The sequence below is a fragment of the Acidimicrobiales bacterium genome (assembly GCA_036491125.1).
Lineage (GTDB): Bacteria > Actinomycetota > Acidimicrobiia > Acidimicrobiales > AC-9 > AC-9.
In genome coordinates this window covers 1-41,901 of record DASXCO010000130.1, presented here as the reverse complement: position 1 = coordinate 41,901, position 41,901 = coordinate 1, and the positions used below count along the sequence as shown (strand labels likewise).

Sequence of the window (41,901 nt, the reverse complement as noted above, 5' to 3'; positions counted from 1 at the left end):
GCCATTGGAGCGGCTCTCGAGTTCGACCAGATGAAGCAGAAGCTCTCAGATGTCTTCGTGCCTTCGCGGCTGTACATCTACTACAACGAGCGGTCCCTCGAGGGCACGGTGGCGTCCGACAGCGGGGCCCAGATCCGCGATGGCATCAAGACGGTCGCCTCAGACGGGGCCTGCCACGAGCCCCTATGGCCCTACGACATTACGAAGTTCGCCGACCGGCCGCCGACCAACTGCTACGACGATGGTGCCAAGAACAAGGCCGTCACCTATCAGCGCGTGGTCTCCAATCCGAGTCAGCTCAAGGGATGTTTGGCCTCCGGCTATCCGTTCGTCTTCGGATTCACGGTCTACGAGAGCTTCGAGAGCGAGCAGGTCGCGAGCACCGGGCACGCGCCCATGCCAGCCAGCGGCGAGAAGGTCCTGGGGGGCCACGCCGTCATGGCCGTGGGTTATGACGACGCTTCCCAGTGGTTCGTGGTCCGGAACTCGTGGGCCGCCACTTGGGGCATGGGCGGATACTTCACCCTTCCCTATGCCTATCTCGCCCAGCGGGGACTCTCCAGCGACTTCTGGACGGTCCGGCTGGTCACCTAAGGCTGCGTCTGCCGAACGGAGCTGAGTTCTGCTGCAGGGCCAGTCGACTGCGGTGCTGAAGGCCAGCCAGGTGGCGGGAGCCGGTCCCAACTTCATGAGGAGAGCCCCACATGAGTGGCGGAACCGAGACGCCAAGTCTGCACCAGGAGCAGGAAGACTACCCCTGGACCATCAACATCCCGGATCACCCGCCGCGCTCCGACAGTCCTGCCTTCGTGGCCTCCAAGACCTTGGCCCACAAGATCGCGCTAAGTGCGGGCGTCCCGCAGTTGTTGGGCCAAGGCAAGATCCAGGAGCATCACGGAGGCTCGCTCTACCTGTACGACGACAGCGGCTGGTTTCTCGTGAAGAACGTAGCGGGCATCGAGTGGAGCGCACAGTTCTGCGCAGACCCCGACAAGGTAGACCAGCTCCGCCAGAACGCCCGTCGGCTGTATGTCGCCTTTCCCCAGTCCGCAGCCAAGATGGCCGAGCTGGGCTATCAGAACGCTCAGCAGCTCCTGGACAATCCGATCAAAGACGCCAACGGTGTCGCGGCCTGGGTGGACTCGATCTTCAACTCCTGCGTCCCACTCCCCCAGCTCCGGCACGTGGGAGTCCTATCGTCCAGCCAGACTGGATCCGGGGGCGTCCATCACTATCCGACCCCTATCACGGACATCGAGCTCGTCAAACACGACGACTTCATCCTCTGGGTCACCGACCCCGAGTCGGGCCAACCGGCGGCCGTCGTGCCCGCTGGTCGTCGCGGCAGTGGGAACGGCGAGGCGAGGGTCGTCTATGCGACGCCTGGGACGCCCCTGGCCAAGCAGCTCGACCGTGCCCAAGGAAAGCGCCAGACGCTGATCGCCCCTGCTACCCATCCCCTCGCTCAGCAAGCGTTCGGTCTTCAGAACAGCAAGGCGGGTCGGGACGACGCAGGATCGGTCAAGAAGAAGGGCCGCAAGGGTCCTGCCAAGATCCGGAAAAGCACCAAGTCGGCTGGCTGACCGCCTCGCTTGCTGAGTGCACGATCGGCGCCGTACGTGGCTGCACGGCCGAACCTCAGGGCGCAATGTCGAGTTGCACGACGAACTCGTCACTCGGAGTGGTCTCCCAGCTCCGTCGTTCCACGAGGCGAAGCTGCGTCCAAGCGGGTGTCATGGCTTCGAAGGTCTTCACCCGGACTCCAGGTTCTCCTCGTCGATCGACACCTCCCGTATAGCGATCGTCAACTTCTCGCAGGACCAGTGGATCGATGTCGGGCTCCCAGCGGTACCCGGTCGTGGGATTCTCCTCCAGCCTGACTTGGATCTGATCCCCGACGTGAACTGAACGAGTGCCGCGAGTGTCGTCACTTGTCAGCTTCAAGGCTGGCTCTCGGCTCATGGCTGAAGGGTACAGAGAGTCGATTCGGCACCGGACAGCCTTTGTCTGGCACCATTGTGCGATGGCGGTCAGCTTGAATCACAACCTCAGCCGGATCCGGGTCGCATCAATCGCCGTCGCCCTAGTCACCACTGCGGTCATCGCATCCGGCTGTTCATCCTCGAACTCGGCGACAGGCTCGCCCAGTCCGGGCCTCATCGCGGTGGAAGGTCCGATGACCGGCTCCCAGTCGTCGACCGGCATCGACATGTTCCAGGGAGCCCAGCTCGCCGCTGATCAGCTGAACGCGTCCGGAGGTGTCGGTGGGGTGAAGCTCCGCTTAGTGCGGGCCGATGACGCCGCGTCCGCCGCAACGGGAGTCACTACCGCCAACCGCATGGTCGCACAGCACGTCTTCGGCGTAGTGGGTCCGTTCAACTCTTCGGTGGGTGTCAAGAACCTCCCCATCTACCGCTCGGCGGACGTCTCGATCGTCCGGCTCACGAGCGCCGGCACCACCCAGGGCTTCGGCGTCACCACCCAACCGATGGACGTACAGGTAGCGCCGGTCGAGGCGGCCGAGATCACCCAGGTGCTCCACGCCACCAGGGTGGCCATGGTCTACGACACGTCGACCTACACGGCGGGAATCGCCGGGCGGCTGCGGGACCTGCTCGCCGCCGCCGGTCATCCTCCGGTGGCCTTCCAGTCGATAACCGAGGGCCAGAGCGACTTCTCGGGGGTCATCTCGGCGGTGGCGGCCAGCCATCCCGACCTCGTCTACATCGCCGCCTACGGTGCCGAGGCGGGCCAGGTCGCTCGCCAGGCATCGCAGAGCAATGTCGGAGGCGGCTGCTTGGTCGATCTCGCCGCCCAGGGTCCTGACTTCGTGGGAGCAGCGACAGTGCCGGTGGCGCAACACTGTCTCAACAGCGGTGTTCCGCCGGCCCAGCAGTTCGCCGGCGCCGGCCAATACGTGACCGACTACACGAACGCATTTCACACCGCTCCGGGGACCTGGGGGACCTTCACCTACGACTCGGTCAAGTTGCTGGCCCAAGCCGTGACGGAGGCTGGGGGTTGGAAGGAGGCGGCCACCCAGTCCCGCCTCGACCAGGCTACGAACTTCCAGGGCATCACCGGCACCATCACGATCGAGCCCAAGACCGGGAACCGCGCCAACAGCCCCGTCGTCATCCTCGACATCGACTCGTCCGGCAACTACCTCATCAACCGGGCCTGGGCACAGACGGTGGGCTTTCCATTGCCGACAGCCACGTCGTTACCCTGAGGATGTCCTCGAGCCACCAACCCCGCCCGTTCGCGCTGAGACGGGCGGACAGCATGTTCTCGATCAGAGTCGGTGATCGGGAAAGATGAGCGACCGCCACATGTGAGCGACAGCCGAGCCGTCGAACCCCAGACCCTCCTTGGGTTGTCGGAAGTTGCGCCCGATGATGTCGACGAAGGGCTCGAGCGAGACCGGGGCGTCGGGGTCGAAGGCATAGAGATCGTGAACCGCCACGGTGGACTCGCCACCGAGCACCTCGAAGAAGACATCACGATCGATCGACATGGGTAGCCGCCCCCCTTTCTGGTCAGCCGGGGCGCTGACCCCGACAGGCGTGCAGTAACTCGGTCATGAACCAGACCGAGGACTCGGTGCAGGCGGCGATGAGCGCCTCGTGATCTTCCTCGGTCGACTCGGTCGCCCCGCCATCGACTAGGCCCCAATCACGGATGGAATCAAGGGTCTGCTGCCACCACCGCGCCCAGGGGCTGCCGCCGCGCACCACCTCGGCGGTCGCCTGGTGGTCGATGTTCTCCAGCCCACAGCGGTCGAACATCACCGAGAGCTTCCGTCCGAAGAAGGCGTCGTAGCCGCGAGAGGCGAACCAGCCCCCACTCCGGTAGGCATGGTGGTAGCCGGCGTACAGAGGATGAGAGGGATCCACCGGTCCGGCCATCCCCCAGTCCCCGTCCTCGTCGATGAGCCAGCCCCCGGGGCGCAGGCACTCCACCATCCGCCCCATCGCCTCCATCTGCCTGCCGGCCAACCAGAAGAGGGTCAGCCGGGAGCAGACCACATCGAACGATCCGGGCTCGAGGGCACCCAGGGGATCGTCGAGGATGTTGTGCCGGCGCACCTCGAGGTTGGGAACCTGCTGGCGGTCCAGGTACGTCAGGTCGATGTCGGTCGCCACCACGGTGCCGCTCGGCCCGACTTGCTCGGCCAGCCACAGGGCCATCGACCCCCGCCCGGCGCCGACCTCGAGGCACCGCCAGCCCGGCTGCACCAGGCCACGCCGCTGACGGGATCCTGGATCGAAGATCTGCTCCAACAGCTCGAGTCGCCCACCCTCGAACTCCTCCCGGCCCGCTGAGTCCAAGCGGTAACCGGGGTACGCCTCGAGCCCCGCATTGATCGAGGTGATGTCAACCTTCGGCATCCGGCCCCCCCTTCCACCTGACCAGCTTGCCTCTCGCAACTTTACGTCGTCGAGTCCTCGTACGCCCGCAGCCTGATGGCCGAGTGGCGAGACCGGGCGATATGGGCGATATGCAATAGCGTTCGTCGCGCCGTTCGAGCCGGCGGCGACGTGGAGGACCCGGTCGCACGCTGCGGGCTCACCTCGCAGAGGCCGTCGGAACCGATGTTGAGCCCGATGTTGCTCATGTTGTAGAGGTGCTCGCTCCCGACGAGCCAAACGATGTCGCAGATCTCACGCTCGCTGTAGTAGCGCGCGAGTCGGGCGAACGTGTCGGGACGGACCTGCTTGGCGGTTGTGAGCTCGGTTGCATAGTCGAGCGCCGCGCGCTCGGCGTCGGTGAACAGGGGGTTCGTTAGATATTCCGGTAGCGCATCGAAGCGTGCCGCGTTGTCGGGTGACTCCTTTGTCGCGTACCACCTCGATATCGATATCGGCTCGTCACTCGGTCCGCGGACCAGGCCGGGCGCCCACTGGTTCGCCTAACTGCCGGAAATCCGCCGAGGGGCCGGGGTGAGCGCTACCTCTCCGACTCGTATGTGACGAAGAGCGGAGGATTGGCTCAGGCGCTTCAAGGCGCGATACTGAGCTGGGCTGGCCAAGACGGCGCTGCGTCGAGACTCGATCGAGTGCTTACAGCCAAAGGGGGGAGCTGTGGTGAACAGGCTTGAAGCGGACGTCTGTGTCGTTGGAGCCGGCTTTGCAGGAATGAGTGTCGCCTGGCGCCTCCATCAGGAAGGGCTTGCCGTCGTGGTGCTCGAGGCCCGCAACCGAGTCGGCGGCCGCACCTGGACCGAGTACCTGGCTGACGGCAGTCACATCGACCGGGGTGGAGCCTGGTTCGGACCGGGCCAGGACCGGTCCTACGCGCTCGCCGAGGAGATGGGCCGGCCCACGTACCCGACGTGGTATGAGGGCGACAACATCCTCGTCGAGAGTGGAAAGCCGAAGCGGTACGCAGGGCTGGTACCGCTGCGCATCAACCCATGGCAGCTCGCCAATCTGGGCCTCGCGGTGAGCCGCCTCGACAACATGGCGAAGAAGGTCCCGAGCGACGACCCCTGGAAGGCCGCGAAGGCCCGCGAGTTGGACCAGCGGACGATCGGCGCGTGGATCGCTCACAACACCGACTCGGGCACCGGCCGCGACATGGTTGAGGGGTTCCTAACCGGCCTGTTCGGCTGCGATCTCTCCGAGGTCTCGATGCTCGGCGCGCTGCACATGATCCACAGCAATGGCGGAATCAACGACATCGGGAGCATCAAAGGCGGCCACCAGCAGGATCGCGTCTTGGGCGGCACCCAGTCCGTCCTCAATGCCGTCCATGAGCGCCTCGGTGATCGGGTCCGGCTCGACTCGGCCGTGCGCGACGTCGCATGGGGCGGCGACAGCGTCGACGTCTCCGGACCGAACGTCACCGTGCACGCCCGGCATGCCGTGGTCGCGGTACCCATCTGGCTGTCCGACCGCATCCTGTGGGACCCGCCGCTACCGATCGACCGTGCTCAGCTCATCCAAAGGGTGCCTCCCGGGCAGTTCTACAAGATCCACCTCGTCTACGACGAGCCCTTCTGGCGCAATGATGGTCTCAATGGCCAGACCCTCGACAACAATTCACCGGTTCCGCTCACCCTCGACGGTTGCGGTCCCGAACCGGGGCCGGGGGTCCTCGTGATCATTAGCGGTGGGGTTCATGCCCACGACCTGTCAAGCATGGGTGCGGACGAGCGGCGCGCCACCGTGATCGACGAAGTGCGGCGGCGCTTCGGCCAACGCGGCGCCCGTGTCGAGAACTACATCGAGCAGAACTGGACCGACGAGCAGTGGACGCGCGGCGACATGTGCACCCACTGGCCCTCGGGGGTCCTGACCCAATTCGGCCCCGCCCTACGGCCGCCAGTCGGCCGCCTTCACTGGGCGGGAACCGAGACCGCGCCGATCATGTTCGGGAGCATCGACGGGGCGATCCGGTCGGGTGACCGGGCCGCGCGCGAGATCCTCGCCGCCGAGAGCGAGGAGGTGGCCGTCTCGGGATAATCTACACGGACCGCTTGCTCAGTACCGGTGCGAACGCAACACCGCACACCGAGCAGGCGAGGTCCACCACGAGTACATTGACAAGATCAGGTCAGAATCGGGGGGTCAGGGACATGGCAACGACATTCGGCGCGGTCCACCGCTTCAAGGGTGGTACATCCGAGCAGTACGACAGGGTGCTAAAGGTCGTGCACCCCGATGGCGGCAAGGGACTTCCTCCAGGGCAGATCTACCATGCTGCCGGACCGAGCGACGACGGTTTGATGGTCGTCGTACTGTGGGACTCGGAGGCTTCGTGGGTGAAGTTCCGTGACGAGACTCTGTTGCCCGCGCTTGCCACCGTCGAAAACGGGCTGCCCGGACCACCCGAAGAGACCACCTTCCGGGTACACAATACGATCTCTGTTTGAGTCGCGGTCCCGCGGCAACCAGCGCACACCCGTCACGCACGCCCGGCCAGACCCTGCTTCTACGCTGATGGACCCGCATCACGTCGCGTCATCGTGATCCGAAGCAGGTAGTCACCGCGTCGCTCAGTCGGTCGACGGGTCTGCCGAGAGGGATGCCCAGGCTGCAGTACCGCTAGCTACGATCTTGCCTATCTCGGCGAAAGGAGACCGACAGCGATGAGAGCGGCGGTGTACTACGAGACCGGCTCCCCCTCCGTGTTCCGGTACGAAGAGGTACCGGACCCGATGCCGGGCCCAGGCGAGGTTCTGATCGACGTAGAGGCCATCAGTATCGAGGGTGGCGACACCATCAGCCGGCTCCGAGGCGACATGCGCCAGGTGCCGCACATCGTTGGATATCAGGCTGCCGGCACTGTCGCACAATGTGGTGAGGATGTTACAGACTTGAGCCCAGGTTCCCGGGTGGTGACCACAGGAATCGATAGCTCGCACGCCGAGCGGAGGGTCGTAGGCGCGAACTTCGCCTGGAAGGTGCCTGAAGCCCTCGCCATCGACCAGGCGGCGTGCGTGCCAGTTTCCTACGGGACTGCTCACGACTGCATCTTCGAGTTCGGACGCTTGGTGTCTGGGGAGACCGCGCTGATCCATGCTGGCGCCGGAGGTGTCGGTATTGCCGCCATCCAGATGGCCAAACGCGCCGGCGCCCGCGTCCTCGCCACGGCTTCGAGCGACGACCGGCTCGAGCGCCTCCGAGAATTCGGCCTCGACCACGGCATCAACTACGCGTCCCAGGATTTTGTGGCCGAGGCACGGCGGCTGACGGGTGGAGCCGGTGTCGATGTGATCGTGGACTCGGTAGGCGGCCCGACCCTGCAAGGAAGCCTTCGTGCGCTGGCCTACCGTGGCCGCTGCGTCTCGGTGGGTGATGCTGGCCGATCGGCTGCCGACCCGCTCGACGTCTCCGGCATGCGCCCCAACAACCAGAGCTTGTCGGGGTACTTCCTCGGCGCTGAGTTGTTCCTGGGATCGCGGGCCTACGGCATGATCGCCGAGCAACTCGACCTCGTCGCCCGTGGCGAGTTGCGCGTGGTCATCGACCGTACATTCCCGCTGTCAGAGGCCGCCGAGGCTCATGCCTACATCGAGAGCCGCCAGGCGTTCGGGCGAGTCGTGCTCATTCCTTGACCGCACGCCAGGACCGTTGCCGATGAACGAAGCCCTGGTTGTCAGCCGGTGACCGTCACCAGCGTGCCCACCTGGAGGTACGGCCAAGCTTGCTCGGCAGCGTTGTAAGGAGCCTCGACGCAGCCCAGGCTCTGCGGATAGCCGAAGGTGCTCCGGGAGATGTAGTGAACCGCGTCGCCACCATTGAAGTAGGCGACCCAGGAGACGGGGTCGGCGTAATGTGACCCGCCCGGGTTGGTGCCCGACATGACCTGGGACGCCAGATGCTCGTAGACGGGGAAGGTTCCGTCCACTGTGGGATCCCCGGCGATGCCGGTGTTCACCGCGGTCTGTACCGCGACGGCCCCGTTGTGCCAAACCGTCATTGTCTCGGGCTTGGCTTTCGAGACCAGAGCGTAGGTATAGCCTCCGGTGTTGCTTGCCAGAGTGGGGCCTTCAGCCGCCTGCAAGAGCTTCGTCCACAAAGCAGCACTGGTCACTCCGTCGACGGGCAGTCCGCTGACTCGCTCGAAGGCCATGACGGCTCCGCGGACGACGACCGTGCTCTGTCCTGGAAGCCACGTCGATGTGAGCTCGCTCGGAGCCGACCAGTTCCACGTGAAGCTTCCGGGAGGTGGCTGGAAGGCGGCGAGAGCTTGCTGTGGTGAGGTGAGCGGAGCTGGGTTCGCCGCCGCCCAGGTGACAGGCAGATAGCCCAGGGTGGCCAGCAGCTCCTGCAGGCGCAGGACAGAGCCATCCTGGACGTTCCACGAGTAGCTGACCGGGGCGGCGAGAGTCGACCCGTCCTTCGCCTTCAGGCCTCCCGCGCCTGCCGGGATGGTGAGGGAGATGGTCGACAGGGGCGAGAATGCTCCGTTGGGGACAAAGGTCAGCACGTTGCCGGGCTTGGACAGCCAGCTACCTGGGATGGCGGGAGAGAGGCTGGGGAGTGGCGACTTGGAGGCCAGCTCGTCGGATAGTTGGATCTGGAGAGTGCTTGTCCCGGTCAAGCTCGTACCCGAGGCGGGGGTTACGCCGAGAACGGCAAGCGGAGGCCTGCCCGGCAGGGCATAGGCACTCTCAGCGGGCCTGGCCCTCGTGGCTCTGGCGGCGTGAGCAGAACTCGCAGCCCCACAGGCGCTACCGACAACCGCCAACGCCACCCCAGCGGTCAGTGCCCACCGTTTCGACCGCCGGCGGCGTCCTCCGCTCAAAGCGGCTAACACCATATGACCCCCCTGGCACCGATTGGGGTCAGGATATCGGCATTTGAGGGAGTTCGGTCGTCGGGGCGGCCAAAGTCCTCCGACCGGCCGCGTGCGGGCGCAAGAGGCAGGCGCCGGTGCCGGGCCTCCTCGGGCGCCCGCCTTCCGCTGGACAGGCCTCCTCGGGTTCAGCGCGTCCTAGACTCCCTCGAGTTTCGTCCTGTCCACTGCTGGCTGTCCGATGTCGCTTGATGCCAAACAGGTGATGGTTCACGCCGGGAAGAATGGAGCTCGCCGTTGACCGGTGTCGACACAATTGACGGATCTACCGATGTACGGGCTGCGCGTTCGGGCGCGAACCGGTGGATCCTGGTGATCATCGCGACAGCCCAGCTCATGGTGGTTCTCGACACCACCATTGTCATCATCGCCCTGCCCACTGCACAGCACTCGCTGGGCTTCTCCAACGCTGACCGGCAGTGGGTTGTGACGGCCTATACGCTCGGATTCGGAGGCTTGCTGCTTCTCGGTGGTCGGATCAGCGACATAATCGGGCCCAAGCGAACCCTGATGATCGGTGTCTTGGGCTTCGCCGCCGCCTCCGCCCTAGGCGGCGCATCACAGACCACTGAGATGCTGATCGGTGCCCGCGGGTTGCAAGGGATGTTCGGAGCACTCTTGGCTCCCTCCGTTCTTTCGCTCCTCACGGTCACCTTTACGGACCCGCACGAACGCGGGCGGGCCTTCGGGATCTATGCCTCTATCGCTATAGCGGGCGCAGCATTCGGGCTGATACTCGGAGGTCTGCTGACCCAGTATCTGAGCTGGCGTTGGTGCCTCTACGTGAACCTGCCCATCGCCGCCATCGTCGCCGTCGGGGCATCCGCCGTGATCCCGAAGCGCTCCGGCCGCTCGGGCGTCCGACTCGACATACCTGGGGCGATCCTCGGTTGTGGAGGATTGGTGGCCCTTGTCTTTGGTCTCGGCGAGGCCGCGACCGTTGGGTGGGGCTCTCCCCGAGTCGTTGGCTCGCTCGTCGCGGCAGCGGTGTTGCTCGCAGTCTTCGTGCTCGTGCAGGCCAAAGTCTCAAGTCCGCTCCTACCGCTGCGCATCCTGGCGAACCGCAACCGTGGCGGGTCGTTTCTCACCATCGTCTTTGCCGTACTCGGCATGTACGGCACCTTCCTCTTTCTGACGTACCTGCTCCAGACAGTCGATCACTTCTCGCCGCTCAAGACCGGCGTGGCGTTCCTCCCCCTCATGATCGTCAACGGCTTGGCGGCCACCCAGCTTGCCAGCCGTCTCATGCCATACCTTCGTACCCGGCTGCTCATTGTTCCGGGGCTGCTCATCGCCGCCATCGGTGTGGCGCTCCTGACTCAGCTGACCCCCGACTCTTCTTATGCGAGCCATGTTCTCCCCGCCGAGATCCTGCTAGGGCTGGGGCTCGGACTCGCGCTGGTTCCCTGCATTAGTACCGCCACCAACAACGCCGAACCTCGTGATGTCGGCATCACGTCGGCCACGACGAACTCGTCGCAACAGATCGGTGCCTCGATCGGTACCGCATTGCTCAACACGATCGCCGCCATAGAGACCTCGGCGTACCTGAGGTCCCACTCTCGCGGCCCGAATCTCGGCGCCCAGGCCACGGTGCACGGCTTCGCGATCGCGAGCGCTTGGGCTGCGGGATCTCTGCTAGTTGGGGCCGTCGTAGGAGGAATCCTCATCACCGCCCACCCTGGACGCGAGAACGAGCAGGTTGGCGCGGCCGACGATCGCGGCCTGTAGGGCCCGGAACGTCGCATTCGTGCTCTCGCGAGTCCACCTGAACGGTCGGTTTTGCTGCGAAAGTAGATCGGAGGCGTGACCGGGCAGGTGGCGGGTCGGCAGAATGGCGAGGTGGCTACATGGGCTCAATTCGAAGCCGACGCCCCCGATCTCGTCAGCTTCGTCGAACGACTCTGGCCGGGGGTCCTCGCACTCAATCGCAACGAGAACCCTCCCAAGGGTTCGCCGTGCTTCAGCGTCAGCTACCTCGCTACCGTTCGTCCGGATGGGAGCCCACGGCTCCACCCCTTCTGCCCGATCCTCGCAGGAGGACGGTTGTTCGCCGCCATCCCGCGGTCGTCGCCCAAGGGATGGGATCTCCGGCGGGACCCTCGGTGCGTGATTCATGCGCTGCCGGGTCACGAAGATGACGAGCTCTGCATACGTGCGATGGCGCGGGACGTGACCGACGAAGCGGCCACGAGGGAGCTAGTGGGTCGAGTCGTCGCGAAAAGCCTGGTCGGCGGGATGATCGAGACGGCGTCGGACGATCCACTGTTCGAGTTCGACCTTGAGCAGATCGATATCGCCCGCTGGCTCGACATCGGTCAACCGGGGACCCGGGCAGTTCGCCAACAGTGGCGGGCCAGCTAACGCCGGGTCGGTGGCACCTGGCTGAATCCGGTGCGCCCCTCCAGTTTTGGAGCCTACCCCCGCCTCGTCAGAGAACTACCGGACCGACCCCGGCTCGCCCGTCTCCTCGTACCCTGACCGAGTCTCCGAGGGCCCGAGTCGGCGCGGAATTCCCCCCGCCTTCGCTGGGTTGGTATAAGGGTACGTGGGCCGAGGGCCTTCAGAGACGCCGGGATTGACGTCGACACCGTCCGCGGTTCGTATGAGCTCCGCCTCCTTGGCGACGGAGAAAGGACGGTAGAAGTGCTCGGTTTCAAAGTTATTCGCCAGTACGAGCAAGGGATTGTCTTCCGGTGGGGAAGGGTGCTTCCGGGAGTACGGGAGCCCGGCCTGACATGGGTCAACCCATTCATCGACCGGCTCACGAAGGTCAACATGCAGACGGTCGTCTCTGGCGTGCCGGGCCAGGAGGCGATCACCAAGGACAATGTGACGCTACGGGTCGACGCCGTCGTCTACTTCCGGATCATCGACCCCGTCAAGGCGATCGTCAACGTGCAGAACTACATGCAGGCGATCTCCCAGGTCGCCCAGACCTCGCTTCGATCGGTCATCGGGCGCAGCGATATGGACCAGCTGCTTTCCGAGCGTGAGCGGGTCAACGCCGAGCTCAAGGAGGTCATCGACGAGCCCACCGAGGGGCCTTGGGGAATCCGGATCGAGCGCGTCGAGGTCAAGGACGTGTCGCTGCCGGAGTCGATGAAGCGGTCCATGTCCCGTCAAGCTGAGGCCGAGCGTGAGCGGCGAGCCCGGGTCATTGCCGCCGATGGTGAGTTCCAAGCCTCCAAGAAGCTGTCCCAGGCCGCCGAAGCGATGGCCGCCACTCCGTCCGCATTACAACTGCGGCTGCTGCAAACGGTTGTGGATGTCGCCGCCGAGAAGAACAGCACCCTGGTGATGCCGTTCCCGGTGGAGTTGCTGCGCTTCTTCGATCGCGTGCCCGGGCTGTCCGCCCAGGCCGAGGGCGCCGAGGCGTCCGCTGGTGCCGGCAATGGGCACAGCGCCGCACCGGTGGGGTCTGCGGAGGTGCCCGCCGCCTGAGCGGGAATCACGCCATTTGCCAGGACTGGCCCAATGGGGTAGATCCTTCTCGATGGAGAAGTCTGACGATGGTTGATCTCCTGTCCTCGGTAATCGATGCTCATGGCGGTCTCGACCGCTGGTCCGCCGTGGACGCGGTGACGGCTCGAATCACCATCGGGGGTGTCGCCTGGGAGGCCAAAGGTCAGCCGGACATCGTTGGCCCCAAGACCGTTGAGGTCGACACACGACGAGAGCGCATCGGGCTGACGCCGTTCGCCGCGGCCGATTGGGATCTCGAGCTCTATGCCGCTCCCGAACGTGTCGTCGTGACCGATCGGGAGGGGGCAGTGGTCGAAGAACGCACGACACCTCGTTCGATGTTCGCCGGCTCCGACATGACCTCCCGGTGGGACATGCTCCAGGCGGGGTACTTCATCGGTTACGCATTGTGGAACTACCTCACGGAGCCCTTCCTGCTCAGCTACCCCGGAGTCGAAGCACACGAGATTGACTCGAGCGAGCAAGAAGGAGACACGTGGCGTCGCCTACGAGTGACGTTCCCTGAGACTGTCGCGACCGACAATGTCGAGCAGGTGTACTACTTCGATAGCACAGGCATCCAACGCCGCAAGGACTACGACCTGGAGATCGACGGCAACGTCCCGGTCGCCCACTACACCAATGAGCCAAAGACCTTCGATGGAATCGTGGTGCCCACCGCTCGCCGCGTTCGCCGGCGGATGGAAGACGGCGGCGCCGACATGGCCGAGGACTACATCACGATCGACATTCACCACGTCGCGTACCGGACGCTGTAAGCGGTGTTTCGACCGACAGATCTCTGACAGATGTGTTCTGGCTCGAGGACTCCCGCCTCGAGATGCCGGCGGCCACGAAGTCGGTTCGCGGAATAGAGAGCGCGACTTTGCTGCCAGTCGTTGTCCATCCGAGGCAGTTCCGTACGTCGTTCTGGTGACGGGCCAAGCTCGGCCTCCGGGAGGCGTGGCTCGGCAAGATCAGACGAGGAACCACTACCGGATGGAGCGTTGCGCGGTGGAGAAGGCATGAAATACATGTTGATGATCTGTCTGGACGAGGGTGCTGCGCTCCCGGCTGAGCAGCAGGCGGCTGTGGAGCAGGCGACGTTTTCCTGGGTTGAGGAGATGACCCGCCGGGGGGTGCGCTTACAGGGGGACCGCTTGCGTCCGGTGAGCGACGCCACGACGGTCCGGCTGCGGGGCAGAGAACTGGTCGTAACCGACGGCCCCTTCGCCGAGACCAAGGAGCAGATCGCCGGGTACGACATTCTCGAGTGCGCCGACCTCGACGCAGCGATCGAGGTGGCCTCCAAGCATCCTGTGGCCACCTACGGCACCATCGAGATCAGGCCGTTTTGGCCTTTGGCCCCGACGTGACCGAACCAGGCACCCGCAACTCGGCAGTGCAAGCCGTGGTGAGTGACACGTTTCACCGGGAGTGGGGACGCGTGGTCGCCACCCTCATTCACCGCACTGGCGACTGGGACCTCGCTGAGGAGTGCGCCCAGGAGGCTTTCGCCCAGGCGGCGCACACGTGGCCCCGCGACGGCGTGCCGGATCGTCCCGGGGCGTGGCTCATGACTGTGGCCCGCAATCGGGCCATCGACCGGTTGCGGCGCGCCGCAGTAGAGGCCACCAAGCGGGAGGAGGCGGCCGTGCTCGACGATCCCCACGACCAGACAAGCTCCGGACTCAACGGTGACCGGGGCGGCGTGCCTGACGAGCGGCTGCGACTCATGTTCACGTGCTGCCATCCGGCCCTCCCCCCAGAGGCCCGGGTTGCCCTCACGCTGCGTACCCTGGCCGGCCTGACGACCGCGGAGATCGCACGGGCCTTCTTGATGCCCGAGGCGACGATGGCAAAGCGTCTGGTCAGGGCCAAGCACAAGATCCGCGACGCCCGCATCCCGTACCGGGTCCCGCCAGCTCACCTCCTCCCAGAGCGCACCCATGGCGTGCTCACGGTGGTGTACCTCCTGTTCAACGAGGGCTACGCAGCCAGCACCGGAAGCGACCTGGTGCGCGTCGCGTTGTGCGATGAAGCCATCCGCTTGGGCCGCTGTCTGGTCGAGCTGATGCCGGAGGAGTCGGAGGCGGCCGGATTGCTTGCCCTGATGTTGTTTCAACACTCACGGAGGGACGCTCGGGCTGACGAGACCGGTGACCTGATGACCCTGGAAGACCAGGACCGCTCTCGGTGGGATCGAGAGGAGATCGCCGAGGCGACCACCATCCTCACCGGCGCCCTGACGCAGGGTCGAGTCGGCTCGTATCAGGTCCAGGCGACGATCGCGGAATGCCACGCCACGGCCTCCACCGCTTCTTCGACCGATTGGCGGAGGGTCGCCAGCCTGTACGGGGAGCTGGCGCGACTCGCTCCCTCTCCGGTCGTCGAGCTCAATCGGGCGGTGGCGGTGGCCATGACCGAAGGACCAGCCGCCGGGCTGGCTATCCTCGCCGTCCTCGAAGCCACCGACGACCTGAAGGACTACCACCTGTTGCCGGCGACGCACGCCGATCTGCTGCGACGCCTCGGCCACCTGGAGGAGGCGGCGGCCCAGTACCGCGAGGGGCTGTCGCTCGCTCGCACTGACGCCGACCGCCGCTTCCTCGCCCGCCGGCTCTACCAGGTCACCGACCGGCGGGCTGACACGGGCTGACCTCCGGCCGACCAACCGCCCGGACGGGCCAGTCTCCACATCGCACAGTGTCACCGGCTGACCTCGGTCGCGCGGAATCGCACCTCGTGTAGGCACAAAGAGTCGCGGTCCCTCCCGAATTTTTGCGGCGAGCACTGTCCATCTTGCCGAGATGCTGCGTCGACGGGACAAGACTCCATCGAGAGGAGAAGAGAATGAACACCACAGGCCGAATCAGCCAGATCCAACTGGTGATGATTCCATCGACCGACCAGGACCGATCGACCGCCTTCTACCTGTCGCTGGGCTTCGAGAAGCGTTCGGACACCCAGTGGGGCGACGGCTACCGCTGGGTCGAGGTCTACCCCCCGGGCAGCACGACCGGCATCGCCCTCGTACCCCCGGGCTCAGAGGACCCGACGGGGGTGCAGACCGGCATCATCCTCGACACTGACGACATCGAGTCATCCCACGCACAGCTGAAGGCGGCTGGAATCGATGTCGACGACCAGGTCGCCCGTGTGGGCTCGCCGGCTGAGATCCGGATCGGCGCCGTCCAGCTCGCAGGACCTGTTCCGCCGATGTTCTATCTGCGGGACCCAGATGGGAACGCCCTGTTGGTCGTCCAACCGGGCTAGGCAAGCACCGAGGAGCGCCCGAGGGCGCCGTCGCGGTAGCAGGGGTGGACTCGGTGTGTCGGGGTCGGCGCTGCCAGCGAGGCGGCGGTACCTGGCGATGATGTCGGGAACCTCGTTCCTTGAGTCGCTCTTCTGCCCCGAGTCAGGCGGGCGGGGCAAAGAACTCCAACGCGATGCCATCAGGATCCCGGAAGCTGACGCCCGATCCGTATGTCGCGTCCTTGATACCTCCGTGCTGGATACCGAGTTCGTCCAGCCGCCGCGCCCATTGCTCCAGTTGCGCGCGGTCGGCGCATCCGAAGCCGACATGGTCGAGTCCGACTCGATACTCGGTGAAGTCCTCGTCTGGCGCGGCCGTTCCGTGCTGGTGCAGCCCAACGAGCGTACCGTTACCCACCAGGTACACGGTGTGGTGGAGGTCGGGATCGGTGTCCTCGTCGAGCACAGGCTTGGCATCGAAGAGCCCTTCGTACCAGGGCACGCTCACGGTCAGGTCCCGCACGGTGAGCGCAACATGGGCGAGGGGTGGAAACTCTGACATGGGATCCCTCCTTGGTTATATATCAGATCCTAGTTCCCACTCTTCTCTGGACGCGCCATGTCATCCGGCAGATCCGTCACTGCCGCAACTGGGTGAGGAAGCTCTGCTGGGTGACGGCAGATGTGCGGGTGAACGGACGAAGGGCTCGACGGTGCCGTAAGGTCGTGTGGCGCGATTGGCGTCCTTAGGGTGGATGCGAGGTGGCCGGCATGGCAGTCACGGGCATGGCGAACCTGGCGGTGAAGGTGATTGATCTCGACGCCGCCTGCGCCTTCTACGAGAAGGCCGGCGCCGAGGTGCGCGACCGGATGACGTGGCGGGGAAGCGAGCGGGCCGACGTTCACCTGGGTCCGGTGATGATCACGCTCTTCACGCGGGCGATCTACGAGGACCAGGTGGAGTTGCCCAACGAGGGGTTCCTGCACCCGGCGCTTCTCACCGACGACCTCGACCAGGAGCTCGAGGGGTACGAGGTCGTCTTTGGGCCCGAGGTCGTCGAGGGCACCTTCGGGAAGCGCCGGATCGCTTTCGTCAAGGCGCCAGGCGGGATGCGGCTCGAGTTCATGGAACAGCTCGAGCCGCCGATCGCCGGAGCTGCGCCCTGATCGATGCTGCGCGGGGTCTAGTCCTGAGCGCGCCCGTCGACTCAGCCCGTGGGGAGAGCCGGCCACAGCTCGCGTGGGAGCTGTATCGCCATGGCGACATCGATCAAGCGGCTGACCGCGATGTAGGCCTTGGCAGCGTCACGATCGCTGGGGAACAAGGCGTAGAGATATGAGTGTGAGATATCAGCCCGTTTTGCGATTGCGGCGGTCGTCGCCCCGTGGAATCCCCACTCGGCGAACTCGGTTCGCGCGGCAATGAGGGCCGACTCACGTCGATGATCAGCATCCGAGAGGTGACGGCGATAGGCAATCGGCATGGCGTCGCGACAGTAGTCCCAATCGATGAGACGTGAGCGGGTAATAACGTTCTAGATCGCCCGCTTGGGGGATCGACGCGCGCCGACAGAAGGCGCACACTGACCGTAAGGACGTCACGGCTGGACCCCCCCGCCGGGGCACCGGCGTCTGGTGCTGGGGCGGCTCCGTTCTCCGCCGGGCGGAGCCGCGCTCCGGCTGTCGACTTCCTGAACGCTCACCTTGGTCGCGGTCAGGACGACCGAACGTCGACCGGACATCGCCAGTCGTAACTAGTCATCGGGGGGCCTCATCCACCGCGATTGCCTATCGATGCGACCGTCCGGACCTGCCACACTTTGAATTGGCGGAGCCCAGCGCAAGTGGCAGTCATGCCTGTCGTGCTGAGCTCCACGCGGACGGTGCCGGTGATCGAGGGGGGGGTATGCCCGGACTCTTGTCCGGGTGGAATGTTGTGGCGGGAAAGACGACGTAGTGCCGAGGCGGCCCCGCGAGCAGCCGGCCAGAGACGTGCTCTGGGTGTGTCCCCGCGGACATCTGGTCGAGTTCTCTGAGAGCCGCTGCGCGGCCTGCCGCAGCGAGGCGGACAAGAGCGAGGCGTCGGCGACACACGGGGCCCGTCGCGTGCCGTCGCTGGTCGCCCTGGGAGCGGGCGCTCTGCTTCTAGTGATCATCACGGTCGCGGTCAACTTCGGCGCGGGCTCAGACAGCGCTTGGACGGCGAGCACTTCCCCTGACGCGACGACCACGCCGACCACGGCTGCCTCGAGGATGACCGCCGCAAAGACCGCTCAGACCGCGGCGTATGAGGACGGACGCGGATATGGGCAGTCGCTCAGGCAGGAAGGACAAGTTCCCGAGGCCGTGGCCTGCGCGCAGGCGCCGCCAAACTGGGAGACCGATCTGGCGCCGGCTTGGTCGAACGGGTGTCGGGACTCCTACGGCTCACGACCAAACGGCGGCCCGGTCCCCTGACGCCCGAGGCAGCCCGGGGACCGGCGGCAACCCGTGCTACAGCACGAAATGGAAGATGCCGGCGTACGTGGCGGTGAACGTGACCCCGAAGATGGTGGAAGACAGCGCCGCGAGACCGACGAGACCCCGAGTTCTGCCTGAGTAGCGGAGGAACCATGTCATCAGCACACCTCCCACCAGCACGCTCCCAACGACGAAGCCGATGACCCGACCACCTTGGGCGAGCGGCCTCGCCCAGCGAGCCCGCGGCGAGCTCGCCTGGCGGTCGACCCATGTGGCCAGTCGGCTCGGCTCCCCCCTACTGAAGCGCTCGTACGCTCGGATTGCCAGCAACGCCAGCAAGAAGCTGGCGATGCTATAGACAGCCGAGAAGAGCACGAAAGCGAACCACGCTCCGGCGAGCTTCGTCACCGCCCCGATAGGGGCGGCGAGAACCAGGTCGCTCGAGAGCCATAGCGCGATGATCACGCCAATGCCTGCGACGCCTCCGAGCAGGCGATGAGCAGGCGACCAGGCGGGCGCCGCTGGTGCCTCCGCAGCCTGCTCAGACACCGACGGGCTCCCTCTCCGGGTCCTGCCAGATTCTCGAGGGCATCTTGGAGAGCTCGACCGGACCGAGCGGTGTCGAGAAGTAGAAGCCCTGCGCCAGATCACACCCGAGACTGGCGAGGGCCCTGGCCCCCCCGCAGGTCTCGACGCCCTCGGCGACCGTGCCCAGACTCCGGGCCTTGGCGAGACCGATGATGCTGGTCACGATGTGGGCGTCGCCACCGCTCTCCAGGGCCGAGATAAATGAGCGATCGATCTTGAGCTCGTCGACCGGAAACTGCTCGAGGTACGCCAGCGACGAGTAACCGACGCCGAAGTCGTCGATCGCCAGACGAACGCCCATTTCCTTCAGCTGACCCATCCGCGCCGTGGCGAGCTCCACGTTGACCGGCGAGAGACTCTCGGTGAGCTCCAGCGTGATGTCGCCCGGGTCGAGGCTGTGTCGACGGAGGGCACTCGCGACCTGCTTCGAGATGTCGGGGTGCTCCAGCTGGCGGGTCGAGAGGTTGATGCTCATACGGAACGATCCGCCGGGATGCATCCGCTTGTACTCACCGAGGGTGGCGCATGCGTTCTCGATCACCAGCTTCCCCACCGACATGATGACCCCGGTCTGCTCGGCCATGGGAATGAACACGTCCGGAGGCACGAGGCCCCGCGTCGGGTGCTGCCAGCGCGCAAGTGCTTCCGCACCGATCAGCGTGCCGCTCCGGAGATCGACGATCGGCTGATAGTGAGCGAAGACCTCGCCGCGCTTGACGGCAGTGGCAAGGTCGTTGGTAAGGACCAGACGGGTGGAGGTCTCGGTTCGCATCTGCGGATCGAAGAGCTGGAGCCGCCCCTTGCCCCGGAGCTTTGCGCCATACATGGCCTGGTCGGCATCACGCAGCAGCCCCTTGACCGTTCCATCCGTGTCCTTCGTCGCACCCGTCAATGCCACGCCGATGCTGGCTCCTATTCGAAGCTCCCGCCCCTCGAGCGTCACCGGCTCACTCAGCGCCGCCAGGATCCTCTCGCCCAGGCGCCTGGCTTCCCGCCTGCCAGAGACGCCCTCGATCAACACTGCGAACTCGTCGCCCCCCAACCGGGCGGCCAGGTCCCCTGGACGGACGCAACGACGCAGTCGGTCGGCCACGTCGATCAAGAGCGCGTCACCGAGCAGGTGGCCCATGCCATCGTTCACCGTCTTGAAGTCGTCGAGATCGATGAAAATCACCGCCGCCCTCATGGTGGCGTCGAGGTTACTGAGCGTCGCCGCGAGCCGTTCGATGAACAGCGACCGGTTTGCGAGCCCTGTCAACAGGTCGTGGAGTGCCTTGTAGCGAAGTTCGTGCTCGAGCGCCTTACGATCGGCGATGTCGCGTCCGTTGAGGACGATGCCACGAACCGCCGGATCGTGGCGCAGATCCGTGATCGTCGTCTCGACGCTGATCCATCGCCCAGATGCATGTCGCATCCGAAGCTCGATGGGCGTCTCACGACCCTTCGAGCGCCCCGTCGAGATCAGTCGGACCGCGTGTCGAGCGTCGTTGACGTGGAACAGCTTGCCCAGGGGGCTTCCCGTCAGTTCATCGGAGCGGTAGCCAAGCAGCCGGAAGACCGAGGGGCTCAGGTAGCTGAACTGGAGCTTGTCGTCGACGACCATCACGACGTCTCCCGCGTGCTGCACGAGCGAGCGGAAACGGGCTTCACTGTCCGACAGTTGAAGCTCGGCCAGCTTCCGATCCGTCACTTCTCGGGCGTGGATCACCGCTCCACCGATCTCCTCCTCTTCGGCCAGGTTCTGGGCGTGGAGCTCGAACCAAGCGTAACGCCCGTCGCCCCGGCGCACTCGGAGCTCGGTGCGGCCGGTCACCGCCGCGGTGGCCCACGTTCGGTCGAGCAGGGCGACCGCTTGAGCCCGGTCGTCGGGGTGAACGCGGTCAAGCGCAGACCGGCCCAACGCCTCTTCCTCCGGCACCCCAAGGATCGTCCGGATGGCCGGGCTGACAAAGCTGACGAGTCCATCCGTGCCGACGACGATAACGAGATCGGATGACTGCTCGACCAGGGCACGGAACCTGCGCTCGGAGCGACGACGGGCGACCTCCTCCGTGAGGGCGGCACTCTCCAGGGCCAGCGTCACATGTCCGGCTAGCAGCTCGATGGACTGACGCAGCTCGAGCCCGATGGTGCGCGGTGAGACGATCGCGAGCACCCCACGTGGATGCTCTCTCGCCTTCAGCGGAACGAGAAGCAGACTGGTGAACCTGCTCGGGCTCAGGCCCAACCTCGACGCGACGATCGACGCCCCCTCCGGTTCGATCAGACACGACCCGCCGGACATGACCGCGTGCCTCGCCGGCGCCGGTAGCTCAGCCAATGCGACGCTGGCACTCTCGAGGACGTCTTCATCGAGCCCCAACCAGCTGCCGAAGACAAGCCTCCCGTCCTGACAGGTGGCAGCACTGACGCACGCCCCGCTGCCCGTGATCTGGGTGAGCGTAGCCGCCGAGAGCGCTGCGACGTAGTACAGCTGGTCCCGATCTGTCGACATGACCAGCGCCTGGCCGGCCTCACGGAGCAACCGCTCCCGATTCGCCTTGCGCTCCTTGGCGTGGACCAGGCCCGCCATGCGGGCCACCGCCAGCAAGCCGAGTACCACCGAGCCGACGATCAGGATCGGAAGGTCGAAACGTACGTCCAGAGGAAAACCAGCCGCGAAACCGACGGGGATGACCAGGAACGCAGCACACAGGACGGCCAGGCGCCTCGAGGTCAGTTGGATCTCCCGGGGCGCCGGTGGCTCGGTCAGACGAGAGACCGAGGGGTGAAGCCCTGCCAGCGCGAACAGCACGAACGTAAGGCAGGAGATCGCCGACACTGGTACGGAACGATCCGACCCTCCCGTCTGGATGCTGATGAAGGTATCCGCCAGCAACACACACCCGAGCGCGGCAGCGAGAAAGTAGTAGCTGGGGATGCGCAATCCGGATCCGACCGCCAGTCGGGTCGCCCCTGCGATCGCGAGCAGGTCGAAGACCGAGTAGACGATCTCGAGCGCTCGCTGATCGCTGGCCACCTGCGATGCCTGGACGGCCGGTGCGAGTACGAAGGCCCACAAGAACACGCCGACCACCGCGGTGATCATGAGCGCGTCTATGAGATTGTCCCTCTCGGCATCTGATGAGCGGCGGCGCACCAGCACTATCTCGCCGGTCAGCAGGGTCACATACCCGCCCAAGAAGAAGGGATCGGCGATCGACGGGAACGGAGCGGGGGCCCCGGACGCGACTCTCCAGCCCACAAGGATCGCATTCCCAGCGACGAACAAGACGCCGGCGAGCACGAACCATTGCCATGGTCTGGGATCCACAAGCCGTCGGCAAGTCCGAACATAGACGGCAGTGACTGCGAGCAGGCCGACGATGACAACGAAGATGCCCTGCACGTCCGCGGGCAATACGGCCGCCGTGACGACGAGAATGACACCAACGCCCGCCAAGCGGCCCCACGTCTTGGAAGCAACTGGAGCCAACTCGAAACCCCCTACCTGCAACGGACGCTACCACCCAGCACTACTATCTGCTGAACGGGTAGTTCTCCCACATCGGACGTCTCCTGCAGACTTGCGCAGCAACAGGGGGGAAAATGGCATTCGTAGAGACCCGGCTTAATAGCGTCCAGACGGTACAAACCGTCACGCTCGCCGTCGCCGAGGAGTTTCTAGACATATACCGCTCGGCGTTTCTCTCGTTGGAGCGGCTCGCGCCGGCGCGACAGGCGCTCACGGACGACGAGTTCATGATGGAGATGCGGGACGAGCGGGTCCTCAAGTTCGTGTGCAAGGATCGGGCCGAGGACACGATCGCTCTCGGCTTCATGGCGGCTGATCTGTCGGTGGTGCCGTGGATCAGTCCGCCGTATTATGAAGCGAGGTTCCCCGATCATTTCGCACGCGGAGCGATCTACTACTTTGGCTCTCTGTTGGTCCGCCCTGATCGACAAGGTGGCTCCTGGGCGACGATGCTCTTGACTGAAATGTCAAAGCGCGTCATGGCTGATTCAGCGATCGCTGCCTTCGATTGCTGCGCCTACAATGTCAGGGTCTTGCGCCTGCCGGAGCTCATTGCGACGGTCGGGCAGCGGTTGGGAACGGTTGAGACGGTCGAGCTCGATTCGCAGCAGTACTTCGCCTACCTCTTCTCTGAGCTGTGACACTCATCACCCACCCGTCGCGTGCGCAGCTGCCGCGTCAGATCAGCGCCAGCACGCGTACGATCGCCCTGACGTCCGCGGTCGGTAGTGGCGCCACTGTACTGAGCGCCTTCGACGCGGCGTTGGACAACGCGGGCATCGGGAATTTCAATCTGATCCAGCTGTCCTCGGTGATTCCGGCCGGGTCATCGATCCTCGATCTTGACGGCGCGGCGGCGGCGGTGACGGGAGAATGGGGCGATCGACTCTACGTCGTGATGGCCAAAGCGGAGGTCGACCTACTCGGCGAAGAAGCGTGGGCAGGGATTGGCTGGGTTCAACAGCAACACAGCCGCAAGGGCCTCTTCGTCGAGCACCACGGTTCTGCCAAGGCTGATCTCCAATCGGAGATGGTGAACAGCCTCGGGTCGATGTGCGAGAAGCGAGGCGAGCAGTTCGAGTCAACCCGTTATCACCTGCGGGGCACTACTTGCGCCGGTAAGCCCGTTTGCGCCCTGGTCGTGGCGATCTTCGAGCCACAGGCCTGGGTGTCGGATTGGGCGCCCCCGCCTGGCCTTCAGCCCCTCTATCTGGCCGGGCCGGGCGAGGTACGGAGCCAGTCCCAGGTCACGCACAGTGTCGCCGGGAGCATCCGGCGCGCTCAGGCCCGTTGGCGCCACCGCCGCACCTGAGGGGTCGAGCATGCGGGCGATCCCGTCGCCCGGCCATTCGTTGACCGACGTCAGCTGACCGCGGGGTCCTCGTGTCATCCAATTGTCAGGTTGGGTGCGGTAGACCAAGACTGTCATGAGGATCCTGTTGGCGGAGGACGATGAGAGCCTCCGATCGGTCGTCGAGCGCGGCCTCCGAGAGGATGGCTACGTCGTGGACGCCGTGACCGACGGTGACCAGGCCAGCGCCTACCTTCGCTCCTACGACTACTCGGTCGTCATCCTCGACTGGCGCATGCCGAAGAGATCCGGCCTCGACGTGCTCACCGAGGCCCGGTCCCGGCGAATGGCTACGCCGATCCTGATGCTCACCGCGCGCGACACGACAACGGACCGGGTGACCGGTCTCGATGCCGGCGCGGACGACTACCTGATCAAGCCTTTCGACTTTCCGGAGCTGCTGGCCCGCATCCGAGCCCTGCTGCGCCGCCCCCCGGAGGCCCACGCACCCCGCCTCTCGTGTGGCGACGTCGTCTTCGACCCCGCCAGCCGGTCGGCGACAGTCGGAGCGGAAGCACTCTCGCTCACCACGACCGAGCTGTCGATCCTCGAGTTGCTGTTGCGGCGGGCACCCGCTGTGGTGGGACGCCGGTCGATCGCCCTCCAGGTGTGGGACGAGGAGGCCGACGCCGTAGGGTCCAACACCATCGACGTACACCTCGCCCGCCTGAGGGCCAAGCTCTCCCGAGCCGCGGTCAGCATCGAGACCGTACGGGGTGTCGGCTACCGGATGGTGCCCTCGTGACTTGGTTGCGCTGGAGACCCCGCCTCGGACACGCCGCCCGAGTCGCAGCGATCACCACGGCGGTGATCGCCGTGGTCTACGTGGTTGTGGTCCTGGCTCTCGATGTGCTGGTGGGCCATCGTCTCACCGGGGAGCTTGATCAGCGACTCCACGAGAGGCTGGCCGACGCCCGACACCAGGTGCCGCCCCTCCGGTCCGAAGCCGACCGGGAAGACGGCGATCCGAACGAGGCTCCGGTCTTCCTCTGGACCGCCGGCCCACAAGGGCCAGGAGTGGCAGTGACTCCGAACGCTCCCTCTCTCCCCCGCCGATCCTGGTCGACGACGCATCCCACGACCGCAACCTTGGGCTCGGGCACCTTCCGGCTGGCGGCGTCGCCGCTGGGGGGCCATTGGGCGGTGGCCGGACAGAGCTTGGCCCAGGCCACCCACGTGAGGGGGATCCTCATTGCCTCCGAGATCCTGGTCGGTCCCGTACTGCTGGCCGCGCTGTACTTCGGGTCCCTGGCCATCGGGCTCAATGCCTCGGCGCCGGTCGAGCAGGCCCGCCGGCGGCAGTTGGAGTTCACCGCCGACGCCTCTCATGAGCTGCGCACTCCTCTCAGCGTCATCGAGGCCGAGGTGGGGCTGGCCCTCCGCAACCACCGTGACGCCAGCTACTACAAGGCCAGCCTCGAGCGGGTCGCAGGCGAGGGCAGACGCCTGAGGCGCATCGTCGATGACCTTCTGTGGTTGGCTCGGTTCGACTCGGAGCCGTTGCGCCCGGGCGAGGAGCCACTCGACCTCTTGGCCGTCGCCGAGGACTGTGCCGGCCGATTCGTTCCCGTCGCAGCCGCCCGAGAGCTGCGGCTCTCGGTCGAGCACATCGCCCCGACTCCGGTGCGGGTCAAGGCCCCGCCTGAGTGGATCGACCGGCTCATTGGCGCGCTGCTCGACAACGCCTGTCGCTACTCGAGCATCGGCGGCGTGGTCCGGGTGGTGGTGGGACAATCCGGGGGTCGGGCGTTCTGTGCAGTGGAGGACAGTGGCCCCGGCATCCCGCCCGAGGAGCGAGGCCTGCTGTTCGAACGCTTCCATCGGGCGACGGACCAGAAGGGAGGGGCCGGCCTCGGGCTGGCAATCGCCGACTCGGTCGTGCGGTCGACGGGTGGACGCTGGAGCATCGGCGACGCCCCCACCGGCGGAGCTCGCATGGAAGTCTCGTGGCCATCCGGCACTGGCGGTGACTCCAGCCCTGTCGACAGTGTCGTCAGCCCCCGTGACCGTGGGGAGACGTTGCCAGGTAGCTGCCCACCCGGCCGAGAAACCACCAGCCCAGGAGGGCACCCGCCAGCAGGCTGACCACCAGCGCCCAACGGCGGGCGCTGGCCCTGGGCCAACGGCGTCCCGCCCGGCTGATCCAGTCCTTGGGGGCGAAGCGGGCGGTCTCCGTCAGGTGGCCGAGGACGTGGATGGTCATGGCGCCGAACCACAACACGAAGCTGGCCTTGTGCACGAAAAGGAGGCGTTGTCGCCAAGGGTCGGCGACCAGCATGAGACCCACCCCACTGCCCAGCACCACCGCGGTCAGGATGACCACGAACGGTCCAAGGAGACGGAGGGCCCATGCGGGCGGGCCCTTTCGGCGGTAGGCGGGCACCCCCTGGTAGTAGCGCAGGAAACGGTACAGCGTGCTCCCGGTCTTGAGCGCCACCGGGGGGATCAAGAGCATCCCGACGAAGACGTGGGGACTGAGCAGCGACCGGATCGACAGGATCGTCGCCCCCTCGATGGCGAGAAGGGCGATCAGCAGGGCGGAGTTGGACCCGGTGAGCCGAGCGTTGCCCTCGACGCCGGCGTCAACGTTGCCCTCCCCCGTGCTTGAACGGGGCCCGGACGATATCGGGGGTCGGGTCACGGTCGATGTCCTCTCGTGGCAAAGCTACGAGAAGTTCCTGAAGCCAACATGAAGGCCGAGACGCGCCCGGCTTCATGTCCCCGTAAGGCTCGACCCTTACGGTCGGACACATGGATCAGCGAGGCCTCGCCCGGCGACCGCACCCGGGCCGCGCGATGCAGAGCACCGACCGTGATCAGGCCCTGCGTCGGCTCAGGAGGATCACCAGGTCGCTGGCGGTGGCCAGCGTTGCCGCCGTCGGTGCCGTGGCCGCCTACGTCGCCCACACGACCCCCGGTCACGCCAGCGCCCCGGCACCGGCGAGCCCCGCTACCACGTCACCCGCAGCCACCTCTCCCTCAGCCGCGGCTCCCCAGCCGACCTCCCCCCCCACGACCTCGTCGCAGCCGGCAGCGCTGGCCCCACCGTCGACCATGCCCCAGCGGGCCACCAGCCACTCACACGTGGTGTCGGGCGCTACCTAGCCGTCGGTACTGGCAGCGTCACACGACGGCGTTGAGGGCTCAATACACCCAGACCTCCGTGCCGATGGGCGCCAGGTTGTTGGACCAGATCCAGTCGATCGCCTCATTGCTGACGCGGGCACAGCCGTGCGAGACCGGGTACGGAGGTACGTCGCTGTCGCCGTGCACCGCGAATCCGCCGTCGAAGAACTTGGGCCGCCAGAGCTGGCCGAGACTGTTGGTCACCATCCCGTCGACCTGCCGGAAGACGTGGAACTGGCCGACGGGCGTGTCGGCGACCGAGGTCGTCCCCTGGTCGGTGTACGTGTAACCGCCCCCCGTCGAGGTGTTGAGCACGTACTGGAGCTTGCCGTCCGAGACCAGCATCAGGAGATCGCGCTGGAGGTCCACCTCGATCACGTGACCCGATGTGCTGCGGGGATGCGGAACGACACCCTGGGCGATCGCCGCGCTCGTGGCGGGGCCGACGAGACCGTCACGACCGAGACCAGCGGCCTTCTGGAGGGCGTAGACAGCCTGCGTGGTCGTATCGCCGAAGTGCCCGTCGGGGGCTCCCATCCAGTAGCCCATCGAGGTCAATCGCTGCTGCAGGGCAAGGACGGCCGGCCCGCTGGAACCGGGACCGAGGGGTGCGGGCGCGGGCGCCGGAGCTGGCGGAGTGGCCGGTGCGCTCGAGAGCCTGTTCGTCGGTGGCACGGTGGTCGGCGGCACGGTGGTCGGCGCAGGCATCAGCGTCGAGGGCGTGGTGGTCGGTGCGGCCCCCGCCGCTGGGCTCCGGGAGCGGCCGGACGTCGGCACCGCCTGGTTGCCTGAGCTGCCACAACCGGCGACCAGCAGGGCCGCGAGGGTAGCCCCAGCAAGGGCCGGCGCCGTGGTCCACCATCGCGACCCGGGCACCAGCCGAGATCCTCGACGCCCCGCTCCCATGCCCCGTCGACTCCCAGCGATCATCGCCGCTCCCTGCTGCGGCTTGCCCAGAGACAGCATCCTACAAGCGCCCCGTGGCGCCCGCGGATCGTGCTCTGGCCGCGGGCTGAAAGTGGGCGTCGCGTCTGCAGCCATCGCGCCCAATTTCGACAAGAGGTGGAGCGCGACCTGCTCCGCGGGACCGCGGCCCGAGGGTCGGGTTCTGGCTACCGACCGCGCTGGCGGAACTCCTCGGCCCGGTCCATCATGCCGGCTTGATGGCTGGACCCGCCGCTCGGTTCGGGGGGACGGCTGTGGGTGAACGCCGACCCCTCGAGTTGGCGCAGGTGCTCGAACCGGTCTCGGACCTCCTTGCTGCGGGAGACGTCGGCGGCCAGGTTGACAAGCTCCCCCGGGTCGTCGTGCAGGTCATAGAGCTCGTGCTCCTGGTCCCAGGGGTCGGCATCGGGCCCGACCGTCATCTCCTGCGCCCAGGGCAGGCCCTGACCGACGCTGTCCACACCGCCGCCGACCCCGTAGTAGTGGACGTACTTGAACCGGCCGTCGAAGACGCCACGGAGCGCGAAGCGGTGGGCCACGCAGCTTCGGTACCAGGCCTGGCTCTGGGCGAAGAGGACGTGGTCGCGTACCGATGTCTCCCGTCCGTCGAGGAGCGGGACGAGGCTCAGGCCCGACAGCGACGAGGTGTCGGTCACGCCGGCCAGCTCGCAGATGGTCGGGACGATGTCGGCCGAGGACGTGAGCCCGTCCATGCTGCTTCCTTCTGCGGTGACCCCCGGAATCCGCACCGAGAGCGGGACATGCATGATCTCCTCGTAGGCGAACGGGCCCTTGTTGACCAGGCCGTGGGATCCGCACATGTCCCCGTGGTCGCTGGTCAGGACCACCACCGTGTCGTTCCAGCCACCGATGTCGTCGAGCGCCGCCAGGATGATGCCGAGCTGGACGTCGCTCATCTCGTGCAGCCTGAAGTAGTAGTCCAGGGCCCGCTGCCAGCTCCGGACATCGCCATAGTCCAGATGCCCGAAGATGGAGTGCAGCTCCTCGAACCGCCACTGCTTGTGCACCGCAGGCTTGGCGTCGAGCGAGTCCTCGAAGTTCTCCGGGAGGTCGAAGAGCTCGTCGTAGCCATCGGTGAAGGGAGCTACACCGGGTTGACCGGGGATGGGCGGGGCCAGCATCTCGTTGACCGCCGCGATCTCTTCCCGATGGGCGTCCTGGTACCACGGTTGGTCGGCCGGGTACCAGTGGATGTCGTGGGGGTTGACGAGACCGACGGTGAGGAACCACGGCGTGGGTGAGCGTCCGTGCTCGCGCAGCCAAGTGGCCGCCTGCCCGGCGATGAGCGGATCGAAATGGGTACCGGTACCGGCGAGTCCGGTCCAGGCCCAGTCCTCGCCCTGCCAGTCGCCGTAGCCGTAGCGCTCCATCCTGGGGTTGCCGTAGGACAGGTGCCATTTGCCCACGTAGGCGGTCCGGTACCCCGCCTCCCCCAGCAGCCGGCCGACGGTCGGCGTGGCGTCGTGGAGGTCGGGGTGCGCGGGCTCGACGAACACGTTGTCGGTGACCCCGTGCTCGGGCACGTACTGTCCGGTGACGAGGGTGGCCCGGGAGGGCGAACAGGGCGAGGAGTGCGTGTAGTGCCGGGTCAACTCGGTGCCGGCGCCGAGCAGCCGTCGTCGATGCGGGAGGCGGTCCCGGAGCTCGCCCGGGATCCATTCCCAGTGGCGCTCCTGGTCGGTGATGACGAAGAGGACGTTGGGTCGCGCGGTCATCGGCAGCCTGTGTTCTAGTCTCTCGCAACGCGCTGGGCTGGTCGGTCCGGCGACGTCAGGCGGAGGCGACGACCGTCACGTTTCCGTTGAGGAGCTCCCCCCGTCTGACGAAGGGGTGCGTCCTCCCCCGTACGGGGGGCGACGCGAGCCCGATCCTCCGGAAAGTCGCCCGCGTCACGGGCGCTAAGATTCTGGCCTTTCGAGATTGCTGGGTCGAAGTCGTTGGGTCGAGGGGCAGAGCGCTGAATGAGCTGGTCAATCGCCAGACCGTCGGGAAAGGAGCCCGTCCTTGGGCCTCATCCCCTGGTCGAGTGGGGGCCCCTGCTGGGCGCCGCCGCCGTGTCCCTTGTCCTCCTCGGCATCCTCTCCCTGCTCGAGGCGGAGGACCTGGAGCCGTTCGGGGGGTCGGTCCCGGTCCTCGCCGGACTGCTGACCGGTTCGGCCCTGGTGGTGGCCGGCTTGACGGGTGTCGCCCGCCGACGCACGAGCCCGAGGAGGGAACCGAGCACTGAAGGGCCGGAGCTTCTCGAGACACGGTCGGTCGACGCCGGGTCCTGGCCCCTCGACGGCGCCCGCCACGACTGGGTCGGCGCCACCCGCATGATGCGCGCCATCGAGACACCCCCCCCTCCTCCTCCGGACGCGACCAGCAGGTCCGCTTCCAGGCGGCGCGGCAGCGCGACGTCGTCGACGAACGGGGGCCGGCACTCGTACATCCCGGACCGTTCGTCGTCCCGGACGAGTGCCTGACCGACTCAAGGTTCAGGGGCCGCACTCTCCGAGGGGGACCCTCTGCGGTAATGAACAACTGGTAGCGCGGGTACTGGTCAACCGGGACCGATAGATCACGCCGAACTGGGAGGTAGCCGCCACCTCGATGAATGGAAATAGGTGGCGTGTTCTCTCTGCCTGGTAGTCACCTGTGGTGGGCTGGCGGCCCTGATCCAGGAGCTGCTCGGCGAGGGGCGCAGCCGAACCCGGGCTCAATGACGGTGCGAGAACCCGCTGGGACTTCATGAGAGTGGCCGGCCGGCCGTCGGGGGCGGACCCGCTACCGAGGCGAAGCTGGCGAGAGCCACTCCTTCTGGCGGGCAGGGCGCCGGGCCGGGGCGGATGTCGTCGCGGAGCGGTGGCGATGGGGTGACGGATCGGGTGCAGTGCTGGGTTGACCTCGCGGAGACAGGCCGGGTCGTGTTGCCTGTCTCTTTCCCCTTAAAGCCCGCCCCTGAAGCCGATGATGAAAAGAAATCACACGCGTGTAAGATGATCGTGACATTAACTTGACCATTATGAGAAAACCAGCGTTAGGTAAACCAAACATTTCCCCTTGGCAGAACCTTCTCCACTGTTTACAGTTTCTCCGCGTCTCGAGTAACTGGGCGCTATCGCTATCGCCATACACGCGAGAAGGAGGGGAGGCACATGCGAGTTCATTCCCGGCGTTGGCTTCGCATGCTCATGACAGCAATCATGATCGTGCCCGCCGCATTGAGCTCCGCGGCTGTCATCCTGTACAACGCGCTGTCAAAGCAATCTCGGTCACAAACGCCGAGCCTCCTTCCGGTCTCCGGCTCTTCGTCCCCTCACCGGACGTCAGATCCGATCCAACTCGTCAAGACGGCAGAGACCCAACCGGCAGCGATTCACCCACAGCCCGCGACTGTTCGCGCCCACGCCAGCACGGCCCAGGTCGTGACTACCACGCTGCCTCAGCCGGGCGCCATACCAGCCGGCAACGTGGGGACCATGGTTCCCTCCGCCAAGGCGGACAATCGTACGGGTAGCCACGCCGTCTCGGGTTCGACCGACCGCCCGACGAGCGGTGCAACGACTCGAGACACGCAGCCCTCACCGAAGACCACGCAGCCCTCACCGAAGACCACACAGCCCTCACCGAAGACCACCTCCGACACAGAGCAGGTGGCGGCGACAACGCGATCGGCAAGCCTCGCCCTCATGCAGCACCAGCAGGCGCAGGCGGCTGCGGCAGCACAGGCGGCCAAGGACCGTCAGGCGCAGCAGGAGCGGCAGGCCCTCCAGGCAGCTGCCGCGGCCAAGGCGGCCCAGCAGCAGCAGGCGGCCCTCCAGGCAGCTGCCGCGGCCAAGGCGGCCCAGCAGCAGCAGGCGGCCCTCCAGGCGGCTGCCGCGGCCAAGGCGGCCCAGCAGCAGCAGGCGGGCCTCCAGGCGGCCGCCGCGGCCAAGCAGCAGGCGGGCCTCCAGGCGGCTGCCGCGGCCAAGGCGGCCCAGCAGCAGCAGCAGCAACAAGAGGCCGCGCAGACGCAACCGGCCAACCAGCAGCAGCGGGCCTTTTACGACGGCCTGGCCCGGTTGATTGCCGCCCAGAAGCTCCAGCAGGAGCAGGCCTTCTACGACGGGCTGGCCCGGTTGATTGCCGCCCAGAAGCTCCAGCAGGAGCAGGCCTTCTACGACGGGCTGGCCCGGTTGATTGCCGCCCAGAAGCTCCAGCAGGAGCGGGCCTTCTACGAGGGCCTCGCCGCGTCGGAAGCAGCCAACAAGCAGTCCCAGTCGACCTCCGTGCACTCCGCGTCCACCTCCACGAACGGCGCAGGAGTGCCCCTCCCGTGGCAGTACCTGCACAACGGCACGGTGGATCAGGGTGTCGACTACGTCGCCCCGGGGGGCACTCCCCTCTACGCCATGGGCACAGGGACGATCATCGCCGCCGGCATCAGCGGGTTCGGCCCCAACACTCCGGTGCTGCAGATCACCGAGGGACCCCTGGCCGGTCGGATCGTCTTCTACGGTCACGCCGGCCCGAACCTCGTGTCGGTCGGCGCCCATGTCGTGCAGGGCCAGCAGATCTCGACCGTCGGCGCCGGGATCGTAGGCGTGTCGAACGGGCCCCACCTGACCATCGGCTTCTACCCACCGGGACCGATGGGCTCCGGCCAGGCGATGCTGCAGACCATCAACTCCCTCGTCGGCTTCAACACCGGACTCACGACGCAGGCCCCGACCGCCCCCACGCCTCAAGCGCCGAAGAGCCAGCCCGCCTCGACACCGGCGGCTGCTTCGACCTCCTTCACCGGCAGCAGTAGCTCGGGCGCCATCAACACCCCACACGACTTCGCCGTGGCGCTGTTGAACGCCATCGGTGCACCTGTCACGTCGCAGAACCTCTTGGCAATCGTGTCCTGGGAGACGGCCGAAGGCGGCGGTTTCGGCAACCGGGCGCAGTTCAACCCCCTCAACACCACCCTGCCCTTGCCCGGCTCTCATCCCATCACCATGATCGGCGTGCAGGCCTATACCAGCTCGAGCCAAGGCCTGACGGCGACGGTCAACACCCTCAGGGGTGGCGCCTACCGCGGGATCGTCGCTGCGCTCAAGGCCGGGAACAGTGCCCAGGCGGTGGAGCGGGCCGTTGCCGCGTCACCCTGGGGAACCGGAAACTTCCTGCTGCTGTCGTAGCTCAGCTGGCGCCAGCCGAAAGCGCGAACCCCTCGTAGCCGTTGGCAGCCACGTCCTCGCAGTGGCGACGGTAGGGCGCGAAGCCGCCCACGTAGGGCATGAACACCCTGCTCTTTCCCGGGATGTTGGCGCCTATGTACCACGAGTTCGCGAGTGGGAAGAGAGTCGCCTCCGCGACCTGGCGAACCTGCTCCACCCAGGCCGCCTCGGCCTCCTCGGTGGCCTCGACACGAGTGAGGCCGTGCTCACGAAGATAAGAGATGCACTCCCCTATCCACTCGACGTGCTGCTCGATGGCCAGCGGCATGTTGGTCAGCACCGAGGGGCTGCCGGGACCGGTGATGACGAACATGTTCGGAAAGCCCGCCACTTGCATGCCTAGGTAGCTCCGAGGCCCGGACTCCCATTTCTCCTGCAACTGCTGCCCACCCCGACCCTCAACGTCGATCTTGAGCAGGGACCCCGTCATGGCGTCGAAGCCAGTAGCGAAGATCAGGATGTCGAGGTCGTGCGAAGCGTCCGTAGTACGAAGGCCGTCCCTGGTGATCTCGGTGATCGGTGTCTTCCTCAGGTCTACGAGCGTCACGTTGTCCTGGTTGAAGGCGTGGAAGTAGTCGGTGTCGATCGGCGGGCGCTTGGTGCCGTACGGGTAATCGGTGGGCACGAGCCTCTCGGCCACGACGGGGTCCTTCACGATCTGCCGGATCTTGCTCCGGATGAACTCCGACGCCGTGTCGTTCGAAGCCTTGTTGAAGAGCAGGTCCATATACGAGCCGTAGATGAACTTGAACCCGCCTTCTTCGGCCCAGAGGCGCTCATAGGTCTCCTGCCGCTCCTCCGGAGGGACCTCCATGGCCCCCTTGTCGCTCGGGTCGTAGGGAAAGCCGGCGAATGAGTTCCTTGCCTTGCGGCGGATCGCCCGATAGTTGGCCTTGATCTCACTCATCTGCTCAGGCGTCAACGCCAGGTTGCGGGCCGGCACGCTGTAGTTGGGTGTGCGCTGGAACACGGTGAGATGGCCCGCCTCGGCGGCGACGACCGGCACGGCCTGGATCCCGGTCGAGCCGGTGCCGACGAGGCCAACCCGCTTGCCGGAGAAGTCGACGGGTTCCTGTGGCCACGCGCCCGTGTGGTACCACTCGCCGCCGAACCGCTCGAGACCGGGTAGTTGAGGAACGTTGGCCGCCGACAGACACCCGACAGCGCTGATGAAGAAGTGAGCAGTCACGACGTCACCCCGGTCGGTGTGGACCTCCCAGTCGTCGCTCTCCTCCCTGAACACCGCTCTCGTCACCCGGGTGCCGAGCTGGATGTCACGGCGTAGGTCGAACCGGTCGGCGACGTGCTCGAGGTAGCGCAGGATCTCGGGCTGTTCGGGATACTTGCTGCTCCAGACCCACTCCTGCTGGAGCTCCTCGGAGAACGAGTACGAGTAGTAGTAGCTCTCGGAATCGCACCGCGCGCCCGGGTAACGATTCCAGTACCAGGTCCCGCCCACCCCATCACCCTGCTCGAAGACCCGGGCAGAGAGCCCGAGCACATCCCGCAGCTGGTGAAGCATGTAGATCCCGGAGAAGCCGGCGCCCACGATGACGGCCTCAAGATCGCGTACCGGAGCCTTTGATGCCGTGCTGGCCATTCTCGTGATCTTAATCCTGGCCGCCCCGCTGCACCCGGCCAGCTCGAATCCGCCCGGGTCAGCAGCCGTGCCAGGCCGCGTTCGCATAGGGCTTCAGCGGAGGCTCCGCGGTTGTGCCGGGATGCTGGAAGAAGGCGATCGCCGCGCCGTCTTCCCACCCGGCGAGGTGGTCGACGGGCCGCTCCAGGTCATGGAACGGGTACCCGGCGACACGATGAGGGCTGCCATGACCGCCCGGCCGTGGCGAATTCCCAGGTTGCTCGACCGCCTCGCCGAGCTCGAAGCGGGCCTTCACCACGTGCCCCTCCCCGACTGGGCGAATCAAGACGACGTCCACTGGTCCGTGGCTGAACGCCGGGTGGCGTTGGCCCGCTATGTCCTCAGCCTGGAGCCGGATCCAGACTTGGCCAGGGGGCTGGAGGACGTGGAAGCCCTGTTTTCTGGCCTCGTATCGGCGCCACCAGCCCGTCGAGCGGCTAGAAAGCCTCAGCTGCTCTGGCTCTCAGCTCGACGCTCACCATTCGTCCTGCCGATGCCCACGGCGGCGAGTGCGCACAACACGGCGAGCACGATCGCGCAGACGAGCACGGCACGGAAGTCTCCGACGTGCTCGGATGCGATGCCGACACCAATCACCGGGATGGTCAGACCGACGTAGGCGAAGACGAAGTAGGTGGAGACGACCCGCCCCCGGATCTCGGCCGGCGCTAAACGATTGGCCGTCGACAGGCTTCCGATGAACACGGCGCCGACGGCCACGCCGCCGACGACGGTCCCGGTGAGGAACAGGGGCATTGAGGCCTGTGAGAGTGCGGCCACGATCAACGCCAGTCCGGCGAGGAACAAGACGAGCCCCGACAGGACGACGGGGCGGCTCGGGAAGCCAGCGACCAGCAGCTGGGTGACCGTGGCGGCGGCGAAGATGAGGAACACGACGACACCACTCACTGCCCGGCTGTGCTCGTGGAGTATGCCGCCGAGAAACGTCGGAGCCAGGGAAGTGAACAAACCGAGGAGTGAGAATGCGGCGAAGCCCGCCACCCCGGCGGCAATGAACTCGCTTCGACCCATCGCCGGGATCCCGAGGCCGGTGAACCGAAGCGTCAGAGGCTGGCGTTGGCGCACCGTCTCGGGGACGGCGGCCAGCGCGACCGCAGCGACCGCCAGCACAGCCAGATAGACCTCGAACACCAGCACCGTGGGGTTCGGGCCGAACTGCGCGAAGAGCCCGGCGACGAGCGGACCGAGACCCAGGCCCCCCATGTTGGCAGCCGTCGCCACCCGCGAAGCCCGTAATGAGGACGAGGCCACGAGCAGCTCGGTGAGGGCGGCGGTGGCCGTCCCCGTCACCAGTCCAGCGGACAGCCCCGACAGGACGCGGCCGACGAAGAGCCACGCCAGGCTGGGGGCGAGGATGAACACGACCGTGCTCACCGCGCTCAGAGCCAGGGCGGTGAACAGCACGCGCCGCCGCCCCACCTGGTCCGAGGATCGTCCGGCCAGAAGGAGCGCGGCGAGCACCCCCGCGGCGTAGGTCGCGAAGATGACCGTGACGATCCCCGACGAGAAATGCCATTGACCCTGGTAGATGACGTAGAGGGGCGTCGGCAGCGTCGTGCCGAGCATGGTTGTCGCGAACACGTAGGCGACGAGCCAGAACGCCACGGGGCGGGGTGCCACGACCCCTCTGCGACTCGCCCCTACCGAGTCGTCGAGGCCGGCGGATGGCCGGCGCACGGCTGTGGGCAGGGGTCGGGGATCGGTCATGGAAGACTTACCAACGGTAGCCCCCTCAGCCGTCGGGTAGCAGCCTGCCGAGGTCGCCACAAACGGGTCACTCGCTTGGAGTTGTCACAATTGCGTCCGTCGCGGCGTCGACACAGTATGACAACTGATCGGGATGTGATTGTGGTCGGTGGTGGGTTGTCCGGGCTGGCGGCGGGTGCCACCGCTGCAGCAGGTGGCGCGGACACCGTCGTGCTGGAGGCTCATCAGCCCGGCGGTCGAGCCCGGACGACCGAGCGGCGACCTTTCCTGTTCAACCAGGGAGGCCATGCTCTCTATGTGGGCGGTCCTGCGATGGCGGTCCTTCGCTCGCTTGGCGTGCGCCCGAGAGGGTCGAAACCGCCCCTCGGCCGTTACCGGCTCCTCATGAACGGCGAGCAGCACCTCATGCCGAGCGGTCCTGCGACCCTCATGCGTACGACCGCCCTCGGTGGTCGCAGCAAGGCCCAGTACGCCCGCCTTCTCGGGCTCTTGCCGCGTATCGACACCGCCAAGCTCGAGGGCACGTCGGTGTCGAGCTGGCTCGCCGGCCAGAGCCTCCGGCCGGATACCGAAGCTCTGGCCAGGGCCCAGCTCCGTCTCTCGACGTACGTGGCAGACCAGGACCACTTCGGTGCCGACGCCGCTGTCGCCCAGTTGCAGTCGGCCGCGAACGGTGGCGTCATCTATCTAGATGGTGGATGGGGCCAGCTGGTCGACGGCCTCAGGCGCCTCGTCGAGGTCCGAAGCGGCACGGCCGTCCGCGGGCTCGACGCGACATCGGGCAAGGTCGCAGTCCGGACCGATGACGGTGTCCTGACCGCGCGCACCGTGGTGCTGGCAGCCGGCACGCCGGACGTGGCCCGGTCGATGCTGCCCTCCGACCCTGACTGGGGGGAGCTGGGCGAGCCCGTGACCGCCGCCTGCCTCGACGTCGGTGTGGCCCACGTTCCCAGTCCCGGCTATGTGCTCGGCGTCGACCAGCCTCTGTACGGCACTACGCAATCCCCGCCGGCCCGCCAGGCCCCATACGGCCAAGGCGTGGTGGCGATCGTTCGCTATCAGGCCCGAAGCGCGGCCGAGGACAGGCCCCAGCTCGAACGCCATCTCTCTCAGATCGGCGTCCACGACCCGGACGTCCTGGCGTCGAGGTTCCTCGCCCGCATGGTCGTGACCGGCGTCCTCCCGCGAGCCGACCGGGGAGGGTTGCAGGGCCGGCCCGCGGTCAGCGCCACTGGCATGCCGGGGGTCTTCTTGGCCGGTGACTGGGTCGGCCCGGTGGGACTGCTCGCCGACGCCTCCCTCGCCAGTGCCCGAGAGGCCGGCACGGCGGCGCTCCGTCGGCTCTCGACCTCGGCCACCATGGTGGCGTGACCACCCCACGCCGCCACGATGGAGGCGCGATCGACATCTTCGAACGCCAGCGGCCCCAGCTTCTCGGCCTTGCCTATCGGATGCTGGGCATCGTGGCCGACGCCGAGGACGTGGTCCAGGAAGCATGGTTGCGCTGGCAAGCGACCGACGCGACGACGTTGAACAGGCCCGCAGCCTGGCTCACCACGGTGACCACCCGCCTGGCGCTCGATCGGCTGCGGACCTCCCGTCGGCGACGGGAAGAGTACCCAGGCCCTTGGCTCCCTGAGCCGGTCGTCGTGGCGCCCGGACCCGAAGAGGTCGCCGAGATGTCGGAATCGCTGACCCTCGGGTTCCTGACCCTTCTCGACCGGCTGAGGCCTGTTGAACGAGCCGTCTTTCTCCTGGTCGAGGTGTTCGAAGTGCCGTTCACCGAGGTCGCAGCCACCGTCAACAAGTCCGAGGTGGCGTGCCGGCAGATCGCCAGCCGGGCCCGCCACCGCCTCCGTGAGGGCGGCGGTCGTCCGGCCATCCGTACCGAGCGGAGGGTCGTCGACGAGCTCGTCATGGCCGTCGCCCAGGGCGACGTGACTGCCGCGCTGGCACGGATCGCCCCGGATGCGGTCCTGGTCTCGGACGGCGGCCCCAAACGACGGGCCGCCCGCCGACCTGTCGTCGGTGCCGATCGGATCGTGCGGCTCCTCACCAACCTGGCCCGGCGATCCTACGGAGAGGCCCAGGTCGTCCCCTCGTCGATCAACGGCGATCCAGGCTTCGTCGTCAGTGTTGACGGCGCCGTCGACTTCGCCGCCGCCTTCGAGGTCGAAGATGAACGGGTCGCGGCGATCTGGCTGGTCCGCAACCCCGACAAGCTGGAGCATCTCGTCGAGCCCCTCGCCCTCACCTGACGGGCCGGCGGCTCACATGCTCGTTCCGCGGGTGGGGTGTCTAGGCTGAGCGCGCCCGACGTCCGGGGGGACACCCCGGAGCAGAAGGAGTGGCGTGACCTTCGAGGAGCCCACCTGGGGACTCGTCCAGCCGGGCGAGCTGGCCCGGATCGCGGTGGTGTCGCCCCACTTCGACGACGGCGTCCTCGGCGCCGCGCACCTGCTGTCGACCTACGCAGCGTCTGTCGTCGTCACGGTGTTCGGTGGGTGGCCGCCCGCCTACCCGTCGGAGCCGACTTCGTGGGACGCCGCTGGCGGGTTCCGGGCGGGCGACGACGTCGTCGCCGTTCGGCGGCAGGAGGACGACGCCGCACTGGCGCTGGTCGAGGCCAGACCGGTCCGGCTGCCGTTCGCCGATCACCAGTACCTCTCCCCTGCCGAACAGACGAAGCCCGACCAGGTGGCGCCCGCGCTGGAGGAGGCGTTGCTCGGGCTCGCTCCCACCGCGGTCTTCCTTCCCATGGGGTTGGCGAACCCCGATCACGTGGTCACCCACGAGGCCGGCCTGCGCGTGCGGGAGGACCACCAAGAGCTGTCCTGGTTCTGCTACGAGGACCACGGCTACAAGCACCTGCCCGGGCTGCTGGCCTGGAGGATTGCGAAGCTCTTCCGGTCGGGGCTGTGGCCGACTCCCGCCGTCGTGCCCGTGGAACCCGATATGGCGCGCAAGCGCCAGGCCATCGCCTGCTACCGGAGCCAGGTGCTGCCGCTCCAACGCGACCACGCGCTCTCCGAGCGCCTCGACGCCAACGTACCGGAGCAGTTCTGGCGCCTGGCACCACCCCCGCGAGGGTGGGAGGCCCTGACCGACCTCGTCTGAGACGGCCCGAGCGTGCAAACCGCGCCGGAACGCGACAAGAACGGCTGGCGGCCGGCGCCCGGAGCGAACCTGCAGCGTCTGGGGCGTCTACATCGGGCCTGATCGCCGCGAGAACGACGAAACAGGGTCGCTGCGACCGTTCCTGTCGCGTTCAGGGCGATTGACTCGGCGCCGACGCGGCGCGGAAGTCGAAGCCGACCTTGACCGCCGCCGTGCGATCCTGGGTTGCCAGGGTCGTGAACGCGTCCCGCCAGCGCTCGAGCGGGAAGGTGTGGGTCAGCATGCCGGTGAGGTCGACCCGGCCGTCGCTGGCAAGGTCGAGGTAGTGCTGGATCCCATGCTGGCGCGTCCCCTCCACCTCCTCGATGCCGAAGGCATTGGAGCCGACCCAGGAGATCTCCTTGAAGTAGAGGGGTGTCCACTCCCATCGGGCCGGGCCGTGCACGCCCGACTTCACCAGCGTGCCTCTGGCCTTGAGCAGACGGACGCCGACTTCGAACGTCTCCGGCTTGCCGACCGTGTCGTACACGACGTCGACGCCCCCGGGGTAGGCCATCGGAAGGCCGTCGGACTCGCACAGGACGCCGCCCGACCAGGCCGCCGCCTGTTCGACCACCGCCTCTCGGGGCTCGTGCTCGACGACGCGAGCGCCCAGCCGGCGGATGCCCTCGGCCTGGCCAGCAAAGCGGGCCACGACCATGACCTCGACATCGGGGTGGAGCGCCCGGAGGATGGCCGTCGCCGTCGTCCCGAGCGCGCCGGCGCCGTAGACGAGCGCCTTGCCTCCCGGCGGCGGCGGGTGGCGAGTGACCGAGTGCAACGACACCGCGAAAGGATCGGCCAGCATGGCGAGCTCGTCGGGCAAGGTCGCTGGGACACGGTGCAGCTGCGAGTCGTGGGCGGGCATGAGATCGGCGTAGCCCCCCGTGGCGTCCCTCGACGTGCCGATGTGGATGCCAGGAGCGAGGGGCCCTATGCCGAAGCTCCAGCACAGGCTGTAGTCCCCGGCCTGGCAGGCTGGACAGATCGGGTCGACTCCCCGCGGGCCGCAGGACAACCAGGGGTTGAGCACGACACGATCGCCCACCTCGAGTCCCTGGGCGTCGGGCCCGAGAGCGACGACATCGGCGACGACCTCGTGCCCGAGGACCTGCGGAAGCGAGAAGAACCCCTTCATCGGATTGTCGCCGACCATGTCCTCGCCCCAGTCCATGAAGACCTGCTTGGCGTCCGATCCGCAGATGCCCGTCAACCGGGGGCGGGTGACGACCCAGTCGGGAGCGAGGAACGCCGGGTCGTCCATGTCGACCAGTCGCATCGGGGTCCCTGCCAGTCCCTCGAGGAGGCGGTTGTCCTCCTCGGTCGGCGGCTGCCGATCGGGACGAACGCCGTAGAGAAGGGCTCTCACCAGCCCGAGGATAGACAGTCGGCGGTCCGGCCGCCCGTGGAGCTAGACAGTCGGTGTGACCGACGAGCGTGCGATCGCGCGCATCCGCGACGAGGCGCTGCAGGTCGCCCGAGGATGGTCCGGCCCCGACGCCGCGCCGACGTGGCGATTGACGGCGTCGCTCTTCGAGTGCCTTGCCGGCGACACGCAGTTGTCGGAGCTGGCCTCCTCCATCCCGCCGGAGCGTCTGCCGCCCCTGCTATTCGTGGCGTCCGTCCAACGTGTCGCGGCGCGACATCGTGGCGATCGTTTCGGCGCCTACTTCCCAATCGCCGGTGGCGTCCAACCGCCACTCGACGACCAGTTCGCAAGCCGCTACCGCGCCTTCTGTCTCGAGCACCATGACGAGCTCGCCCAGGTCCAGAGCGAGCGCGTCTACCAGATGAACGAGGTCGCCCGTTGTACCCAGGTGGCCCTGGCACTGGGGGTTCTTCAACGGATGCAGCCCGGCCGCAACATCGCCCTCGTCGACGTCGGCACGGGATCGGGACTCGGGCTCTACCTCGACCGGTACCACTACGGCCTGAGCGATGGGCGACAATGGGGGGCCTCGGATTCCCAAGTCCGCATCGATTGCGAGCTCCAGGGACCCTTGCGCCCCCTGCTGCCTCCGCCGGCAACGATCGATCACCGCGTCGGCGTCGACCTCAATCCGCTCGACCTGGACGACGAGGAGGAACGAGCCTGGCTTGCGGCGTGCATCCCGCCGGAGGCAGGGGCCCTGCGCCGGGTCGCCAGTGCCATCGAGGTGGC

At 66.8% G+C, this 41,901-nt stretch carries 40 protein-coding genes; 25 read left to right on the top strand and 15 right to left on the bottom strand.

The genetic code is table 11. The annotated features are described in order from the left end of the window. Both VGF64_10900 and VGF64_10895 read left to right on the top strand, forming a co-directional pair. Window positions 1-594, top strand: a 594-nt coding sequence (locus VGF64_10900; GenBank protein ID HEY1635257.1) for a C1 family peptidase, incomplete at its 5' end; no start/stop codon positions are given. Window positions 595-704: 110 nt separating this feature from the next. Then, the gene (locus tag VGF64_10895; GenBank protein HEY1635256.1) at window positions 705-1,583 is read left to right on the top strand and encodes a DUF6424 family protein; all 879 of its coding nucleotides are present in this window, start codon (window positions 705-707) and stop codon (window positions 1,581-1,583) included. Window positions 1,584-1,638: 55 nt separating this feature from the next. Here VGF64_10895 and VGF64_10890 read toward each other — a convergent pair whose 3' ends face one another. After that, complete coding sequence (locus VGF64_10890; protein HEY1635255.1) at window positions 1,639-1,962, bottom strand: protease inhibitor I42 family protein; 324 nt, start codon at window positions 1,960-1,962, stop codon at window positions 1,639-1,641. Here VGF64_10890 and VGF64_10885 point away from each other — a divergent pair. Continuing rightward, complete coding sequence (locus VGF64_10885) at window positions 1,961-3,232, top strand: branched-chain amino acid ABC transporter substrate-binding protein (protein HEY1635254.1); 1,272 nt, start codon at window positions 1,961-1,963, stop codon at window positions 3,230-3,232. The two genes, VGF64_10890 and VGF64_10885, sit on opposite strands and share 2 nt — an antisense overlap. 63 nt (window positions 3,233-3,295) lie before the next feature. On the opposite strand, the gene VGF64_10880 is transcribed toward VGF64_10885, so the two are convergent. Beyond that, window positions 3,296-3,517, bottom strand: a complete 222-nt coding sequence (locus VGF64_10880; protein HEY1635253.1) for a hypothetical protein — start codon at window positions 3,515-3,517, stop codon at window positions 3,296-3,298. A gap of 22 nt (window positions 3,518-3,539) precedes the next feature. Beyond that, window positions 3,540-4,391 (bottom strand): methyltransferase domain-containing protein, encoded by an 852-nt coding sequence (locus tag VGF64_10875; GenBank protein HEY1635252.1) that lies wholly within the window; start codon window positions 4,389-4,391, stop codon window positions 3,540-3,542. 696 nt (window positions 4,392-5,087) lie between these two features. Between VGF64_10875 and VGF64_10870 the strand changes: the two genes are divergently transcribed. The 3 genes from VGF64_10870 (at window position 5,088) to VGF64_10860 (ending at window position 8,062) form a co-directional block, all read left to right on the top strand. After that, on the top strand, window positions 5,088-6,467 hold the full coding sequence (locus VGF64_10870; GenBank protein ID HEY1635251.1) for an FAD-dependent oxidoreductase: 1,380 nt from the start codon (window positions 5,088-5,090) through the stop codon (window positions 6,465-6,467). 113 nt (window positions 6,468-6,580) lie between these two features. Then, on the top strand, window positions 6,581-6,877 hold the full coding sequence (locus VGF64_10865) for a hypothetical protein (protein ID HEY1635250.1): 297 nt from the start codon (window positions 6,581-6,583) through the stop codon (window positions 6,875-6,877). Between the two features lie 216 nt (window positions 6,878-7,093). Further along, the gene (locus VGF64_10860; GenBank protein ID HEY1635249.1) at window positions 7,094-8,062 is read left to right on the top strand and encodes a zinc-binding dehydrogenase; all 969 of its coding nucleotides are present in this window, start codon (window positions 7,094-7,096) and stop codon (window positions 8,060-8,062) included. A gap of 41 nt (window positions 8,063-8,103) precedes the next feature. Here VGF64_10860 and VGF64_10855 read toward each other — a convergent pair whose 3' ends face one another. Next, complete coding sequence (locus VGF64_10855; protein HEY1635248.1) at window positions 8,104-9,051, bottom strand: L,D-transpeptidase; 948 nt, start codon at window positions 9,049-9,051, stop codon at window positions 8,104-8,106. A 567-nt stretch (window positions 9,052-9,618) separates the two neighbouring features. On the opposite strand from VGF64_10855, the gene VGF64_10850 reads away from it, so the two are divergent. The 7 genes from VGF64_10850 to VGF64_10820 all read left to right on the top strand — a co-directional run bounded on the left by VGF64_10850 (window position 9,619) and on the right by VGF64_10820 (window position 16,047). Beyond that, window positions 9,619-11,037 (top strand): MFS transporter, encoded by a 1,419-nt coding sequence (locus VGF64_10850; GenBank protein ID HEY1635247.1) that lies wholly within the window; start codon window positions 9,619-9,621, stop codon window positions 11,035-11,037. A gap of 75 nt (window positions 11,038-11,112) precedes the next feature. Beyond that, window positions 11,113-11,670, top strand: coding sequence for a hypothetical protein (locus VGF64_10845; protein ID HEY1635246.1), 558 nt, complete (start codon window positions 11,113-11,115; stop codon window positions 11,668-11,670). Between the two features lie 282 nt (window positions 11,671-11,952). Further along, complete coding sequence (locus tag VGF64_10840; GenBank protein ID HEY1635245.1) at window positions 11,953-12,750, top strand: slipin family protein; 798 nt, start codon at window positions 11,953-11,955, stop codon at window positions 12,748-12,750. A gap of 68 nt (window positions 12,751-12,818) precedes the next feature. After that, window positions 12,819-13,550: a hypothetical protein gene (locus VGF64_10835; protein ID HEY1635244.1), complete on the top strand. Its 732-nt coding sequence runs from the start codon at window positions 12,819-12,821 to the stop codon at window positions 13,548-13,550. Window positions 13,551-13,796: 246 nt separating this feature from the next. Beyond that, the gene (locus VGF64_10830) at window positions 13,797-14,147 is read left to right on the top strand and encodes a YciI family protein (protein ID HEY1635243.1); all 351 of its coding nucleotides are present in this window, start codon (window positions 13,797-13,799) and stop codon (window positions 14,145-14,147) included. Window positions 14,148-14,185: 38 nt separating this feature from the next. Further along, a complete protein-coding gene (locus tag VGF64_10825; protein HEY1635242.1) occupies window positions 14,186-15,430 on the top strand; it encodes an RNA polymerase sigma factor in 1,245 nt (414 codons plus the stop codon). 194 nt (window positions 15,431-15,624) lie between these two features. Next, a complete protein-coding gene (locus tag VGF64_10820; GenBank protein ID HEY1635241.1) occupies window positions 15,625-16,047 on the top strand; it encodes a VOC family protein in 423 nt (140 codons plus the stop codon). Between the two features lie 142 nt (window positions 16,048-16,189). On the opposite strand, the gene VGF64_10815 is transcribed toward VGF64_10820, so the two are convergent. Next, window positions 16,190-16,588 carry a VOC family protein gene (locus VGF64_10815; GenBank protein HEY1635240.1) on the bottom strand — a complete coding sequence of 133 codons (399 nt, stop codon included), beginning with the start codon at window positions 16,586-16,588 and terminating at the stop codon, window positions 16,190-16,192. Window positions 16,589-16,797: 209 nt separating this feature from the next. On the opposite strand from VGF64_10815, the gene VGF64_10810 reads away from it, so the two are divergent. Next, entirely contained in the window at window positions 16,798-17,193 is a 396-nt protein-coding gene (locus tag VGF64_10810; GenBank protein ID HEY1635239.1) for a hypothetical protein, read from the top strand. A gap of 41 nt (window positions 17,194-17,234) precedes the next feature. On the opposite strand, the gene VGF64_10805 is transcribed toward VGF64_10810, so the two are convergent. The 3 genes from VGF64_10805 to VGF64_10795 form a co-directional block, all read right to left on the bottom strand. Continuing rightward, on the bottom strand, window positions 17,235-17,510 hold the full coding sequence (locus tag VGF64_10805; protein HEY1635238.1) for a helix-turn-helix domain-containing protein: 276 nt from the start codon (window positions 17,508-17,510) through the stop codon (window positions 17,235-17,237). A 1,009-nt stretch (window positions 17,511-18,519) separates the two neighbouring features. Then, window positions 18,520-19,035, bottom strand: a complete 516-nt coding sequence (locus tag VGF64_10800; GenBank protein ID HEY1635237.1) for a hypothetical protein — start codon at window positions 19,033-19,035, stop codon at window positions 18,520-18,522. After that, window positions 19,028-22,549: an EAL domain-containing protein gene (locus VGF64_10795; GenBank protein ID HEY1635236.1), complete on the bottom strand. Its 3,522-nt coding sequence runs from the start codon at window positions 22,547-22,549 to the stop codon at window positions 19,028-19,030. The genes VGF64_10800 and VGF64_10795 overlap by 8 nt, the downstream gene beginning before the upstream one ends. Window positions 22,550-22,662: 113 nt before the next feature. Here VGF64_10795 and VGF64_10790 point away from each other — a divergent pair, with 113 nt between their 5' ends. The 4 genes from VGF64_10790 to VGF64_10775 all read left to right on the top strand — a co-directional run bounded on the left by VGF64_10790 (window position 22,663) and on the right by VGF64_10775 (window position 26,024). Continuing rightward, a complete protein-coding gene (locus tag VGF64_10790; protein HEY1635235.1) occupies window positions 22,663-23,229 on the top strand; it encodes a hypothetical protein in 567 nt (188 codons plus the stop codon). Beyond that, entirely contained in the window at window positions 23,226-23,900 is a 675-nt protein-coding gene (locus VGF64_10785; GenBank protein HEY1635234.1) for a pyruvoyl-dependent arginine decarboxylase, read from the top strand. Before VGF64_10790 ends, VGF64_10785 begins: the two co-directional genes overlap by 4 nt. Before the next feature lie 115 nt (window positions 23,901-24,015). Continuing rightward, window positions 24,016-24,684, top strand: coding sequence for a response regulator transcription factor (locus VGF64_10780; protein ID HEY1635233.1), 669 nt, complete (start codon window positions 24,016-24,018; stop codon window positions 24,682-24,684). Further along, window positions 24,681-26,024, top strand: coding sequence for a HAMP domain-containing sensor histidine kinase (locus VGF64_10775; GenBank protein HEY1635232.1), 1,344 nt, complete (start codon window positions 24,681-24,683; stop codon window positions 26,022-26,024). The genes VGF64_10780 and VGF64_10775 overlap by 4 nt, the downstream gene beginning before the upstream one ends. On the opposite strand, the gene VGF64_10770 is transcribed toward VGF64_10775, so the two are convergent. After that, window positions 25,933-26,580 (bottom strand): hypothetical protein, encoded by a 648-nt coding sequence (locus tag VGF64_10770; protein HEY1635231.1) that lies wholly within the window; start codon window positions 26,578-26,580, stop codon window positions 25,933-25,935. The genes VGF64_10775 and VGF64_10770 overlap by 92 nt on opposite strands. Before the next feature lie 110 nt (window positions 26,581-26,690). On the opposite strand from VGF64_10770, the gene VGF64_10765 reads away from it, so the two are divergent. Then, complete coding sequence (locus tag VGF64_10765; GenBank protein ID HEY1635230.1) at window positions 26,691-27,044, top strand: hypothetical protein; 354 nt, start codon at window positions 26,691-26,693, stop codon at window positions 27,042-27,044. Window positions 27,045-27,083: 39 nt separating this feature from the next. On the opposite strand, the gene VGF64_10760 is transcribed toward VGF64_10765, so the two are convergent. Beyond that, window positions 27,084-27,995 carry a L,D-transpeptidase family protein gene (locus VGF64_10760; GenBank protein HEY1635229.1) on the bottom strand — a complete coding sequence of 304 codons (912 nt, stop codon included), beginning with the start codon at window positions 27,993-27,995 and terminating at the stop codon, window positions 27,084-27,086. Between the two features lie 182 nt (window positions 27,996-28,177). Continuing rightward, window positions 28,178-29,746, bottom strand: coding sequence for a sulfatase-like hydrolase/transferase (locus tag VGF64_10755; GenBank protein HEY1635228.1), 1,569 nt, complete (start codon window positions 29,744-29,746; stop codon window positions 28,178-28,180). A 246-nt stretch (window positions 29,747-29,992) separates the two neighbouring features. On the opposite strand from VGF64_10755, the gene VGF64_10750 reads away from it, so the two are divergent. After that, complete coding sequence (locus VGF64_10750; GenBank protein HEY1635227.1) at window positions 29,993-30,496, top strand: hypothetical protein; 504 nt, start codon at window positions 29,993-29,995, stop codon at window positions 30,494-30,496. 1,206 nt (window positions 30,497-31,702) lie between these two features. Then, a complete protein-coding gene (locus tag VGF64_10745; protein HEY1635226.1) occupies window positions 31,703-33,178 on the top strand; it encodes a M23 family metallopeptidase in 1,476 nt (491 codons plus the stop codon). Window position 33,179: 1 nt separating this feature from the next. Here VGF64_10745 and VGF64_10740 read toward each other — a convergent pair whose 3' ends face one another. From VGF64_10740 to VGF64_10730, 3 genes are all read right to left on the bottom strand, one after another. After that, window positions 33,180-34,817, bottom strand: coding sequence for an NAD(P)/FAD-dependent oxidoreductase (locus tag VGF64_10740; protein HEY1635225.1), 1,638 nt, complete (start codon window positions 34,815-34,817; stop codon window positions 33,180-33,182). Between the two features lie 58 nt (window positions 34,818-34,875). After that, complete coding sequence (locus VGF64_10735) at window positions 34,876-35,154, bottom strand: hypothetical protein (GenBank protein ID HEY1635224.1); 279 nt, start codon at window positions 35,152-35,154, stop codon at window positions 34,876-34,878. Window positions 35,155-35,303: 149 nt separating this feature from the next. Further along, window positions 35,304-36,497: an MFS transporter gene (locus tag VGF64_10730; GenBank protein ID HEY1635223.1), complete on the bottom strand. Its 1,194-nt coding sequence runs from the start codon at window positions 36,495-36,497 to the stop codon at window positions 35,304-35,306. Between the two features lie 204 nt (window positions 36,498-36,701). Between VGF64_10730 and VGF64_10725 the strand changes: the two genes are divergently transcribed. The 3 genes from VGF64_10725 (at window position 36,702) to VGF64_10715 (ending at window position 39,701) form a co-directional block, all read left to right on the top strand. Further along, entirely contained in the window at window positions 36,702-37,955 is a 1,254-nt protein-coding gene (locus tag VGF64_10725) for an FAD-dependent oxidoreductase (GenBank protein ID HEY1635222.1), read from the top strand. Further along, a complete protein-coding gene (gene sigJ / locus VGF64_10720) occupies window positions 37,952-38,842 on the top strand; it encodes an RNA polymerase sigma factor SigJ (GenBank protein ID HEY1635221.1) in 891 nt (296 codons plus the stop codon). The genes VGF64_10725 and sigJ overlap by 4 nt, the downstream gene beginning before the upstream one ends. A 94-nt stretch (window positions 38,843-38,936) precedes the next feature. Continuing rightward, a complete protein-coding gene (locus tag VGF64_10715; protein HEY1635220.1) occupies window positions 38,937-39,701 on the top strand; it encodes a PIG-L family deacetylase in 765 nt (254 codons plus the stop codon). Between the two features lie 151 nt (window positions 39,702-39,852). Here VGF64_10715 and VGF64_10710 read toward each other — a convergent pair whose 3' ends face one another. Next, entirely contained in the window at window positions 39,853-41,109 is a 1,257-nt protein-coding gene (locus VGF64_10710) for an alcohol dehydrogenase catalytic domain-containing protein (GenBank protein ID HEY1635219.1), read from the bottom strand. A gap of 55 nt (window positions 41,110-41,164) precedes the next feature. Here VGF64_10710 and VGF64_10705 point away from each other — a divergent pair. Then, a partial coding sequence (locus VGF64_10705) for a DUF2332 family protein (protein ID HEY1635218.1) occupies window positions 41,165-41,901 on the top strand: 737 nt, incomplete at its 3' end.

What these genes read in the sequence shown, in the direction of transcription:
- VGF64_10895 (HEY1635256.1), top strand. Translation starts at nt 705, where the DNA reads ATGAGTGGCGGAACCGAGACGCCAAGTCTGCACCAGGAGCAGGAAGAC.
- VGF64_10885 (HEY1635254.1), top strand. Translation starts at nt 1,961, where the DNA reads ATGGCTGAAGGGTACAGAGAGTCGATTCGGCACCGGACAGCCTTTGTC.
- VGF64_10890 (HEY1635255.1), bottom strand. Translation starts at nt 1,962, where the DNA reads ATGAGCCGAGAGCCAGCCTTGAAGCTGACAAGTGACGACACTCGCGGC.
- VGF64_10880 (HEY1635253.1), bottom strand. Translation starts at nt 3,517, where the DNA reads ATGTCGATCGATCGTGATGTCTTCTTCGAGGTGCTCGGTGGCGAGTCC.
- VGF64_10875 (HEY1635252.1), bottom strand. Translation starts at nt 4,391, where the DNA reads ATGCCGAAGGTTGACATCACCTCGATCAATGCGGGGCTCGAGGCGTAC.
- VGF64_10865 (HEY1635250.1), top strand. Translation starts at nt 6,581, where the DNA reads ATGGCAACGACATTCGGCGCGGTCCACCGCTTCAAGGGTGGTACATCC.
- VGF64_10860 (HEY1635249.1), top strand. Translation starts at nt 7,094, where the DNA reads ATGAGAGCGGCGGTGTACTACGAGACCGGCTCCCCCTCCGTGTTCCGG.
- VGF64_10835 (HEY1635244.1), top strand. Translation starts at nt 12,819, where the DNA reads ATGGTTGATCTCCTGTCCTCGGTAATCGATGCTCATGGCGGTCTCGAC.
- VGF64_10830 (HEY1635243.1), top strand. Translation starts at nt 13,797, where the DNA reads ATGAAATACATGTTGATGATCTGTCTGGACGAGGGTGCTGCGCTCCCG.
- VGF64_10820 (HEY1635241.1), top strand. Translation starts at nt 15,625, where the DNA reads ATGAACACCACAGGCCGAATCAGCCAGATCCAACTGGTGATGATTCCA.
- VGF64_10815 (HEY1635240.1), bottom strand. Translation starts at nt 16,588, where the DNA reads ATGTCAGAGTTTCCACCCCTCGCCCATGTTGCGCTCACCGTGCGGGAC.
- VGF64_10810 (HEY1635239.1), top strand. Translation starts at nt 16,798, where the DNA reads ATGGCAGTCACGGGCATGGCGAACCTGGCGGTGAAGGTGATTGATCTC.
- VGF64_10805 (HEY1635238.1), bottom strand. Translation starts at nt 17,510, where the DNA reads ATGCCGATTGCCTATCGCCGTCACCTCTCGGATGCTGATCATCGACGT.
- VGF64_10790 (HEY1635235.1), top strand. Translation starts at nt 22,663, where the DNA reads ATGGCATTCGTAGAGACCCGGCTTAATAGCGTCCAGACGGTACAAACC.
- VGF64_10780 (HEY1635233.1), top strand. Translation starts at nt 24,016, where the DNA reads ATGAGGATCCTGTTGGCGGAGGACGATGAGAGCCTCCGATCGGTCGTC.
- VGF64_10765 (HEY1635230.1), top strand. Translation starts at nt 26,691, where the DNA reads ATGGATCAGCGAGGCCTCGCCCGGCGACCGCACCCGGGCCGCGCGATG.
- VGF64_10760 (HEY1635229.1), bottom strand. Translation starts at nt 27,995, where the DNA reads ATGATCGCTGGGAGTCGACGGGGCATGGGAGCGGGGCGTCGAGGATCT.
- VGF64_10755 (HEY1635228.1), bottom strand. Translation starts at nt 29,746, where the DNA reads ATGACCGCGCGACCCAACGTCCTCTTCGTCATCACCGACCAGGAGCGC.
- VGF64_10750 (HEY1635227.1), top strand. Translation starts at nt 29,993, where the DNA reads ATGAGCTGGTCAATCGCCAGACCGTCGGGAAAGGAGCCCGTCCTTGGG.
- VGF64_10745 (HEY1635226.1), top strand. Translation starts at nt 31,703, where the DNA reads ATGCAGCACCAGCAGGCGCAGGCGGCTGCGGCAGCACAGGCGGCCAAG.
- VGF64_10740 (HEY1635225.1), bottom strand. Translation starts at nt 34,817, where the DNA reads ATGGCCAGCACGGCATCAAAGGCTCCGGTACGCGATCTTGAGGCCGTC.
- VGF64_10725 (HEY1635222.1), top strand. Translation starts at nt 36,702, where the DNA reads ATGACAACTGATCGGGATGTGATTGTGGTCGGTGGTGGGTTGTCCGGG.